We start from the raw sequence: 55,350 nt of genomic DNA on the forward strand, positions 1-55,350 counted from the left end.
GGCGGGATCGTTCAGCAGGGCGGTGTTCAGCGTGCCGTCCGGAGTGGTGAACCGCTGGAGGTCACGGCCACGGGCCAGCAGGTCCGCCGCGCCCGCCTCGGTGCTGCCCTTGTTCGCAATGGCGTTGAGGACGACCGGCAGGGCGGCCTGTGCGGCGCGTGTGGCCGTTCCACCCGTGAAGCCCGCCGCCCTGCCGAGCTGATCCGCTGCCTGACCGCCGAACTGGCCCTTCAGGAAGTCCAGCAGACCTGCGGCGGTCAGCGCGCCACCGGCCACGCCCGCCGCCGTTCCCAGCGCCCCTTTTAAGGCTGGCAGAACGCTACCGACGTTGGCGGCATTCAGGCCGCGCTGGCCCAGGAAGCTCAGCAGCAGGGGGAGGGTCATGTGCAGGAGCTGTTGCACACTGCCTGCATTGAGGCCACCCGCCACCTGACCGGCGACGCTGTTCGCCTGCCCGCCCAGCAGCACGGGCGCCAGCAGTTCCCCGGCCTGCCGGAGATGAGCGGCCCCATCCGGCTCGTTCAGGGCGGCTTCCACACTGGGAAAGTCGGGGACATTGGCGAGAGCTTCCGCGATCTGCGCCTGCCCTTCGGGGGTACGGGCGTGGTCAGCCAGGGCGTTCAGTTGGAGGGGCAGCCCCTCATGCAGTACCCGCGCGGCACCCTCGGCGCTCAGGTCAGTCGCCCGCCCAAGTTGCTCGGCGCTAGCCGGGCCAAAGTAAGATTCCAAAAGATCAGCAACGTTCATTCCGCCTCCTGGCGAGGTGCGCCTCCCGGTGCTCTGCCAGGACCGGGAGGAGATGGGGAGGGCTACACCGACTTCACCCGCCCTCAGCGTTCGAGGTGGGCCACGCCCTCCCCAACCTAGCCCACCCAAATGGAAGCCGGTCACATTTCGTCATGACCGTTCGCTAAGAAACCGGGCCGGACAGCGGGAAACCGTCCGGCCCAGGCGAGGGGAAAGTTCAGGCAGTGAGGTCGTCTGATGCGTCCGGCGCCCGTTCCACCAGCGTCAGGATGTCGTAGGTCGCCACCAGTTCGTCCCGCTGGTTGGTGATCTCGGCGTGCCACTCGACCACACCGGTCGGGCGCGTCTCGCCGGGGCGCAGGTCCTTGCGGATCTTGCGCTTGCAGGTGAGGCGGGTGCGGATGGTGTCCCCGATACCAACGGGTTCCACGAAGCGCAGATTCTCCAGGCCGTAGTTCGCCAGCACCGGGCCGGGCGCAGGCCACACGAACTGCCCGGCGGCGGCAGAAATCAGGAAGTAGCCGTGCGCCACCCGTTTCCCGAAGATGCCTTCTTTCGCGCCGATCTCGTCCACGTGGGCATAGAAGTGGTCGCCGGTCAGGGCCGCGAAGTTCACGATGTCCGCCTCGGTGACGGTGCGGCGGTGGGTGAGGAGGCTGTCCCCGACCTGAATCTCGTCGAAGGTCTTGCGGAAGGGGTGAATCACGTCTTCCCGCACCTCCGCGCCAGGCACGTACTCGTGCGTGATGGCGGCGAGGGTGGTGGGGTCGGCCTGCACCGCCACCTTGTTCATGTGGTGCTTGACGCCCGCGAGGCCCGCCAGTTCGGCGCCGCCGCCCGCGCGACCGGGACCGCCGTGCAGCAGTTGGGGAAGGGGGCTGCCGTGGCCGGTGCTTTCCTTCGCGTCGTCGCGGTTGAGGATCAGGAGGCGGCCGTGGCTGCTCGCCATGCCCATCACCAGTTCGGTGGCTTCCGCGCGGTCGTAGGTGACGATGCTGCCCGCCAAGCTGCCCCGGCCCATCTTCGACAGGTGCGCGGCCTCCTCCAGCGTGTCGTAGGGGAGCAGGGTCGCCACCGGGCCGAACGCTTCCAGCTCGTGCGGGCCGCGCGCCGTGAGGGGCGACTCGCACAGCAACAGAGTGGGGTCGAGGAAGGCGCCCTTCTCGCGGTCGCCGCCCAACAGTTCGCGTTCCTCGCCGCCGATGACGACGCTCGTCTCGGCCTTCAGCGCGTCCAGCGTTGCCCGCACCCGCTCGCGCTGCTCGGTGCTGACGAGGGCACCCATTCGCACGTCATCGCGGGCGGGGTCGCCCACCGTCACCTTGCTCAACTCGGCCCGCAGCGCCGCTACGACCTCCTCCACCCGGTCGCGGGGGACGATGGCGCGGCGGATGGCGGTGCATTTCTGCCCGGCCTTCCCGGTCATCTCGCGGGCGACCTCGCGGACGTAGAGGGCGAATTCGGGGTCTTCGGGGCGCACCGTCAGGCCCAGCACGGAGGCGTTCAGGCTGTCGGCCTCGGTGTTGAAGGGCACGTTGCGCGCGACGATGTTGGGATGCACCCGCAGCTTCTGCGCGGTCGCCGCCGACCCCGTGAAGGCCACCATGTCCTGCTCCTCCAGGTGGTCGAGCAGGTCGCCGGGGTCGCCCGTCACCAGTTGCAGGCTGCCTTCCGGCAGGAGGCCGGAGGCGATGATGTCGCGCACCACGCGCTCGGTGAGGTAGGCCGTCTGCGGGGCGGGCTTCACCAGGCTGGGCATCCCGGCGATGAAGGCCGGGGCGAGCTTTTCCAGCATTCCCCAGACCGGGAAGTTGTAGGCGTTGATCTGCACGGCCACGCCCTCACGCGGCACCAGCAGGTGACGGCCCACGAAGGTGCCGCCCTTGCCCAGGCGCTCCACCTTGCCTTCGGGCAGGAAGCGTTCGTCGGGCAGGTCGCGGCGGGCCATGCTCGCGTAGTTGAACAGCGTCCCGATGCCGCCCTCGATGTCCACCCAGCCGTCGCGGCGGGTCGCGCCGGTCAGCAGGCTGAGCTGGTAATAGTCCTCCTTGCGCTCCAGCAGGTACGTCGCCAGCGCCCGGAGCATCCGCGCCCGCGTATGGAAAGTCAGCTTGCGAAGGGCCGGGCCGCCGACCTCGCGCCCGTAGCGCAAAGCCTCCGCGAAGTCCACGCCTTCACTGGAGATGACGGCGATGGGGCGGCCATACACGGCGTCGTGGAGGGTCTGCCCATCGGGGGCGGTGTGCCAGGTGCCGTAGACGTAGGAGGCGGGGCGGAGGATTTCAGTAGTTGCGGTCATGCATTCTCCTTGAGCGCAAGGGCGGTCAGGTGTTGTCCGGTACAGCCTGAGCTGGGGCTTCCTCGTCGCTCACTAGCTCAATGTCCCTGCCAGGTTCCATCTTCATCAGGCCATTCTCACAGCGCAGGCGTAACTCATCGCGCGTCACCTGAATGTCAGGAACACGTCGCATTCTCAGGTCGCCCGACGTCGGATACAGACTCACCTGCGGGGCTGCGATAGTGGCTTTGACGCTGGGTATAGAGAGTCGAATCTGCGTGGACCCAGGCACGCAAAGGAACGTAATCGGCTGGCTCATCCCCTCTGCTATCAGGGTCACACCGCCGGGAATCTGCCGGACCTGCACAGGTACTGAAGGCGCAGCCTGAGCAAAAGCGGTAAGCAGGGCCGTAGCGAGGGCAAACGCGCAAGAGGCTGAAGAGAGTCTCATATGCCTATCTTGCTGCACTCCCCCAGCCGGTCACACGCTCTTAAACCCCTCAAACGGCTCCCGGCAGCTTTCGCACACATACAACCGCTTGCACAGCGTCGGCCCAAACGAAGCCGTCATTCGCACGTTCAGCGAGCCGCAGCGGGGGCAGCGGGTGGGTTCGGGGTCGAGGGTGATGAGGGGGGATTCGTCGGCGGGGGCGGGCGGCGCGATGCCGTACTGACGCAGACGCTCACGGGCGTCTTCCTTGATCCAGTCGGTCGTCCAGGGCGGGGTGAGGGTGCTGCGGACTTCCACGTCCTCCAGCCCCAACGCGCGCACTGCCTCACCAATGCTCTCGCGGATGACGTGCAGCGCCGGGCAGCCGGAGAAGGTGGGAGTAAAGGTGACGGTCACGCGGCCGCCGTCCACTGTCACGTCCCGCACCATGCCCATGTCGGTGATGGACACGACGGGGATTTCGGGGTCGGGGACGGCGGAGAGAGCAGTCCAGACCTGTTCGGGGGTGACGTGAATGGCGGTCATACGGTCACCAGACCTCGGCGTTCGGGACGGCCCGCGCCACGCTCTGCATTTCGGCCAGCAGGGGCGCGAGGTGTTCGGTGTGCGTGTCGCGTCCTCCTACGGCATCGGCGGGAACATCGGGCAGGGTCAGGCCGCACTTCCCGGTCAGGTGCGGCACCACCAGGGCTTCCCAGCGTGCCCGCACTCCGGTTAGGTCGGGGAGGATACCCGCCTCCACCAACTTTTCCTCGTCCTGCACGGGCTGGAAGAGTTGCGCCGTGCGGGGCCACAACTCATTCAGCGCGTTCTGCGTGCGGCGGTGGCTCTCGTCGGTGCCCAGGGCGAGGCGTTCCACCCACAGAGAGGTGTGCTGAAGATGGAACTTCTCTTCGCGCAGGGCCTTCGCAGCGACTTCAGCCAATGGAGCGTAGGTGCTGGCGCGGGCCGCATCCAGCCACAGCGCCTCGTAAGCGTCGAAGAGGTACTGGCGCAGCATCGTGAAGGCCCAGTCGCCCTTCGGTAGTTCGGCAAGGCGGACATTCGTGAACTCGTCCGCGTCCCGGAAGAAGGCGAGGCGGTCGGGATCAGAGCCGTCCAGCTCGCGGCGCAGTTCGAGATACAACCCAGCGTGCCCCAGTTCGTCCTGCGCGATGTTCGCCAGTGCAATGTCCTCTTCCAGAATCGGGGCGTGTCCCGTCCACTCGCCGTCCCGGTGCGCGAGGATGATCTCGTCGTCGGCCAGGGCGGTGAGCTTGCGGATCAGGGCGGGCTGAAGCTGGGGCGTGAGCATCTCCTGCTGACCGCTGACTGCTGAGAGTTGACCGCTCCCCGTCATCGCTCCACCTTCTTCGGCACCGTGTTGTGCGGATGGTCGTACACCTTCTGGTCGCCCAGGTGGGGTTCCTCGTTCACGCGCTGGGGCATGCGGCCCTCGCGCTTGAGTTCACCGACGTGGCGCCCGATCACGCCGTAATACTGCTGCTGCTTGTAGGTCTTGTCCTTCGCGGGGGCGAACCAGCTCTCCACCGTGCCGGGGTCGTCGTTGGTGCGGACGACGGCGGCTTCGGGGAAGACGAGCCAGATCAGCGCCTCGGGGTACTGTTCCCGTGCCTGCCGCAGCGCGTCGCCGGGGCCGCTCGCCTCCACGGCGCCCACAAGGTCCACAAAGGTCATGCTGCGCTTGTGCGTGCGCTTGAGGCCCACTTGATACGTGCCCGCCTCGCCGGGGGTGTCCAGCACTTCGGGCTGAGCCTCCACCTCTTCTGGGGTAGCCGTCAGGATGTCGGCCTCGCGCACCGTCCAGAGGCTGACGGCGGCGGGGCGGCGCACGAAGACGTTGCGGGCGGTCAGGAGGGCGTGGTCGGGGTCGCCCGCGTGGACGCTGCCCACCGCCTGATAGGGCCGGTTCGGGGCGTCCTGCTTGAAGACCTCCCAGCGGGGCCACTGGGTATCCGGGGTCTGGGGAGCGTGGGTGGTCATCAGTCGGCGGCCTGCCCCATCTGCCGCGCCGTATACGCCTGCATCGCCTCACGCACCCAGGCGCCTTCCTCGTGGGCCTGCTGCCGCGCGCCGAGGCGTTCCCTGTTGAGGCCCTGCTGGCCCTTCACCACCGCCCAGAATTCGTCCCAGTTGATCGGGCCGTGAATCCAGTTGCCGCTTTCATCCTGATGCAGATCAGGGTCGGGGATGGTCAGGCCCGCTTCGAGCAGTTCGGGGACATGCTCGTTGATGAACTCCTGGCGGACCTCGTCATTCGTCTTGAGCTTGATGCCCCACTGCACGAGAGCGCCGGTGTTGGGGCTGTCGGCGTCGTGCGGCCCCAGCATCATCAGAGACGGCCACCACCAGCGGTTGAGGGCGTCCTGGGCCATCTGGCGCTGCTCGGGCGTGCCCTGGGCGTAGGTGACGATCATTTCCTTGCCCTGCTTGTGGTGGAAGGTTTCCTCCGAGCAGATACGGACCATCGCGCGGGAGTAGGGGCCGTAGGAGCAGCCCGCCAGCATGGTCTGGTTCTTGATGGCCGCGCCGTCCACCAGCCAGCCGATCATGCCCACGTCGGCCCAGGTGAGGCTGGGGTAGTTGAAGATGGACGAATACTTGGCCTTGCCCGCGAGGAGCGCGTCCAGCATCTCCTCGCGGGTGGCGCCCAGCGTCTCGGCGGCGTGGTAGAGGTACTGGCCGTGCCCCGCCTCGTCCTGCACTTTGGCGATCAGGATGGTCTTGCGCTTGAGGCTGGGCGCGCGGGTGATCCAGGCGCCTTCCGGGAGCATCCCCACGACCTCGCTGTGCGCGTGCTGGGAAATCATGCGGATGAGCTGGCGGCGGTACTCGGCGGGCATCCAGTCGCCGGGTTCGATCTTCTCGCCGCGCGCGATCCGGGCATTGAAGGCGGCGTGCTGCTCGGCCGTTTCCTGAGGGTGCAAGTCGGTGGGCTGCATCTGGGTCATGGGGCTACCTCCTGGGTTCGCGGACAGTCTACCTAACGAGCGTTAGGTTCAGTGTACAGAAAGCTAGAAAAGTCCACAGGGTCACGGTTACAAACGCCTCATGAGCGGCAGTCGGGGGTAGGCTCGGCCCATGCGGCAGAACATTGGCGGTTCGTCTCCCTGGGAGCCCGTGGTGGGGTACTCGCGGGCGGTGCGGGTGGGGAATGTGGTGCATGTGGCGGGGACGACGGCCACCCATTCAGACGGCGAGGTGATCGGCGTGGGCGACGCTTACGCACAGACGCGGGCGGCCCTGGACATCATCCGCGCCGCGCTGGAAGCTGCCGGGGCGGGGCTGAGCGACGTGGTGCGGACCCGCCTCTACGTCACCGACATCACCCGATGGGAGGAGATCGGACGGGCACATGGCGAGGTCTTCCGCGACATTCGCCCCGCCTCCAGCATGGTGCAGGTCGCCGCGCTGATCGACCCCCGGCACCTCGTGGAGATCGAGGCTGAGGCGATCATCACGGGGGAAGCGTGAGGCCTCTGCTCCCGCCGCCGGGTGCGCCGCGTCTCGGGCTGGGCCTCGCGGCTCTGGGACGCCCCGGCTACATCAACCTGGGGCACGGGCAGGACGTGGGGGCCGACAAGGATGTGGAGGTGCTGCGGGCGCGGGCCTGGGAGGTGCTGGACGCGGCCTGGTCGGCGGGCCTGCGGTACTTCGACGCCGCGCGCAGCTACGGGCGGGCCGAGGAGTTCCTGGGGGGCTGGCTCAAAGCGCGCGGCCACGAGGCGACGGTGGGCAGCAAGTGGGGCTACACGTATACGGCAGACTGGCGGACCGATGCCGAGACACACGAGGTCAAAGATCACCGGCTCGCCACACTGGAAACGGGCGTGCTGAAAGACGAACGGGTGCTGGCGCGGCTGGCCGAACTGGCGGCGGAGGGCACGCGCGTGGGCCTGAGTACCAGCGGGCCAAAGCAGGCGGACACGCTGAGCAAGGCGCTGGCCGTGCGGGTGGACGGCGTGAATCCCTTCAGCGTGGTGCAGGCGACCTGGAATCTGCTCGAACCCTCGGCGGGTGAGGCGCTGGCGGAAGCCCACGCGGCGGGCTGGAACGTGGTGGTGAAGGAGGCGGTGGCGAACGGACGGCTGACCTCACGCGCGGAGGTGGCGCCTGCCCTCGCGCACCTCTGCGCCGAACAGGGCACCACCCCGGACGCCGTCGCCCTGGCCGCCGCCCTCGCCCAGCCCTGGGCCGACGTGGTGCTGAGCGGGGCGACGACGGTGGAGCAGCTTCAGAGCAATCTCGCCTCTTTACGGTTGACCCTGGATCTGGAGGCGCTAGGTGACCTGGCGCAGCCACCGGAACGGTACTGGGGGGAACGGGCGGGGCTGGCGTGGACGTGACGGGGCTTGTGGCGTGTGAAGGCCCAGGCTCCCGCAAAAGCGCCTGCCTCTACAAGCCACGGGCCACGCGCCACAAGCCTATCCTCCCCCTGATGATCGTCGCCATCGGACACGACCTGATTGAAATTGCGCGCATCCGCGGCATGCTCACGCGCGAGGGACGGCGGGCGGAAAAGCTGTTCGCGCCGACCGAACTCGCCTATTGCGCGCGCCTGGCCGACCCTGTCCCCAGCCTCGCCGCCCGATTCGCCGCGAAGGAGGCGTTTCAGAAGGTCTGGCCGCGTCCGCACGGCTGGCGGGACGTGTGGGTGGAGCGGGAGCGGACGCCGGACGGCCCGTTTCCCTTCGCGCCCCCGGTGCTGGGCTTCGCGCCGGAGATCGCGGCGGAGCTGGAGGCGCGCGGCTGGGTGACGCACCTGACGCTGACGCACACGAAGGAACACGCCTCGGCCATCGTGGTGCTGGAGGCGCGGTGATCCGCCTGATCGCCACCGACCTCGACGGCACCCTGCTGCGCCCCGACCTGACGGTGAGCGTCCGAACACGGGCGGCCCTGGACGCGGCGCGGGCGGCCGGGATTCACGTCGTTCCGGTGACGGCCCGGCAACCGCGCGGGGTGCGCCGGATCGCGGAGGCGGCGGGCTTTCACGAGTACGCCCTCTGCGGCAACGGCGCGCACGGCGTTCACCTCACGACCGGCGAGACGCTGTTCGAGGCCCATGTCCCCGAGGCGGTGCAGCGGGCCGTCGCGGAGGCCCTCGCCGCGCGCGTGCCCGGCGTCCTGTTCGTCAGCGTGCGGGAGGGCGGCGAGGTGTTTGTCGCGCAGGACGGCTATGCGGCCATCGCGCATTTCGAGGACCACAAGCGCGAACCGGGCGAGATGGGCACCTTCACGCTGGAGGACGTGCTGGCGCGGCCCAGCCTCAAGTTCATCGTGCGGCACGCGGCCCTCACCCCGCGCGAGTTGCTGGCCGAGTTGCGCGCGCTGAACCTGGGCGGCTTCGCGGTCACGCATTCCGGCGCCCCCTTTCTGGAGGTGCTGGCCGAGGGAGTCAGCAAGGCCTGGGGCCTGGAACAGCTCTGCGCGCGGCTGAACGTGGCGCGGGAGGAGGTGCTGGCCTTCGGGGACGCGCCCAACGACGCGGAGATGCTCGCCTGGGCCGGGCGCGGCGTGGCGATGGGCAACGCGGAATCGGAGGCGCGGGAGGCCGCGGACGAGGTGACCCTCACGAATGCCGAGGACGGCGTGGCGGCGGTGATCGAAAAGCTGCTGGCCGGGCAGGGCACCTTCAGCCGGACCGAATCGTCGCTTCCCTGACGGCGCACCTCCCCGGATTCTGCCTACGCTGGAGCATGAACACGCTGCTGCGGCCGGTGACGTTGTGCCTCACGCTGCTCGCCCCGGTCAGCGTGGCCCAGACCTTCCTCCTGCCCGCTCCGGCCCCGGCCACGGCGGCCGAGCAGGCGGCCCTGACCCGTGGCCGGGCGCTGATCGCGGACTTCTATGCGCTGCGGGTGGAGCGCATGTGGCAGGTGTTCACGGCGGAGATGCGGGCCAGGTGGGGCACGCTCACGGAGTTCCGCACCTACCGTGAGGCGGGCGCGAAAACGTTCGGGGCCGAGCAGCGCGTGCTGCGCGAGCAGGTCTTCACGGACGCGGGAACGACCTACTACATCCGCAGCGCGACCTTCGAGCGGGACGCCCAGACCATCTGGGACCTGATCGTCGGCTTCGACGCGGTGGGCCGCGTGAGCCTGTTTGCCATCGCCGCCGAGGGCGAGCAGGCCCCCGAACGGTTGGCCTGGGCCGCACCCTAGAGCGGCGATCAGCCACCCGGAAAAGCCCAAGGAACTGCGCCGCCTTGCTTGCACAAACTGGTTGAAAAGGAAGACAGCGGCGGGAGGGAGCGGAGGACCTTTCAACCGCCCCACCCCTCTCCAGGCCCGAGTGCCGGAAAAGCGCAGGCTCGGGCTGAGGCTGGCTCCTTGCCCGCTGTCTCAGTTCAGCGTCCGCTCCCCCGGCACCTCCAGCACGAAGGGCGGAATCGGCACCTGCGCCCGCACGCCCCAGGCGTCCTGCATCACGTAATAGCCCTGCATCCGTCCGGGCGTGTCCTGCACCGTCACGAAGGAGTCGTAGACGAAAGCACCCCCGGGCGGGATCACCGGCTGCTCGCCCACCACGCCCTCGCCGTCCACGACCGTCTCGCGGCCCCCGGCGTCGAGGATGTCCCAGTGCCTCGCCAGGAGTTGCCAGGTCTGATCGCTGTGGTTCTCGACTTGGATGACGTAGCTGAAGACGCGGCGCCCGGGGGTGGAGTGCGCGGGGAGGTAGGACACGTCCACGCTGACGCGCACGTCCGGCCCGGTGGAATAGCTCGGATGGCTCATGCCGCGAGCATAGCCTCACGGCGTAGACTCGCCCCTGTGAATCCCCAGCCTGAATCCAGCCCGCCCGCCCTGAACCAGGATTTCCTGTTCGCCCTGCTGCGCGAGGCGGGCCCCAGCGGCTTCGAGCGCCGCGCCGCCGACGTGTGGAAAAAGGAAGCGGCCACCTTCGCCCGCGTCAGCGAGGACCACTACGGCAACGTGTATGCCGAACTCGGCCCGGAAGACGCGCCCGCCGTCGCCCTGCTGGGCCACCTGGACGAGATCGGCCTGATGGTGAGCCACGTCGGGGACGAGGGCTTTCTGAGCGTGCTCGCCATCGGCGGCTGGGACCCGCAGGTGCTGGTCGGGCAGCGCGTCCGCCTGCTCGCGCCGGAGGGCGACCTCATCGGCGTGATCGGCAAAAAGGCGATTCACGTGATGGAACCCGAGGACCGCAAGCACGCCAGCAAGCTTGAGGACCTGTGGATCGACGTGGGCCTGAGCAAGGAGGAGGCCCAGGCCCGCATTCCGGTCGGCACCGTCGGCGTGATCGAGCAGGCGCCGGTGATGGTCGGGGACAGGATCGTCAGCCGCGCGCTGGACAACCGGGTGGGGGCCTTCGTCGTGCTGGAGGCGCTGCGGGCCCTGCAAGGCGCGGACCTGAAACACCGCGTCGTGGCCGTGGGCACCAGCCAGGAGGAGATCGGCAGCTTCGGCTCGCAGGTGGGCAGCCACCGGCTGAAGCCCGTCGCGGGCGTGGCCGTGGACGTGACGCACGAAACCAAGCAGCCCGGGGTGAGCGAGAAGAAGTACGGCGTGGTGCCCTTCGGCTCCGGCGCGAACCTCAGCGTGGGGGCCATGACCAGTCCGGTGATCCTGCGCCAGATGATCGCCGCCGCGCAGCAGGAAGGCATTCCCTACACCCTCAGCGCCAACCCGCGCCTCACCCACACCGACGCCGACACCATGATCCTGTCCCGCTCGGGCGTGCCGGGCGCCGTGGTCAGCGTCCCCAACCGCTACATGCACTCGCCCAACGAGATGGTCGATGCCCGCGACGTGCAAGCCTGCATCGACCTCCTCGCGGCATGGGTCAGGGGACTGGATGCCGAGCCGGACTTCACGCGCTGAGAGAAGCTCTGAGCCATGAGGAAGGGAATGGCCCGCCGGAATAACGCCAGCGGGCCATTCCTTGGTTCGTCTCAGACCGCCTGAATCTCCCCCACCCCCGGCCGCGCGTCCAAGACCGCATCCGGCACGCCCGCCAGCGCCTCCCGCACCACCTCCAGCCCCGCGCCGGGACGGTGGCCCTGTTCGCTGAGCGTCCGCTTCCAGTGCCGCGCGCCGGGCTGTCCCGCGAACAGGCCGAGGGTGTGTTTCATCATGCGGTTGAGGGGCTGGCCCTGTTCCAGTTGCGCGGCGACGTAGGGCAGGAAGGCTTCGATGGCCTCACGGCGGGTGGGTAGAGACACATCCTCCCCGAACACGTCGCGGTCGGCGGCAGCGAGGAGATAGGGGTCCTGGTAGGCGGCGCGGCCGATCATCACGCCGTCGGCCCAGGCCAGATGCTCCTGCGCGGCCTCCAGCGTCAGCACGCCCCCGTTGAGCACGACCGTCAGGTGCGGGAAGTCGGCCTTGAGTTGCCGCACCACCTCGTAGCGCAGCGGCGGAATCTCGCGGTTCTCCTTGGGCGAGAGGCCCGAGAGCCACGCCTTGCGCGCGTGGACGATGAAGGTTTCGCACTCGGCCTCCGCCACCGTCCGCACGAAGCGTGTGAGGTGGTCGTAACTGTCCAGATCGTCGATGCCTATGCGGTGCTTCACGGTCACGGGGAGAGAGGTCGCGCCGCGCATCGCCTCCACGGCGCGGCCCACCACGTCCGGCGTGCCCATCAGGCAGGCGCCAAAAGAGCCATTCTGCACGCGGTCGCTGGGGCAGCCGCAGTTCAGGTTCACCTCGTCGTAGCCCCAGTCCTGGGCAATCCGGGCGCACTCGGCCAGCGCGGCCGGATCACTCCCGCCCAGTTGCAGGGCCACCGGATGCTCGACTGACCCGAAGCCCAGATGCCGCTCGCGGTCGCCATGCAGAATCGCGCCGGTCGTGACCATCTCGGTATAGAGCAGCGTGCGGCGCGTCAGCGTGCGGTGAAACGCGCGGCAATGCCGGTCGGTCCAGTCCATCATAGGAGCGACCGAGAGCGTGTGGGGCGGGCGGAGGGGGGCCATCATCAGCCCGCCAGTGTACGGGAAGGGGGCGGGGGGAAAAGTGGGGAGGAGTTCTCCCTTCGGCTTCCAGACACCCGCCCCATAGCACCCTGTACCTTCACGAACGCGCAAGGCGAGTCCGGCCCCATGCTGGAGGAGTTCTCGCCCGAGAAGAAGGCCGCCCCGCGCGAACACGGCTACGTCGGCGGCAAGGTGCCGAGCCTGGGCTAAAAGCAGCTCAGGCCAGGTCCAGCACCAGCACGTCCTGCGGCCCGGCACGCCCCCCCAGGTAAGGCTCACCGTCCACGCGGAATCCCGCCTTTTCGTAGGCGCGGCGGGCGGCGGGATTGCGCTGGTTGACGCTGAGGGCCAGCAGGCGAATTTCGGGGTGGTGGTGGCGGAGCCAGTTCGCCAGGGCGTGCAGTGCCCCGGTGCCCAGACCCCCGCCCTGCCGTTCCCGGTCGATAAAGAAGGCGCGCAGGCCCACACTGGGCGCCCCAAAGTCGCGTCTGGCCACCGCGCCCGGCGTGAAGTCCAGGCGGAAGGCGCCCACCACCTCTTCCCCCGCCTGCACCAGCATGGGCACGCTGCGGGGGTCGGCCTCGGCCGCCTGGAGCAGCCCGGGCATCTCGCCGGAAAAGCGGACCTGTTCCGGGTGGACGCGCAGGGCGAGGACGGCGGCGCGGGTGGCGGCGCTCACGGGCTGGACGGTCACGGCAGGCGGCACCCTGGCAGCCTACCCGGTTCTCCCCGCCGGAAGCTCAAGGCCTCATCATTTCGGTGGATGCGCCCCTCACTCCGGGCACCTATCCTGAAAACATGAACGTGACGCGTCACTTCAGCGACACCCGAACCGGAGAGGGCCGCGTCCGGTTCCTGATCCGGGGCGGGCACGTGCGGCTGGTGGCGGAGGGACCGGGCTGGCAGTTCGAGAGCACGCACGCCACGCTGGAAGACGCCGCGACCTTCCTCGCGGTGGTGCCCGGACTGCCGCAGACGCTGTACGAGCAGGCGCTCAACGATCTGGAACGGCAGACGCAACTGGACGGCGCGGCGTAACCACAACGCCAATAAAAGGGCTGGGGCAGAACGCTCCGGCCCCTGATCTTTTACCCCGCCGCCCCCACCGCCCGTTCCGCTTCCGGGTTCGTGGCGGCGCGGTCCAGATATGCCCCCACATCGGGCCACTCAATGATTCTAAAGCGGCTGTTGCGGATGGCGGGCGTGAATCCGGCGTCCACAGCAATGCGGATCAGTTCACGCACCGTCGCCTTGTGCCGCCCGTGCCCGCCCGCCGCGCTGACCACGTTCTCCTCCATCATGGTGGAGCCGAGGTCGTTCGCGCCGTAGTAGAGCGAGGCCTGCGCCACCTTGAACCCCTGCCCCGGCCACGACGCCTGGATGTTCGGCACGTTGTCCAGCGCGATGCGGGCGATGGCGAGTTGCTGGAGGTACTCGTGGGCGGTGGCGCCGGGCGCCCTGCCATGCAGGCGGGTGTGTTCGGTCTGGAGGGTCCACATCGCGAAGCCGGAAAAGCCGTTGCCGCCGTACAGCGCGTTCGCCCGGTCCTGCTGCTCGCGGATTTGCAGGAGGTGGCGGGTGCGCTGCGCGTAGCTCTCGCCAAAGCCGATCACCATCGTCGAGATCGTGTAGAGGCCCTTCCGCTGCGCCGCGTCGATGATGCGGAACCAGTCCTCGCTGCGGATGCGGGCAGGGGCGGCCTTCTTCCGCACCTCGTCTTCCAGAATCTCACCGCCCGCGCCCGGCAGACCGTCTAGGCCCGCCGCGATCAGTGTGTCGAGCAACTCGTCCAGGCTCAGGCCGAACGCCCTTTCCATGAACAGCACTTCTTCGGGCGAGAAGGCATCGATCTTGATGCTTGGGTGCTGCGCCTTGATATGCCGTAGGAGGCCCGTGTAGTAGTCCAGGGGCAATTCGGCATTCACGCCGCCCTGCATCAGGATGCGGGTGCCTCCCACCTCCTCCAGCTCGGTGATCTTGGCGCTGATCTGGTCGTAATCGAGCGTGTAGCTGTCCGCCTGCCTGCGCGTGCGGTAAAAGGCACAGAAGTTGCAGCCCACGTTGCAGATGTTGGTGTAGTTGATGTTGCGGTCGATCAGGAAGGTCACCACGTCCGGGTGGGTGCGCGCGAGGCGCAGTTCGTGCGCGACCGCCGCCACATCGGGCAGCGGCAAGTGATACAGCGCCTCGATCTCGGGGGCGCTCAGGCGCTCGCCGGACGCGGCCTTCTGAAGCAGTTCGGCACCCGCAGCGTGCATAGGCGCAGTCATGGGTGCAGGCTAGCACCAGAGAGGGGCGGCAGGCGTCCCGCGAGGGCGCTTGGGGGCGTCACTCAGGACTGACGCGCCCCTATGGCGGGGAAGGGCGAGGGAGTTGAGAAAACGTGGTGCTGGGACGTTCTGCCCGTTCACCCCCTCTGCTTCGCAGCTTTGCAAGTCCCAGCCTCTCGCGGTGCGAGCTGTACCAGTCCCCCCTCAAGGGGGAGGAGAAAAAACAGCGTCCCACACGCTTTCTTCTTCCCAATCGCGGAAGTCCTAAGCTGAACGCTGCCCCTCACTCCTCCTCCTCCTCCGCCAGTTCCGGCCAGCGTTCCAGAATCAGCGCCGTGAAGGCCTCCACGACCCGGGGATCGAAGTGGGTGCCGCTCTCGGCGCGGATATGGGCCAGCGCCCTTGCCGGGGTCCAGGCGGGACGGTAGGGGCGGTCGTTGGTCAGGGCGTCCCACACGTCCACCACGGCGAAGAGCCGGGCGGGCAGGGGAATGGCCTCGCCGCGCAGCCCCCGGGGGTAGCCGCTGCCGTCCCATTTCTCGTGGTGCCCGTGGGGGATGTCCAGGGCGGGGCGCAGGAACTGGATGGGCGACAGCAGTTCCAGGGCGAGCTGCGGGTGACGCTTCATCACCGCCCACTCCTGCGCGTCGAGCGGACCGGGCTTGTGCAGGATGGCGTCGGGAATCCCCATCTTGCCGATATCGTGCAGCAGCGCCCCGCGCCGGAGGTGGAGCATGTCCTCGGGGGGCAGGCCGAACGCCTGGGCCAACTGCACGGTCAGGTCGGTGACGCGGCGGGTGTGGCCCTCGGTTTCCTTGTCGCGCAGGTCGAGCGCCCGGGACCAGCCCTCCAGCGTCTCGTCGTAGGCGCGGGCGAGAAAGGCACTCTGGCGTTGCAGATCGCGGTACAGCCGGGCACTCTCGCTGGCGATGGCGGCCTGGTCCGCCAGGACCCGCAGGAACACGTGGGTCTGCGGGTCGGGTTCTTCCCCCTGCCAGGCGTACTCCAGCACACCCAGCACCTCCCCCTTCGCGCTGAGCGGCAACGCCTGGTAGCCCGCCGCCCCCATCCGGCGCGGCCACGTCCCCGGCCCCGTCAGGGTAGAGGTCTGCACGTCCGCGATTCGCAGCGGATGACCTTCCCGCACCACCTGCGCCGCTGGCCCCTCGCCGCCGCCATCCGGGGCAGCGGAAAGGGGACCGTCCAGACCCCGCGTGGCGACGTACTCCAGCTCGGAGGGCTGGGGCCCGCACAGGCCGACGGTGACGGCGCTCACTCCCGGCTGCGCGGCGGCGATGGCCGCGACACGGTCCATCACCTGACCGAGGTCGGGCGCGGTGCTGATCACCGTGTCGAGGTCGTGCAGGGCTTCGAGGCGGGCGAGGCGCTGGCGGGTGTCCTGAAAGAGCCGGGCATTGTGCAGCGCGGTGCCGAAGTGGTGCACGAGGGTGGACAGCACGTGCAGCCGCTGCGGGGTGTACACGCCCGGCACCCGGCTGAGCAGCAGCAGCAGGTTGGGCCGGTCGTGCACTTCCCGGTTCGGCAGTGGCACGGGAATCACGGCGGCACTCCGGATGTCCTGGGCCTGCGCGTCGGCCCACCACTCCCGGTGGCTGTCCGGGTGCAGCACCGCCGGGCCGTCCAGCGACAGGGCGGCCAGCGTGGGGTGGGGGCCGGGCCACTCCGGGCCGAGGTCGGGCAGCGGCTGGGGCCGCGTGGACAGGGGAAGCAGGCGGCCTTCCGGGGTGAGGGCGGCCACCCAGGCACAGGCCGCGTCGAAATGTTCGGTGGCCGCGTCCACCAGCGCGTCAGCCAGCGCCGCCTCGTCGAGGAGCTGGGCGAAGCGCTGCGCGGTGAGGTTCAGGACGGTCAGGTCGCGCACCCGCGCGGCGTTCTCGGCCCGCAGGTCAGCGTTCAGAAAGGCCAGCGCGGCCTGTTCCGCGATCCCCATCAGGAGTTCCTGGTCCTCGGGCGTGAAGGGCAGCGGATCGAGCAGCCCGACATACAGACCGGCCAGGAAGTTCCCGTCGCGCCCCATGCTGATGCAGAGCGCCTGGCGGTACCCCAGCCGGGCCAGCACCGGCACATCCTCCGGATGGGTTTCCGACAGCAGGACCGCCCGCGTGCCGATCCCCAGCTCGCCGGAGCGGACCTGCGGGGGAAGCAGCGGAGGACGGTTTCGCACGTCCGGCAAAGCCGCGCCCGGATGCTCCTCGAAGCCCACCCGCGCCGCCCGGTACCACTCGCCCCGCTGCGGATCGTGCCGGATGATGCTGACGCACCCGCGTCCCAGCGCCACGCGGGTGCCCTGCGCGACCACCTCCGCGACCTGTTCGGGGCCCAGCGGGCGGTTGAGCTGCGCCGCCAGATCGGCCAGCACGCTGGCGCGGCGGGCTTCCCGGCGGGCGGCCTCGTACAGGCGGCTGTTGTGCAGCGCGGCGCGCACGTAGCCCATAAAGAGCCGCACCGTCTCGGCCCGCTCAGCGGTGAAGGTGCCGGGCAGGGCGCTCGTCAGGACCAGGAGGCCCAGCAGTTTCCCTTCCAGCAGGATGGGGTGCAGCAGCATACTGCGGACCCAGCGCCGCTGCGGATGGTCCACCCAGGCGGGGGAGGTGCTGACATCTTCCACCACGCAGGGCACGCCGCGCAGCACAGTGGGCGCCAGCCCCGGGAATTCGCTGAGGGCACTCATCTGCGGCATAGCCCGCGCCTGTGCCGGGGCGTCCGGCCCGTACTGGCGCAACAGGACATGCAGCGTGTCCCCGTCCGGGCCAAGCAGCATGACGCTGGCGGCATCGAAGGGCACGATGCGCCCCACGCTGTCCACCAGGCGGGCCAGCACCTCGTGCCGGTCGAGGGTGGCGGTCACCGCCGCGGCGGCGTCCAGCAGCGCGGCTTGCAGGCGCCGGGCCTCGCGCTCCTGCGCCTCGGCGCGCACCTGCCCGGTCACGTCCTGGGCGGTGCCGTATAGCAGGGCAGGCTGGCCGTCCGGACCGAACTCGGCGCGGCCCCGCACCTCGATGACGCGCTCCTCGCCGTCCGCCCGCAGGAGACGGTGTCGCAGGGACAGCCTCGCCCCGCCCCAGTCCCCCACCAGGGCCGCCTGCACCGCGCCCCAGTCCTCGGGATGGGTGTGCGCCAGCCACGTCGCGGTATCGGGCAGCCCCACCGACAACCCCAGCAGGTGAAAGATGCCCTCCGACCAGACCAGCGTGCCGCGCCGCAGGTCAAAGCGCCAGGACCCCAGCCGCGCGAGGGCCTGCGCCTCGCTTAGCAACCTCTCGCGGTCCGCCAGGGCCTGGTGCAGCCGGAGGGTCTCCCCCACGTCGCGCAGCACCCCGAAGGCCACCCGTGCCCCGGCCAGGTGGGTGGGCGGCTGCACGCTGAGCAGCACCGGGCGCACCACCATTTCCGGTTCCCCGGTGGACGGGTGCCCGGCGCCGCGCAGCTCGGCCAGCCGCTCCAGTGGGGCCGCAGGATCCGGGTCTTGCAGGTAGCTCTCGACCGCACAGGCACTCTGCGCGTCGAGGTGGGCCAGCAGCCCCGGCAGCGTGGTCGGGGCGGTGCCCAGCCACTTCGCGAGGACCGGGCTGACCTGGAGGGCAGGCAGGCTGGAGGCCGCCTGGGTCCAGGTGAAGGTGGCGGTTTCGGTCGCCAGACCCGGCAACCCGGCGCCGGGCGGCCGCACGGTCAAGGGAGCAGGCGCAGGCAGGGGCGCGTCCCCCTCCGGAAGCAGCCGCAGCGCCACGCCCAGGTGACTGGGCTGCCCAGCGGGGGTGCGGCGGACGACCTGCCACTCCGCCTCCACCTGCACGGTCCCGCTGAGGGACCGGCTGGCGCAAGGCCCCAGGCGAAAGCTCATCCGCCGGACCTGCGCGTCGCCCACCCGCACCGCCCGGGCCAGCTCGCGTTTCAGGCTGCGCCGGTCCTCGGGCTGGGCCAGGTGCAGCCAGCTCTCCAGCGGCACCGGCTGCCCGGGCGTCCAGCCCACCCACAGCCAGTCGCCCGACAGCGGATACATGGTGCCGCTTGCGAGATCAAGCAGGGCCACGTGAACATCGGGGGTGGGGAACGCGGTGGGCAGCATCAGGCTTCACCCCGAGTCTGACAACCCAGCTCTTACAGTTCTCTACACACGCCCAGCTCACATTCCCGGGCTGTCCGGAACGAGCAGCAGCGCCGTATCCGCCTTGACCGGCAGGGCTTCCCACGGCACCTCCGGCGTCACGCGGTAGCCCTCGGCCGCGCGCAGGCGCACGAACTCGCCGTGCGGCAGGTCCAGCAGCGCCTCGCCCGTCAGGCAGGTCAGCCAGCCGGAGACGGCGGGGCCGCTGGCCTTGCCCTTCAGCGCCAGCACCCGCAGCAGCCCGCCCGGCAGCGCCACCCACTCGCCCGGCGTCCCTGCCGCCAGCCGCGCGAGGTGGAGTGCCCGGGGCGGTTCGGGGTGATTGAGCCGGGGGCGGTTCGGCACGCTCCTACGCTCCCCGCGCCGCCTGGTTCAGTTTCTTGCTGGCCTGAAGCGCCATGCCCTTCGCCTTCTTCACGTCCAGCCCCAGCGCGGGCGCCACGTCCTCCACCTTGCGGCCCTGCTCGCGGGTGGCGGTCACCAGCGCGCGTTCCGGCTCGCTCAGGACGCCCAGGTGCGGCTTGAGGTCGGCCCAGGTGAAGGTGGGTTTCGCGGTCGTCTTCGGCGCGGCCGGGGTGGCCGCCTTGCGGGGGGCGGCGGCCTTTTGGGCCATGCCGGTTTTCGTGGCGGTCTTTTTGGGGGCGGCCTTCGTGCCCGCCTTCGCTCCGGCACGGGCTGGCTTCGCCGCCTTCTTCTGCCCGGCCTTCTGCTGTCCCGCTTTTTTCTGGGGCGCCTTGCCGCGTTCTTCCAGAATCTCCAGGGCGCGTTCGGCGGTCAGGTTCGCCTCGTCCTCGCCCTTGCGGAGGGTCGCATTGCGTTCGCCGTCGGTCAGATAAGGCCCGTAGCGGCCCGACTTCAGCAGGATGGGGGCACGGCCCTCGTACTCGAAGGTCTTCAGGGGTGCGGCGGCCGTCCCCCTGGCCCGGAACCGCGGCTGCATGAAGAGCGCCTCGGCCTCCGGCAGCGACACTGTGAAGAGTTGCTCGTGCGTGGCGAGGCTGCGCGAGTCGTTCCCGCGCTTCAGGTAGGGGCCGAACTTGCCGTTCTGCGCCCAGATTTCCTCGCCCTCCGACACCCCCACCAGGCGCGGGAGGCTCAGCAGGCGCAGCGCCCGCTCCAGCGTAATCGTGTTCAGATCGTCGCCGGGAAACAGGCTGGCGGAGCGGATGGGCGGATTGCCCTCGCCCAGCGTGACGTAAGGGCCGTAGCGTCCGGCGCGGGCCACCACGGGCTGCCCGCTGGCCTCGTCGGTGCCGATCACGCGGTCCCCGGTGGGGCGGCTCATCAGCTCCTCGGCCTTCTCAAAGGTCAGTTCGTCCGGCGCGAGGTCGTCGGGGAGATTGGCCTTTTGTTCGCCGCGCTGCATGTACGGGCCGTAGCGGCCCACCCGGACCTCGATGCCGCTGCCTTCCAGCCTGGGCACAGCGATGGTGGCGATGCCGCGCGCGTCGATCTCACCCATCTTGGAGTCGATCAGGGGCCGCAGGGCCATCCCCTCGCCGCCCTCGCCCAGGTAGAAGCGGCGCAGGTACGGCACGCGATGTTCCCGCCCACCCGCGATGTCGTCCAGGTCCTCTTCCATCTTCGCGGTGAAGTCGTAGTCCACCAGCCGCCCGAAGTGGTGTTCGAGCAGCGCCGAGGTGGCGAAGGCGGTCCAGGTGGGCACGAGCGCCTGCCCCTTCTTGACCGCGTAGCCCCGGTCCTGAATGGTGCCCAGGATGCTCGCGTAGGTGGAGGGGCGGCCGATTCCGGCGGCCTCCAGCGCCTGCACCAGGCTGGCCTCGGTGTAGCGGGCGGGCGGCTGCGTCTCGTGGCCTTCGGGTTTCACGCCCTCGGCGGTCACGCGCTGGCCTTCCTTCAGCGGCGGCAACGGCGTCTCGCGATCTTCGAGGGCGGCGGTGGGGTCGTCGCTACCTTCCACGTAGGCGCGCAGGAAGCCGGGGAAGTCGATGGTGCGGCCAGAGGCACTCAGGCCCACGACTTCACCTGTCACCGCCGTTCCCGCCAGGCGCACCCGCAGGCTGCGGCCCCGCGCGTCGGCCATCTGGCAGGCCACCGTGCGTTTCCAGATCAGGTCGTAGAGGCGCCACTCGTCGCCGGAGAGTTCGCTGCGGAGGGAATCGGGCGTGCGGAAGCTGCTCCCGGCGGGACGGATGGCCTCGTGCGCCTCCTGGGCGTTCTTGGCCTTTTTCGCGTACACGCGCGGCTGCGGGCTGAGGTAGGCCTCGCCGTACATCGCCTTCACCTGGGTGCGGGCTGCGTTCACCGCCTCACCCGAGAGGTTGGTGGAGTCGGTCCGCATATAGGTGATGTACCCCTGCTCGTAGAGCCGCTGCGCCGCGCGCATGGTGCGGGTGGCAGCAAAGCCCAGCTTGCGGCTCCCCTCCTGCTGGAGCGTGGAGGTGATGAAGGGCGGGTAGGGCCGCTGCGTGAAAGGCTTTTCCTCGGCGCTGGTGACGGTGAGGGGCTGTCCTTTCAGACCTTCCGCCAGGGCAAGCGCCGCCGCCTCGTCCAGCAGGCGCACCTCGGCCCCCTTCTTCAGCTTGCCCGTCAGGGGGTCGAAGTCCTTGCCGGTCGCCAGCCGCTGCCCGGCCACGTCGGTGAGGCGGGCGGGGAAGGTCGCGCCTTCCGCCGTCGCCGCCGTCACCAGCAGATCCCACCACGTCCCACTCACGAAACGCATCCGCTCGCGCTCGCGCTCGACCAGCATCCGGGTCGCCACCGACTGCACGCGGCCCGCGCTGAGCTTCGGGGCCACCTTCTTCCACAGCACCGGGCTGACCTCGTAGCCGTAGAGGCGGTCCAGGGCGCGGCGGGCCTCCTGCGCCTCTACCAGATTGGTGTCGATGGCGCGGGGATGTTCGATGGCCTGCTGAATGGCTTCCCGGGTGATCTCGTGGAAGACCATCCGCTTGACCGGCACCCTGGGCCTCAGTTCCTGATAGAGGTGCCAGGCGATGCTCTCGCCCTCGCGGTCGTCGTCGGTGGCGAGGATGATCTCGTCGGCCTCGGCGGCCAGCTTGCGGAGGCGGGCGACGTGCTGGCGTTTTTCGGGGGACACGACGTACAGGGGCCGGAAGTCGTCCTCGATGTCCAGGCCGAGGCGTGCCCAGGCCTTGCCCTTGTACTTCTCGGGGATGTCGGCGGCACTCCTGGGCAGGTCGCGAATGTGCCCGATGGAGGACTCCACCGCGTACCCCTTCCCGAGGTACTTCTCGATGGTTCTGGCCTTGGCGGGCGACTCGACGATCACGAGGGTTCTGGACATAAATAAGGACACTCCCGGCGGGAATTGACCGTGAGGGTAGCATGGCCCCCCACGCCGTCAAGGGGAGCCTGATTACCAGCGTACCCGGCCCCCACATGAGCGGAGGGGCCCTTTTCTTCATGCTACGCTCGCGCCACATGCGCGCCCGAGGCTCCACCGTCACGCTGCTGCCGCTGCTCACGCTGGCCGCCCTGCTCCTCGGGTTCCTGCTGCTGCCCCCTTCCCGCGCGCCGCGTGCCGAGCGCCCCCATCCGGTGCTGGTGGTGCTGGGCGCCGCGCAGTACGCCGGACACCCCAGCCCCGCCTTCCAGCGCCGCCTGGACCACGCCCTCGCGCTCTACCATGCAGGCGGCGTGCGGACCATCGTGGTCACGGGAGGCAGACGACCCGGTGACCCCCACAGCGAGGGCGAGGTCGGCGTGACCTACCTGACCCGCCGGGGCATTCCCCGCACGGCCCTGATCGCCGAGACGCGCAGCCGCACCACCGCCGAGAACCTGCGGAACGCCCGCCGCCTCCTGCTCCCCGGCACACCTATCACCCTCGTCACCGACGAGGCCCACACCCCCCGCGCCCTGGCCCTCGCCCGCGCCCTGGGCCTCAGCGCGAACGCCAGCGCCAGCCCCCTCGGTCCCCACCCGGACCGCCGGTATCTGCTGCGGGAGAAGCTGGCTTTGGTGGCGTATGCGCTGCTGGGGGTGAGAGGGTAGGGATTAGGCGTTAGTGGGCTGAAGCAGTGGCTCTGAGCTATGGGCTTTGAGCTACGAATAAGAAAAAGAGGGCGTAGAGGAGGCTTTTTGCTCCTCCCCCTTGCGGGAGAGGCTGGGACTTGTCTGCGGAGCAGAGGGGGGTGGCAAGCGCCGCTTGCCCTACCGCCTCAGCCGCCGCAGCACCCCCGCCACCTCGGGCATCCGCAGGGCGAGCGCGCCCACCAGATACGTGCCCAGGCCCACGCTTCCAGCAACGGCAAGGCCGATCATCCCGGGCACGATGAAGCCGGGAGCGGGCATCAGGTGCGAAACCAGCCACGCCAGGACGCCTGCCCCCGCCGCCAGCGGCACGACGCGGGCCAGGTGCGCGAGGACGGCCCGGACCGGAAAGCCCAGCTTGAGGTGATACATGCCGATCAGCGCCGCCGACATCAGGACGCCGCTCACGGTGGTGCTCAGGCCGAAGCCGATCAGCCCCAGCCGGGGCACCAGCAGGCGGTAGAGCATCACTTCCAGCACGAAGCCAGCCGCACTGACCAGCACGGCGGCGCGGGTGCGTTCACGGGCGTAGAAGGTCCGCAGCAGGATGGTCACGACCGCCCAGGGCACCAGGGCCAGCGCCCAGCCGGTCAGGATGCCCGCGCCCGCCTCAAAGCGCGGCACGTCGAAGCCGGGGCGCAGGTTGAAGAGGCTGACGGCGTAGGGGGCGAGGGCCACCAACAGCGCGCTCATCGGCGCGGCCAGAAAGGTGGTGGTGCGGATGGCCTGCACAGTGAGCGCACGAAACTCTGTCCAGTTCTTCTCGGCGGCATATTGCGAGAAGCGCGGAAAGAGGGCGAGCGCGGGCGAGACGACGAAGAGGCCGTTCACCATCGTAAAGAGGGCTTCGGCATTGCTGTACCCGGCCTGGGTTCCCTGATGAAACAGTTGCCCGTTGCTCAGCAGGCGCGTGACGTAGACGTTCAGAATCTGCCGCGCCCCCGCCGTCAGCGTGAAGGGGGCCATCTGCCGCAGCACCCGCCCCAGCGCCGGGTGCCGCATCAGCGCGGGCGTGGGCAGCAGGCCAAAGCGCCGCAGGGCGGGCAGTTGCACCAGCAGTTGCGCCACACCGCCCACCAGCCACCCGAACGCGAGCCAGGTGGCGGTGTCGGGCAGGAGCAGCAGCGCGGCAATGGCGGCGAGGTTAAAGGCCACCGGCGCGAAGCTGCTCTCGCGGAAATGCTCGTCGGCATTCAGCAGACCCATCGCCACCGACGCGAGGCTGATCAGCATCAGGAACGGCATCACCAGTTGCGTCATGTAGATCGCCAGTGCCCGGTCCACGTTCGGTGTGCCCGCCAGCAGCAGGTCCACGATCCACGGCGCGGCCAGGATGCCCACCGCCATCAGCAGCAGGTTCACCGCGATCAGCACTCCGCTGAAGGCCGAGGCGAGCTGCCTGCGCCCCGCCTCGTCCAGCGACTTGTATACCGGAATGAACGAGTTGACGAGCGCCCCTTCCGCCAGCAGCTCACGCAGCAGGTTGGGGATACGCACCGCCACCAGAAAGGCGTCCAGCAGCGTGTTGCCGAACAGATTCATGATCTGCTGGCGCACGATGCCCGACAGCCGCGACCCCAGCGTGCCCGCCATCACGATCAGCGTGTTGGCCCGCAGCGACTTCCTGGGGGCAGGGGCAGGCGAGGCGGGGCCGTTGGGTGACAGGCCAGGATCGGGCGCGGCGGGCGGGACGGTCACGCGCCCAACTGTAATGCAGCGGCCCGGGGGGAAAGGTCAGTCAGCCGGGACCGCTTTCGGGGCGCCCGGGAAGCAGCGACCTGGACCCCTCCCCAACGCCTCCTCCCCTGTGCTATATTTCCCGGTGCCCAACCGGCCAGAGCCGGAAGCAGCCACGCGCGGAGAGGTGCCAGAGTGGTTGAATGGGTCGGTCTCGAAAACCGAAGTAGTCGCAAGGCTACCGTGGGTTCGAATCCCACCCTCTTCGCCAGAAAGCCGCCCCTGACTTCATGGTCGGGGGCGACGCTTTCTGGAGCGGCCCGACCTGCCGATCCAGTAGGCCCTTTCACCGATGCGGCCCTGCCTTCTTCTCCCCTACCCTCGGAAGCGATGCCCGAACATCCTGATCCCGCGCCGCCTCGGAAGATGCACGAGGACGAGGTGGAGACGGACGCCGCGCTGGTGCGCCGTCTGCTGGCCGCGCAATTCCCGCAGTGGGCCGAGCTGCCGCTGCACGTCTTTGCCTCGGCGGGTAGCGACAACTCGATCTACCGCTTGGGCGACGACCTGGCGGTGCGGCTGCCCCGCCGCATCGGGAAGGCGGGGCAGGGGGAAAAGGAGCTGACGTGGCTGCCGAGGCTGGCTCCACATCTGCCGCTGGCAGTGCCCGCGCCCCTGGCCGTGGGCCAGCCGGGGGAGGGCTACCCGCTGAGCTGGGGCGTGTACCGCTGGCTGCCGGGGGAACCAGCCTTCTGGGAGAACCTGGACGACCTGCCGGGGGCGGCGCGCGACCTGGCGGGCTTTATCCGGGCGTTGCAGCGGCTCGACCCTACCGGCGCGCCGTTGGCCGGGCCGCACACCGGCGAGCGCGGCTCCCCGCTGCTCAGCCGCGACGACTTCACGCGGGAGAACATCGCCCGCCTGCCCCCCGATCTGGATCAGGCGGCCCTCACGGAGGCGTGGGAGGCGGCGCTGCGGGCGCCAGTCTGGTCGGGTGCGCCCGTCTGGATTCACGGGGACCTGAAGTCGGACAACCTGCTGGCCGAAGGCGGGCGCCTGAGCGCCGTGATCGACTTCGGCGCGCTGCGAGCAGGCGACCCGGCCTGTGAGCTGGCGGTGGCCTGGAACTGGCTGGACGCCGGGGCGCGGCGGGCCTTTCGAGAGGCTGTCGCCTGCGACGAGGCCACCTGGGTCAGGGGACGAGGCTGGGCACTGTCGATCTCCGCCGCCGAGATTCCCTACTACCTGCACACCAACCCCGCAATGGTGGCGCGCTCACGCTACGCGCTGGGGCAAGTGCTGGGCGAACCGACATAGGCCACCCGGCGGATGCCCCGCCCCGGCCTCCATGTCACCCTGACCCCACCATGCTGAAGAACCTCAAGTAAAGGCACACCTTCTCCGCAGCTCCCCCGCCGTACCCTGGGGTGATGCCGGAACGTGCTCCCAACCGCCGCGCGGAGAAAGTCCGGGCGGCCCGGGATGCCTTTCCCTACCAGCGACAAGCCACGAGCCATAAGAAGGAAGTGAATCACCATAGATAAAGTGCATGGCAACACGTCGGGCCTGCGCCCGGCCCAAATGAAAGCCCTCGGCCACCTGTACCGCCGCCGCATCGAGCCGGGTCGGGTCGGGTCGCCCGAACTTGCGCGCAACCTCGCGGAACTCTCGAACGACATCCGCCGGGAGATCAGCGTGCTCATCGACCGCCGGGGCCGCGTGATCAGCGTCTCGGTGGCCGACGCGAAGGGGGCGGAGCTGCCCGACCTGCGTCTGGGCGAGCACCGTCTGGCGGGCTTCCACCTGCTGCACACCCACCCGCGCGGCGGGGCCCTGAGCAAGAGTGACCTCTCCACGCTGTTCCTGAAGCGGCTCGACGCCGTCAGCGCCATCGAGGTGCGGGACGAGGGACAGCCCGGCCTGGTCCACACCGCGCACCTCACGCCGCCCGGCACCGTCGGGGAGGAAGAGGACTGGCGCATCCTGCCGCCGGTGCCCTCCTTCCAGATCGACGACTTCGACCTGGGCGCGCAGGTGTCGGCGCTGGAGGAAGAAATCGCCCGTGCCGCCCGCACCCGCCAGGCGCAAAAGGACCGCGAGCGCGCGATTCTCGTCCAGATCGACCAGGGCGAGTTCGACGCCGAGGAGCGGCTGGAGGAGTTGGCTGAACTGGCGCGGACGGCGGGCGCGGAGGTGGTCCACAAGGAACTGGTCTACCGCCGCAACCTCAAGCCAGGCACGCTGGTGGGGGCGGGCAAGCTGGAGGAACTCACCAGCCGGGCGTACCACCTGGACGCCGACCTCTTGATTTTCGGCCAGGAACTCGGCCCGGCGCAGGCGCGCGAGATCGAGGCGGCGACGGGCCTCAAGGTGCTGGACCGCACCCAACTCATTCTGGACATCTTCGCGCTGCACGCGCAGGGCGTGGAATCGCGGCTTCAGGTCGAGCTGGCGCAACTGCGCTACATGAAGCCCCGGCTGCTCGGCGCGGGCGCGGCCCTGTCGCGCATCGGCGGCAGCGCGGGCAGTGCGGCGGGCGGCGCCATCGGCACGCGCGGCCCCGGTGAAACGAAGCTGGAGCTGGATCGCCGCCGCATCAACGACCGCCTCTCCTTCCTCGAAAAGCAGCTCGAAGACGTGGCGGTGCGCCGCGAGGAACGCCGCAAGGGCCGCGCACGCAACGATGTGCCGGTCATCTCCATCGTCGGCTACACCAACGCGGGCAAGTCCACGCTGCTGAACGCCTTTACCCACGCCGCCGAGGAACCCCGCCGCGTGCTGGCCGAGAACAAACTCTTCGCCACCCTGCGCCCCACCAGCCGCCAGGGTTTCATCGAGGGCATCGGCCCGGTCATCTTTACCGACACGGTGGGCTTTATCCGCGACCTGCCCAGGGACCTCGCGCGGGCTTTCCGCGCCACGCTGGAGGAAATCGGGGACGCGGACGTGCTGCTGCATGTGGTGGACGTGGCGAGTCCGGGGGCCGACCAGCGCCTGGACGCGGTGAACCGCATTCTGGACGATCTCGGCTTCCGCGAGTTGCCGACCGTCATCGCGCTCAACAAGGCCGACGCCGCCGACCCCGACACGCTGGAACGCGAGGTGGAACGCACCGGGGGCATTCCGGTCAGCGCCCTCAGGAACCTGGGCCTGGCGGACCTCAAGGAAGCTCTGGCCGACGCCGTCGCGGGCGTGCAGCGGCAGGAACTCGCGCAGCGGGAAGAGGCGCGGGAGCGGGCGGCGGAGTACCGCTGAGGCCGGAGCATTCCCCTCTTTCGACCGATGACGCCTCTCACTTCCGGGTGGGAGGCTTTTTTTCATGTTCCGTTCGCGCCTCGCCTGGCTGTACCTGCTGATAGTCGCGCTGATCTGGCTGCTGGGCGAGTGCATCGGGGAGCGAACGGGGCCGACGCTGCTCCTCGCCTACGCGCCCGCCGGGCTGTGGCTGCTGCCTGCGCCATTTGTGCTGGCGTGGACGCTGTGGCGGCGGCGAGGCGCGGCCGTGGCGCTGGTGGGCCTGCTGCTGGCCGCCTCCGGCGCGGGCCTGCTCCACTGGCGACCGCAACAGGACGGGACGCTGCGGGTCGTGACGCTCAACGTGGCGCGGGGGACTCAGGGGACGCCGGAGCGGCTGGCGGCGGCCCTGCGGAGGGCGGACGCGGACCTGCTGCTCCTTCAGGAGACGAACTTCGTGCGGCCCGGGTTCCGGGGGGAACTGCTGGCGCGCTTGCCCGGTTACATCGTCCGGGCCGGTGGCGAAGTCCTGACCCTCTCGCGTCTGCCGGTCGAGGACGCCCGCACCTATGCCGTGCCGGGAAGCAGACGGACCTTTCTGGAAACGCGGGTGCGCTGGCGGGGGCAGGCGGTGCGGGTGGTGAACGCGCACCTGGGAACGGTGCTGGTGTCCAGCGCGCTGAAGGGCGACTTTGCCAGGGTCAGGCAGACACGGGACGTGCGGAGCGAGCAGGTGAAGCTGCTGGCGGGCCTCGCGGAGCGGGAGCCGGGGCCGCTGCTGCTGGGCGGCGACCTGAACACGCCGCCGCGGGGCCTGGCCTACCGGCGACTCCGGCAAGCCTTCGGCCCGGATGCCTTCGACCTGGCGGGACGCGGCCCCGGCTGGACCTTTCCGGGCCTCTTCCTGCGGATCGACCACGTGATGACCAGGGAGCTGACACCCACGCGGGCACGGGTGCTGGCAGGCGCCGGAAGTGACCACCGTCCGCTGCTGGTGGAGTTCGCCCCGGAGCGAAGATGAGAACCCGGGCCACGTTCCCTGGTCCGCTTCGAGAGAAGAAGGAGAAAGACATTAAGTTTTTCACGGCCTTTTCTACGCCTCCTGGCCCGCCTGTCACCGGAGAATGCCCAACAGGTTTCTGAACCGCCAGCGGTCAGGGACACTTTGGGGATGGTCCTTGCTCCTGGCAGTCTTGCCGCGTTCAGGTTCCTGAGGCCGGAAGGCGGGGAGAAAGGCGGCCCTTCTTCCGCCCGTCCCCGGGGGACCGGAGGTGGTGTGAATGGAGAATCTGGAATTGTGGGTGGGCGTCGAGCCGACGGTCAGCCGCGTGGGGGATGAAACCCTTGACCAACTGGCCTTGAGTGGTTTCGACCGCCGACCGGAGGACCTGGATCGCCTGGCCGAGCTGGGCGCGGCAGCGATGCGCTTTCCGCTGCTGTGGGAACGCACCGCGCCGGAGGGGCTGGACCGGGCCGACTGGAGCTGGGCCGACGCCCGCCTGGCCCGCCTCACCCAGCATGGGGTGAAGCCTATCCTGGGGCTGGTGCATCACGGGGGCGGCCCACGGCATACCCATCTGCTTGACCCCAGCTTCGTGGACGGCCTCAAGGCGTATGCCCGAGCGGTCGCGGAGCGTTACCCGCACGTCAGCGCCTACACGCCGGTCAACGAGCCGCTCACCACCGCCCGCTTCTCGGCGCTGTACGGGCACTGGTATCCCCACGCGCGGGACGAGAAGAGCTTCTGGAAGGCGCTGATGCACCAGCTCCGCGCGACCGTGCTGGCGATGGAGGAAATCCGCCGGGTGAACCCGGAGGCGGCGCTGATCCAGACCGAGGACCTGGGGCACAGCTCCAGCACGCCCCGCCTGAAGGGACAGGCCGACTTCGAGAACGAGCGGCGCTGGCTGAGTCTGGACCTGCTGCTGGGCCGGGTGGACGAGGCGCATTCCATGTGGGATCACCTGCGCTGGGCCGGGGCCAGCGAGCAGGAGGTGCTGTGGTTTGCCGAGCATCCCTGCCCGCCGGATGTGCTGGGCCTGAACGTGTACGTGACCAGCGAGCGGTTCCTCGACGAGCGGCTGCATCATTACCCGCCCCACACCCACGGCAGCAACGGACGCGAACAGTACGCGGACGTGGAGGCGGTGCGGGTGCGGGGCGAGGGCATCGGCGGGGTGGGCGCGCGGTTGCGCGAAGCCCACGCCCGCTACGGGCGGCCGCTCGCCATCACCGAGGTGCACCTGGGCTGCACGCGCGAGGAGCAGCTCCGCTGGCTGCACGCGGCCTGGCAGGACGCGGAGCAGGTGCGGCAGGAAGGCGCCGACGTGCGGGCCGTGACCGCCTGGGCCGCGCTGGGCGCCTTCGAGTGGAACAGCCTGCTGACCCGCCGCAGCGGCCATTACGAGAGCGGCCTGTGGGACGTGCGGGCGCCCGAGCCGCGCCCCACCGCGCTGGCGCGGCTCGCCCGCGAACTGGGGACCGGCCAGCCCCCCAGCCACCCGGTTCTCACCGGGCCGGGCTGGTGGCGGCGCGAGGATCGCCTGATCTTTCCCGCCTTTGGGCCGGTGCGGGGCGCGGGCCGGGCCGGGCGCCCGCTGCTGATCACCGGCGCGACCGGCACGCTGGGCCGCGCCCTGGCCCGCGCCTGTGAGCAGCGGGGCCTGCCCTACCACCTCCTCTCCCGCCAGGACCTCGATATCGCCGATCCCCGCTCGGCGGCGGCGGCGCTGGGGACCTACCGCCCCTGGGCCGTCGTGAACGCGGCGGGCTACGTGCGCGTGGACGACGCCGAGCAGGACCCCCGCAACGACCGCGAGAACGCCACCGGGCCGCGTGTGCTGGCCCACGCCTGCGCCGATCAGGGCGTGCGGCTGCTGACCTTCTCGTCCGATCTGGTGTTCGACGGGCGCAAGGGCACGCCCTATGTCGAATCGGACCGCCCCAGCCCCCTGGGCGCCTACGGGCGCAGCAAACAGGCGGCCGAGGAGCACGTTCTGGAGGCGTTGCCGGAGGCCCTGGTCATCCGGACCAGCGCCTTTTTCGGGCCCTGGGACCCCCACAACTTCGCGGCGTGGGTGCGGCGGGAGCTGCGGGCCGGGCAACCGGTGCGGGCGGCCTGTGACCAGGTGGTGTCGCCCACCTCCGTCCCCGACCTCACGCACGCCGCGCTGGACCTGCTGATTGACGGGGAAGGCGGCCTGTGGCACCTGGCAAACGCCGGGGCCGTGAGCTGGGCGGAGTTCGCGCGCCTGGTGGCCGGGATGACGGGTCTGGACGCCGAGCTGGTGGAGGCGGTGCCCACCTCCGCGCTGGGCCTGAGCGCCGCGCGGCCCCCCTTCAGCGCCCTCACGAGTGAACGCGGCTGGCTCATGCCGGATCTGGAAGACGCCCTGCACCGCTGGCACGCCCACACCGAGGACGAGGAGCAGGAACGGCTGGCCGCCGACTGATCTCCCCCGTGTCGGGGAGACGCCACAACCCAGAAAGGGTTACATTTCTCCCATGACCCTCGACGCCCAGCCCGCTCCCCCGCTGTCCGGCGCAGCCGTGACCGACGCCACCCTGATCTTCAACAGCAACGCGGGCGGCAGCGGGCGCGCCAGCCCCGACCGGCTGGTGGAGGCGCTGTATCAGCAGGGCTACCGGCCGGTGTACCGCGCCACCGATGACGAGGCGGACCTCGCGGCGGCGCTGCAAGAGGCGCGGGGCACGGTCTTCGTGGCGGGCGGGGACGGCACGGTGCGGGCGGTGGCCCTGCGCCTCGCGGGGCGGCCAGGCCTGCGCCTGGGCATCCTCCCGATGGGGACCGCGAACAACGTCGGGCGGACGCTGGGGGTCGCGGGGGACCCGCTGGACGTGATCGCCAGCTACGCGGGGGCCGGGACCGTGCCCCTCGACCTGGGCCGCGTCTGGGCCCCCTGGGGCGAGGACCTCTTTCTGGAGGCTTGCGGCTGCGGCGCCTTCGCGGAGGTGCTGGCCGAGTACGACCCGGAAGGGGGCAAGAGTCCGCTGCGGGCGGTGGGCGCGTTGACCTCCACACTGGGCAAGTTCGACCCCCTCCCGCTGGCCCTCACCCTGGACGGGCAGCCGCAGCCGGAAGTGCCCTACGCGCTGGTGGAGGTGATGAACACCCGGGCGACCGGCCCCCGGCTGAAGCTTGCCACGACCGCCGACCCCACCGACGGCCAGCTCAACGTGATCCGGGTGGACGCGGGGGGCCGCGAGGGGCTGCTCGCCTACCTGGCGGCCCTGGCGCGGGACAGCTTCGAGGAACTGTCCAGCGTGGAGAATGTTCCCGTTCGCCGCATCGAGATTCCCTACGTGGGACAGGCCTTCCACGTGGACGGCGAGGTGCGGCCCGCGCAGCCCGGTGTCCGTGGCGTGGTCCGGGTGGAGGTCTGGCCGGGCGCCCTGTCCGTGCTGGTCCCGCGCCAGCAGGAGGGATGAAGGTGACCGCACTCCCCAACAACCTCGTGTTCCGGGACGGCGTCCAGGTGATGCGGATAGACCTGCACACCCACACCGAGGTCAGCCACGACTGCCAGACCCGCCTGCGCGACATTCCCGCCTGGCTGCTCCGCACCAATACGCGCGTCATCGCCGTCACCGACCACGACCAGCAGCGCGGCGGCCCCGAACTCGCGCGCCTCGTGGCCGACCTGGGACTGGACGACCGCCTCAGCATCATCCCCGGCGAGGAGGTCACCACCTCGGAGGGCGAACTGATCGGCCTCTTTCTCAGGGAACGCATCCCGCCGGGGCTCACGCCCGAGGACACCGCCCGCGAGATCAAGGCGCAGGGCGGCCTGGTGATGCTCCAGCACGGCTTCGACCCCCTCAAGCGTTACCGCCTGCGGCCCGAGGCGACCCTGCGCATCGCGGACCAGATCGACATCGTCGAAACCTTCAACTCGCGGCTGTCGCGCCACCACTGGAACCGCGTGGCCGCCGAATGGGCGCGGGAACGGAACCTGCCCGTCTGCGCCGGGAGCGACGCCCACACCCTTCAGGACATTGGCGAGGCGTGGGTGGAAACCCCCTTCCGGCTAATTCGGACGCCCGAGCAGTTGATCGCCGCGCTGCGGGAAGGCGTGGTCGGCGGGCACTGGACCCATCCGGTGTACGCCTACGGCCTCAAGCAGTGGCGGAATCTGAACGGGTGGTTCCGGCGGGAGGGCTGACCGTTCACGGGGCGGGCACGCCGTAATGCGCCCACGCCGCCTTCAGGTCCGGGTGGGGAATCAGCAGCCGGGCTTCCGGGGTCGCCATCCAGGCCAGCATCCAGCGTGCAGCGGCCTGCAATCCTCCGTCCAGTGCCCGCGTCAGGTCCGCGTGATAGGGCGGCACGCCACCCTGATCCCATTCCAGCTTGTCGGCCAGAAAGACCACCTCATCCAGCGGGGTAGGGGCACTGTGCAACGTCGTGTGAAAGCGAACGGCCTGCAAGACGCCCGCATCCTTGACGCCGTACAGTTCGCGGGCCAGCACCTCGCTGAGTTTGGCGTGCAGCAGCATCGGCACCTGCCGTTCTTCCGGTTCCACGGACAGGCCGAGACTCAGGCAGAGGTCCGCCATCCCGCCCCACTCAAAGATGCCACCGAGATCGTGCAGCAGGGCGGCGGCCTCCGCCCGGTCGGGGTTCACACCGAAACGCCCGGCCAGCCTGCGGGCCTCACGCGCGACACGCGGGATATGCTCCCGGATACGTTCCCGCCCGTGGGCGGCCAGCAGCGTGTCCACGTCATACACGAGGTTCCCGGTCGGCGGAAAGCGGGAGAGCAGGTCAGGCAACACTTGCGTAGCGTAGCGGCACTTCCGCCGGAAGTCTCAAGAAACATCGTGCAAAGGCTCAATATCTCCCCCGCAGCCTTCTGCTACACTTTCTGGTGCTGGAGAAATCCAGTGCTGGACTCACTGGGGGTGACCCGGTTTCGACAGGGGAACTGAAGGTGATGCTGCGTGTCGAGGTGCCGTTGGCCTCGTAAACAAACGGCAAAGCCATTAACTGGCGAACAGAACTACGCTCTCGCTGCTTAAGTGAGACAGTGACCGCCTAGCCCGGCCTTTGGCGCGGCGCGAACTGAACCAAAAGAAGGCTAGCCCCGGCGAGGTTCCATAGCCGCAGGCGAAAACAAATGGAGATAAGGTCAGGCGCAGCCCGCCCGCTGGCGATTCCTGACCCGACAATCAAACAGCGGGATACACACGTAGACGCACGCTGGAAGGACTCTTGGACGGCGGTTCGACTCCGCCCACCTCCACCAAGGCAGCCCCGCCCCGAAAGGCGGGGTTTTTTCTATACTGGGCTGCGGGCCGGGATGGCGGAATCGGTAGACGCATCCGACTTAAAATCGGCCGCCCTTTGGGCGTGCGGGTTCAAGTCCCGCTCTCGGCACTAGCAGAAAAGCCGCGTCTAGAACGCGGTTTTTTCATTGCCGTTCGCCGGTTTCCGGCTCCTCCACGTCGAATGCGAGGACAGAAGGCTCCGACGTGATGCGGAACCGTTGCCGCAGCCCGTCAATCACGCGGCGCTGCTCGTCACTGTTGCCCTCGATGCCGTTGGGTACCTCGTCGGTCACGTGTGGGAACGACACGCCTTCCACCTCGACCCCCGGCGTGCCGTCCTCCAGGGTCACGAACCGCGCGGGGACGCGCCCGCCGGGAAGCACCATCACGAAGTCCCTGTCCATCCACTGACCGTAGCGGGCAGGCACACGGGGACACATGAGGGCGGGGCGGGAAGGTCCTTTATCCTGCGCGCCGGGCTTCTTACAGTTCGGCCCGCGCCTCACGCAGCAATTCGGAGAGGCGGCTGAGGCAACGGCTGTACTTCTTGGCGTAGGCCCCGTGACGGTAACTCTCGTCGAAGAGGCGTCCCAGCGGCGCACCCGTGAAGGCCGCGTGCAGGCCCAGGTCATACAGCTTGTCGATGAAATGCACGAAACGCAGGGCGACGTTCTGGTCGGGCATCGGCGCGAGGTCGGTGATGCCGAGGGCCTCCACCCCCGCCAGCAGCCGGGCGAAGCGGCTGGGATGCACGTCCAGCAGGAGGCGGCCCAGGTCGCGGTGGGTGACGACCGCCAACCTCGCCTCCGGCTGCCGCGCCCGCCACGCCTGGAACTCTTCCCCGGTGAGGGGCTGGGCGGGCATGTTGCCACGCTGGCGGTAGTCGGGGCCGTCCACCCGGCGCGTCTCGAAGCGGTCGGCGATGCCCTGAATCTGCCGCTGGAAGTCCGAGGCGTTGAAGCGCCCCTGCCCCAGCGCGCCAGGTTCGGTGTTGCTGGTGGCGATCACGCTGGTCCCGCCCGGCATCAGTTGCCCCAGGAAGGTGTTTGCCATGTGGGTGTTGCCGGGGTCGTCCAGCTCGAATTCGTCGATCAGCAGCAGGTCGTGGCCCCGGAAGGCTTCGACCGCGCGGGTCATCCCCAGCGCACCGATGACGAACATCAGGTCCTGGAAGCTCATCAGCGCGCGTTTGCCCTCTGCCGCGTGGTACGCGCTGGCGAGCAGGTGCGTCTTGCCCACACCGAAGCCGCCGTCGAGGTACAGCCCGTGCCCCTCGGGCTTGCTGCGGCGGAACAGGCGGAAGCCGCCGGGCCGCACCTGGGCACCCTTCAGGAAGGCTTGCAGGCTGGCGCGCGCCTCCTCCTGGCTGGGAAAGTCGGGGTTCGGGCGGTAATTCTCGAACCGCACATCCTGAAAGCGGGCGCTGGGCGCGAGGCCCGCCGTCAGTTCATCGGGGGTGAGGCCAGGGTTGCGGGAAAGGAGGTCAATCATGGGGAAAAGCGGTCAGCTTGAAGCGGTCAACCGTCAGCAGGAGTGCCGGGATGGAGGTGATCTGCCCCTGGCCCCTCAACGGTGCACTTCCAGTTCCACCTTGAAATTCCCGCGCCGCGTCTCGTTCACCACGCGCTTGAAGTCGATCCGGCCGATCCCCTCGGCGCTGAGGCTGTCGCCCTCGCGGATTTCACTGCTGGCGCGGGCGGGCTGGCCGTTGAGGCGCACCTTGCCGCCGTCGATACCCTGCTGAAAGTAGGCGCGGCTGACGCCGAAGCCCTTCGCGCCGACCACGTCCACCCGCATCGAGGGCACCACGACCTCGCGGATCTTGCTGCCGCGACCGGCCGTCTCACCGACCTCCTCCACCTCGACCTCGCGGCCCCCCAGTTCGGTCAGGGCCGCGAGAGTTGGCGCGGCCTTGCCGGTCGCGGCGATCAGGAAGGAACCGCCGCGCTCCTCGCGCACGTCGCCGAGCTGGTCTTCGGGGAGGTTCAGGCGGCGGAGCTGCACCATGAAATCCTGCACGTCCCAGGGGGGGCCGCCCGCCTGAGGGGTCACGCGCAGGACGGTCACGCCGCTGTCCACCTCGGGGATGTGGGCGGGGTACAGGGTCAGCACCACCCGCCGGGCGTCGGGAAAACCGCCCGCCAGCATGGAGCGCACCTCGTCGTCTTGCAGCAGGCGGCGGTCGAGGTCGTCGCCATCGAGGAAAGGCGTCCGGACCACGCGCCCACCGCGCGCCTGCGCCACCAGCGTGGGGAGCTTCTGCTTCATGCGGGCAGGATAGCGTCGGGGGCGGGTCCGGCGTGTGGGAGCGGTCAGCCTTCAGCCATCAACAGGAACAAAGCCCAGGACTTCCGCGAGATTCTCGCTTGGAATATCGGGGGATTTGAGGAAAAGGAGCTCTGGGAGGTCATGTACATTCACCCCCACCCGGCCTCTCGCGGGGCGAGCTGTGCCAGTCCCCCGCAAGGGGGGAGGGGGGAAAACACCGGTTCACACGCTCTCTTTTCTGAACCGCATAAGTCCTGCGCTGAGAGCTGACCGCCGAAAGCTGAACGCTTCCCTTACACTGACGCCCATGCACATCGCTGAGCCGTTCGGAGTCCCGGGAGCACCGCTGGAAACGCTCCACGCCGTCCTCGCGCGTCTGGAGGACACAGGCGCGGCGGACGGACGGCTGATCCTGATCACCGACCGGCAGGGCGAGCGGCTTCAGGCGCGGTACGCGGCCCTGCTGACGTTCGGCGGGGAGGCAGAGGCGATCATCACGGCGGCGGCCTTCGGCCCGGCGTATGGCCCGGCAGGCGCGCAGGCGCTCGCGGACCTGACCCGCTGGACACAGGCACGCGGCTGGCCGGTGCGCGAGACGGTGCTGAGCGCGTCCGACTTCGTGCGCGTGCTGGCCGAGCCGGACGTGGACGAGGTCGAACGGCTGATCGCGGCGAGCAACCCCAGCGATCCGGCGATCTACACGACGCTCCCGAAGCCGCCCCGCGAAGAGGACGAGTGGGCGTGACGCGCCGTTAGAGGATTTGTCCAGATTCCAGCGTGTTCGGAACTGCACCGCCGACGCTTCCATCTTCCCAAATCCTCAGCCAAACTCACTCGCTTCGCTCGGCCAGAATACCGTGAGCATTTTGGACCGTGGGCATTTTGGCAAGTGCTCTAGACTGCCCCCATGTTGCTGTACGGACGGAATCCGGTGCTGGAAGCCCTCAGGGACGGGCGCGTGACGGAGGTGCTGGTCGCGCGCGGCGTCGAGGAGGCGTTCGTGCGCGACCTGAAAGCATTTGACGTGCGGGTGAAATTCGCCCCGCGCATCGAACTCGATCAGATCGCGGGGACCACGCAGCATCAGGGCGTGATCGCGGAAGTGGAAGACCTCGCCTGGGCGGCTGTGGACGACATTCTCGACCGGGCCGAGGCACGCGGGGAGGACCTGCTGATCGTGCTGCTCGACGGCATCACCGACCCCCGCAACTTCGGCGCGATCATCCGCTCGGCCGAGGTGCTGGGCGCGCACGGCGTCGTGGTGGAGGAACGCCGCAGCGCGCCCCTCTCCCCGGTGGTCGCCAAGACGGCCGCGGGCGCGACGAGTTATCTGCCGGTCGCGCAGACGAAGAACCTCCCGCGCCTGATCGACCAGCTCAAGGAAGAGGGGGTGTGGGTCTACGGCGCGGCGGGCGAGGCCGCGCAGGACCTGGGCCGCACCGACCTCAGCGGCAAGGTCGCCCTGGTGATCGGCGCCGAGGGCGAGGGCCTGCGCCGCCTGGTGCGCGAGAAATGCGACGCCCTGGTCCGCATCCCCACGCGCGGCCAGGTGCAGAGCCTCAACGCCTCGGTCGCGGCGGGCATCCTGTTGTACGAGGCGGCGCGGGCCAGGGGGAGCAAATGACTTGGCAGGTCGAGCGCGTCGCCAACGAACACCTGACGCTGGAGGTGCTGCCACAGATCGGCGCGAGCGTGCTGAACCTGCGGGCGGCGTCGGGTCGCCCGGTGCTGCGGCACGTGAACTTGGATGACGTGAAGACCAGCAGCCAATGCGCCAGCTTCACGCTGCTGCCGTACTCCAATCGCATCCGGGACGCACGTTTCACCTTTGAGGGGCGCGAGGTGGAGCTGCGGCCCACCACCAAAGACGGCCTCGCCCAGCATGGCGACGTGCGGAACCGGCCCTGGCAGGTCACGCGGGTCAGCGAGCGGCACCTCAGCTGCAACTTCGACAGCCGCCACTTCAACGACATGAACTGGCCTTGGGCCTTCACCGCGCGGGTGGAGTACATCCTGCACGGCCCCCACCTCGACACCAGCGTGACGCTGACCAACGTGGACAGCAGCGAGATGCCCGCCGGGATGGGCCTGCACCCCTACTTCACCCGCCTTCAGGACGGCGTGGACCCCTGCCTCAGCTTCGGCGCGGCCCTCGCCTACGACACGGACGAACGGCAACTGCCGACCGGCGGCGCACACCCGGTCCACCCGGACGAGGACTACCGGGCGCCTTCCCGGATCGGCGCACGGCAGCTCGACCGTGCCTACACCGCCTGGGACGGACTGGCCCGGCTGGACTGGGGCAAGCGGACATTAACGCTCACCGCCGACCCCGTGTACTCGCATCTGGTGGTCTTCACCGCGCCGGACGGCAGCCTCGCGCTGGAACCCGTCACCCACGCGACCGACGCCTTCAACCTCGCCGCGCGGGGCGTGAGCGGCACCGACATGCGGACGCTCACGCCGGGGCAGAGCCTGGCGGGGACGGCGAGGATCACGCTGGAAGGCGGATGGTAGGGGGCTTGTAGCGCGTGGCTTGTGGCGTGTGGAAAAAAGAGGAAGGTGGGAAACAGAAAATGCGTCTCCCACCTTCTCTACAGGCGACCAGCCACAGGCCACAAGCCCTACGCCGCGAGCAGGGCCAGCAGCACCCCATCCTGGCCGCGCAACTCGAAGCCGGGACGGTCGCGGGCCGCCAGCCAGCGCAGGGCGTCCAGCAGGTCGTCGGTCTGGTGGACGGTTTCGGGGCCGTTCACGCCCGGCCAGATCAGGCGGTAGGCGTGGGGCGTGCCGGGCGGGGTCCAGCGTTCGCCTCCATCTTCCTTCACAAAGGCGCGTGACATGCCTTCAGGGTGCGCCGGGCAGGTGAGGTGGGGCGGGGAGGCGGGTGATCACTCGTTCAGGTCCGGGACGCTGCGCTGCCCCACCAGAGTGATCTGCGTCTCGCGCTCCTGGCCGTCCCGCACATACCCCAGGGTGATGGTGTCGCCCACGCCAGCGCGGCGGATAGCGCTGATGACGTCGTTGGCATCGCGGGTGCGCTGACCGTTCACACGGGTGATGATGTCGCCCAGAGCGGTGAGGTTGTCGTTCTCGTCGAAGGTGGCGCCCCGCAGGCCCGCACGGGCGGCGGGACTGTTCCGCGCGATCCGGCGGACGACGCCGCCGGGGGGGTCCGTCATCCCGCTGTGGACCACGTCCAGCACCAGCCCGACCACCGGCACGTCCCGCTGCTTGCCCGCCCGCAGCGCCGTGATCAGGGCGTTGCCCTCGGTGACGGGCACGGCGTAGCTGGTGCGGGTCTGGCCGCTGTCGTCCACCCGGATGTAACTGACCACGCCGATGGCCTGCCCGTTCCCGTCGATGATCGGCCCGCCGCTGTCGCCGGGCGCGAGGGGGGCTGTCATCTCCAGCGTGCCCTGCGGGAAGTCGGCGCGGCCCGCCTCCGCCCCCAGCCGCAGCAGTTGCCCCCGGCGCGGTTGCAGGAAGTCGCCGCCGCTGTTGCCGATGGCGAGCACCGTCTCGCCCACGCGCGGCGGGCGGGTCGCCAGCTTCAGCACGGGAAAAGGCCCGTGCCCCTGCACCTGGAGCAGCGCCAGGTCGGCCTGCGCGTCGTAGGCGGTCACGCGGGCGGGCAGCAGGCGGCCCGAGAGCGTCTGCACCTGAAACAGCTTGCCGGTGCCCACCACGTGGTACGCCGTCAGTACCTGGCCCGTCTCCGAGATGAAAAAGCCGGTGCCGATGCCCTCCTCGCCCTTGCTGGGGTTCAGGCTCTCCACCCGCACGGCCGCCGGGCGGGAGCGCGTGAACAGCTCGCGGGTGCTGGCGGGAAGCTGGTTGGGGAGGGTCTGCGTGACGGGGGGCGGGGAGGGCACGGCCGCCACCGGCGGCGCGGGGCGCCACTCCGGCAGCAGGTAGGCTGCCAGCGCGAGCAGCAGCAGCACGGGAAGCCAGGGCAGGGGGCGCACGCCAGAAGTGTAGAGCGGCCCCGGATGAGACAGGGTGCCGGAGGGCACGGAGGGGCCGCCAGCACGCTACCCTCTCCCCCATGCCCCCCTCCCCGCCGCGCCACTGGCTCCTCAAATCCGAACCCGACGTGTTCGGCTATCTCGACCTCGTGCGCGTGGGGCGCGAACCGTGGAACGGCGTGCGGAATTACCAGGCGCGCAATTTCCTGCGGGAGATGCGGGCAGGCGACCTCTGCCTCTTCTACCACTCGAATGCCCGGCACTCCAGAGTGGGGCCGACCGGCGTGGCGGGCGTGGCGCGGGTGGTCCGGGCAGCGTACCCGGACAACCTGCAATTCGACCCGGACAGTCCGTATTACGACCCGAAAAGCACGCCGGATAACCCCCGCTGGAGCATGGTGGACGTGGCCCCGGTCCTGGCCTTCCCGGCCGTGCTGCCGCTGGACACGCTGCGGACGCTCCCGGAGTGGCAGGACTCGCCGCTGACACGCAAGGGCACCCGCCTGAGCGTCCTGCCCGTCACCCCCGAGCAGTTCCGGGCGGCACTGGCAGCGGCGGGAGTGGACCTTCCAGATGCCCATCTCGTTTGAACCGCTCGCGCCCGCGCACCTGCCGCTGCTGCACCGCTGGCTGCAAGAGGGGCACGTCCGCGCCTTCTGGGACGACGGCGAGCGGACGGCAGACGCGGTGCGGGCGCACTACTTCCGAGTGGGGCGGGACGTGCCCGGCTTCGTGTTCCGGGTGGACGGGCGCGCGGCGGGCTTCATCCAGCGGGAGCGCGTGACGCCAGGCCACGAGTTCGCGCGGTGGGTCGCCCCCGAAGGCGAGACGTGGGGCGTGGACCTGCTGATCGGTGAAGCGGACCTGACCGGGCGGGGCCTGGGGGCGGCGGTGATTCAGGCGTTCCTCGCACACCTGCAAGCCGAGCGGCCCGCCCTGCGCCGCGTGCTGATCGACCCCAGCCCCGCCAACACCCGTGCCGTCCGTGCCTATGCGAAGGCCGGATTCACACCCCTCACCCGCCTGAGGACCGGGGACGGAGAGGTCCAACTGATGCAGCTTGACCTGCCCGCCCCCTGAACACGGCTGTCAACCTTCTGTCAGACCCCGCCTGCGAGACTGGTGCATGGCCCTTCTGTTTGCCGGACTGGTGATCGCCCTGTCGCTGCTGCTGGCTGCCCGGCAGGAGCGGCCTGGCCTGCAACATGTCCCGGTGCGCGTCCACGCTGGCCGCCGCTGAGGTCCTCCTTCTGACCCACCACGCCGGGTGGGCCGGGCCGCTCCTCCCCCCCACCCGGACCCGAATCACCGCCCGTCCCACTTGCCGGGGGCGGGCGTTAAGCTATCCCCGATGACTGCCACAGACGCCTCCCCACTTACCCTCTACCCCCTGGGCGACGGCCTGGGCAGCGTCAGCCTCGTGCAGAGCGTGGGCGACGACAAGATGATTACGAACGCGGCCAGAGTTTCCTTCGGTGGAGATTCCGACGCCCCCCTCAACGAACGCGACGAGAAACTCATTCGCTACCTGCTGCGGCATCAGCATGGCAGTCCTTTTGAACATAATCTGATTACCTTCAAGATCGTCTGCCCGATTTTTGTAGACCGGCAGATGGTCAGGCACAGAGTCGGCGTCTCAAAAAATGAAATCTCTGGCCGTTATGTCGAAATGCAGGAGCGCAACTTCACCCCGCCCTCGTTCCGCAAGCAGGCCCCCTCCAACCGTCAGGCCAGTGTGGAGGACGACGGCACGCTCGATCAGGCGGAAGCGGCGCGCGTGTGGGAGGAAGCCTGGCACCAGGCTTTCGGGGCGTACCAGGAATTGCTGCGCCTGGGCGTGACGCGCGAGCAGGCGCGGGGAGTGCTGCCGCTGAGTCTGTATACCGAATCGTATTACACATTCAACGTGCGTTCGCTGCTGCACTTCCTCGAACTGCGCGACCACGAGGGCGCGCAATATGAAACCCGCCTCTTCGCGCGGGCGATGGCCCAACTGGCCGAGCCACTTTTCCCGGTCACCTTCCGGGAGTGGCGGGCGCTGCACGCTGGGTAAGACACCCCCGGCGCCGTAACGCGACTGTGACCGGCCCTTGCTAGACTCCTCCCTGCACCACAACTGAACGCGGGAAAGGGGGGAGGATGCCCAGAGATTTGTCCATTCGTAGCCCGGGAGGCAGGTCCGGCGTGAGGCCGTGACAGCGGCAACTGCCCTGGAAGCGCGCCATCTCGTGAAGGACTTCCGGGGGTTTCGCGCCACCAACGACGTGAACCTGCAAATCCGTGAGGGGGAGATTCACGCGATCATCGGCCCGAACGGGGCCGGAAAAACCACACTCTTCAACCTGCTGTCGGGCTTTCTGCGCCCCACCAGCGGCGAGGTCGCCCTGTTCGGGGAGCGCATCGACACGCTGCCGCCGCACGCCATCGTGCGGCGGGGCCTCAGCCGGTCGTTTCAGATCAGCAGCGTCTTTCCCAGCCTGACGGTGCGGGAGAACCTGCTGGTCGCCCTGGAATCCCCGACAAACTTGCCGAAGCAGTTCTGGACACCCCTCTCGCGGCTGGAACACCTGGGGCCCCGCGCCGACCAGATTCTGGCGGACGTGGGCCTGGGGGACGCCCCCGACCGGCTGGCGGCGGACCTCAGCCACGGCGAGAAGCGGCAACTGGAGATCGGCATTTCGCTGACGCAGGAGCCGCGTGTGCTGCTGCTCGACGAGCCGACCAGCGGCATGGGGTCCGAGGGGATCAATCGCGTGATCGCGCTGGTCCGGCAGGTGGCGCGGGGGCGCACCGTCGTGCTGGTCGAACACAATATGAGCGTCGTCTCCGAACTGGCCGACCGCATCACCGTCCTGCAATACGGGCAGGTGCTGGCGAGCGGCCGCTATGACGAGGTGCGCCGGGACCCGCGCGTGATCGAGGCGTATCTGGGCGAGGAGGCGCACGCATGACCGCGCCCGCCGTCTCCCCTGCCCACGCCACCCCGCAAACGGCCCCGCTGCTCGAAGTCCGCGACCTGAACGCCTACTACGGGCAGAGCCACGTGCTGCACGGCGTCAACCTGCACGTGATGCCCGGCGAGGTGGTCAGCCTGATCGGGCGCAACGGCGCGGGCAAGACCACCACCCTCAAAAGCATCATGGGCGTGCTGAGAAGCCGCACCGGGCACATCACCTTCGGCGGCCAGGACATCACCCGGCTGCCCAGCAACCGCGTCGCCGCGCGTGGCCTGGCCTGGGTGCCGGAGGAACGTGCGATTCTGAGCAGCCTGACGGTGCGCGAGAATCTGGAACTGCCCCCGGCGAGGCCCGGCGGGTGGAGTACCGAACGCGCCTTCGAGGCGTTCCCGGTGCTGCGCGAACGCGGCCAGCACCCCGGCAGCAAGCTCTCGGGCGGTGAGCAGCAGATGCTCGCCATCGTGCGCGTGCTGCGGAGCGGTCCCAAACTCCTCCTGCTCGACGAACCCAGCGAGGGCCTCGCGCCCGTGATCGTGCAGCGCATCGGGGACATGCTCCAGACGCTGCGCCGCGAGGGGCTGAGCGTGATCCTGGTCGAACAGAACCTCAAATTCGCCACCCGGCTGGCCGACCGCCATTACGTGTTCGTGGACGGGCACGTGGTGGACGAGGTCCGCGCGGACGAGGTGGAAGCCCGCCGCGCCGACCTGTTGCGTTATCTGAGCGTTTAACTCCCACTCCCCTCTGGAGGAATCACATGCAGAAGAAGACCCTGTCCGCCCTCGTCGCCACCGCCGCCCTCGCCGCCGTGACGGGCGCCCTCGCGCAGAGCGTGAAGCTCTCGGACAACGTGGTGAAGGTGGGCGTCCTCACCGACCTCTCCGGCGTGTACTCCGAACTCTCCGGCCAGGGCAGCGTGAAGGCCGCGCAGATGGCCGCCGACGACTTCATGGCCGCCAACCCCGCCTTCCGCGGCAAGGTGCAGGTCATCGGCGTGGACCACCAGAACAAGGCGGACGTGGCGAGCAACAAGGCCGCCGAGATGATCGACCGTCAGAACGTGGACATGCTGGTGGACATGCCGACCTCCAGCGCCGCGCTGGCCGCCAGCGAGGTCGCCAAGAACAAGAAGGTCGTGGCGATGGTCGTGACCGGCGGCACCACCGCCCTGACCAACGAGAAGTGCAACAAGTACACCTTCCACTACGCCTACGACAACTACATGCTCGCCAACGGGACGGGGAGCGCCGTCACCAAGCGCGGCGGCAAGACCTGGTACATCATCTACCCCAACTACGCCTTCGGGCAGGACCTCAACCGCCAGATGACGGCGGCCATTCAGGAAAACGGCGGGAAGCTGGTCGCCCCCAGCGACGCGACGCCCTTCCCCAACACCGACTTCTCCAGCTATCTGCTCAAGGCGCAGGGCCTCAAGCCCAAGATCTTCGGCACCATGCAGGCCGGGGCGGACCTGGTGAACGTGGTCAAGCAGTACAACGAGTTCGGCCTGAAGAACCAGGGCATCGGGCTGGGGATCGGCCTGCTGTTCGAGACGGACGTGGCGGCGCTCGGTCAGGACGCTTTCGCCGGGGCCATCGCGACGGTGCCGTGGTTCTGGAACCTGGACGCCCGCAGCCGGGTGTGGGCCGCGAAGTTCGAGAAAGCCTTCGGCAAGAAGCCCACCTGGGCGCAGGCCGGGGTCTACAGCGCCACCATGACCTACCTCCAGGCGGTCGCCCGCGCCAAGACCGACGACAGCGACGCGGTCGTCAAGGCGCTCGAAGGCTACTCCTTCGACGACTTCTTCGCCCGCAACGCCACCATCCGCCCGCAGGACCACCGCGTGATCCTCGACGTGCATACCGTGCAGGTCAAGCCCAAGGCGCAGGCCAAGGAAGCGGGCGACATCTTCACCCGCGTGTCCACCATTCCCGCCGCCAAGGCCTTTATGCCGCTGTCCGAGAGCAAGTGCAAGATGTGAGGAGGTTCTGAGGGTCAAACCGTCTCAAGGTCTAACCGCCGGTCTTCCCGGCGCCGTTGGACGGTTTGACCTTCGACCTTTAGACCCATTATGAATACGCAACTTCTTCTGATTCAGGTGTTCAACGGGCTGGTGAACGGGGCCTTTTACGCGCTGCTCAGCCTGGGCCTCGCGGTGATCTTCGGGATGCTGCGGATCGTGAACTTCATGCACGGGGCGCTGTACATGCTGGGCGCGTTCACGGCGTTCGCGCTGGGGCAGGCCTTCGGGCTGGGGTTCTGGCCCAGCCTGATCCTGGCGCCGATCCTGGTGGGGCTGCTGGGCATGGTGCTGGAGCGGACGCTGCTCTCGCGGCTGTACGGGCTGGACCCCAGTTACAACCTGCTGCTCACCTTCGGGCTGACCCTGCTGACGCAGGACCTCGTCAAACAGTTCATGCTCTCGCACTACGCGGTGTCGAGCGCGCCCTACACGCCGCCCGCCGCGCTGGCCGGAGTGGTGAACCTGGGCTTCGTGGTCTTCCCGAAGTACCGCCTGTTCGTGATCGTGCTGAGCCTGGTGATCTGCCTGCTGACATGGTTCATCATCGAGAAGACGCGGGTGGGTGCGATCATCCGCGCCAGCACCGAGAATCCCACCGTCACGCGGGCTTTCGGCATCAATGTGAGCAAGTGGGTGACGGGTGTGTTTGGCGTCGGCGTGGGTCTGGCGGGCCTCGCCGGGGTGCTGGCGGCGCCGATCTACTCGGTCGAGCCGTACATGGGCGCCGAACTGATCATCACGACCTTCGCGGTGGTGGTGATCGGCGGGCTGGGCAGCATCCTGGGGAGCGTCATCACCGGCTTCGCGGTTGGGGTGCTGGCCGCGGTCGGTTCGGCGCTCTACCCGCCGATTGCGAACACGCTGGTCTTTATCCTGATGGCGCTGGTGCTGCTGGTGCGGCCCAGTGGCCTCTTCGGGCTGCCGGAGGGGGCGAAGTGACCGTCCTTCCCCGCACGGCCGCCCGGACGGACCGCCAGCGGATGACGCGCGCCGCCTGGCTGATCGGCCTGGGGATCGTGCTGCTGATCCTGCCCCGGCTGATCTACCCGGTCCTGGCGCTGGACATCCTGGCCTGGGGCCTTTTTGCCGTCGCTTTCGACCTGCTCTTCGGCTTCAGCGGCCTGCTGAGCTTTGGGCATGCCGCCTTCTGGGGCACCAGTGCCTACGTGACGGCCTTTTTGCTGTCGCACGGGCAGAGTGTGCCGGTCGCCATGCTGGGAGGCACGGCCTCAGCCCTCCTGATCGCCGTCCCCATCGGCTACCTGAGCGTGCGCTCCATCGGCATCTACTTCAGCATGATCACGCTGGCCTTCGCGCAGATGATCTCGTTCGTGGCGCTGCAATGGACGGACGTGACCGGGGGTGAGAACGGCCTCCAGGGCTTCGCGCGGCCCAGCTTCCTGGGGCTGGACTTCAGCGACTCGACCACCCGCTACTACTTCTGCCTGGTGCTGTTTGCCATCGGCTTCTATGTCGCGTACCGCACGGTCCGCAGTCCCTTCGGGCAGGCACTCCAGGCGGTGCGCGACAACGAGCAACGGGCGCAGAGCATTGGCTACAACCCCACCCGTTTCAAGTTCACGGCGTTCCTGATCAGCGCGGCGCTGGCGGGCCTGGCGGGGAGCATGTTCACCTTCGCGCACGGCGTGGTCAGCCTGGACGTGCTGAACTGGCGCACCTCCGGCGAGGTCGTGATGATGACGCTGCTGGGCGGCACCACCACCCTCTTCGGGCCGGTGATCGGCGCGGGCCTGGTGCTGCTGCTGCGCGACACCCTGACGACCGCCAACCTGCCGGTCGGCATCGTGACCGGGCTGGTGTTCGTGCTGGTGGTGCTGTTCTTCCGCCGGGGCGTGGTGGGGACAGTTCAATACTGGCTGAGGCGCAGATAAGGGGAAGCGGACAGCTTTCAGCCCTTAATGATCAGCCAGAGAAGCACAAGCCCCCGCCGAGGCGCGGGGGTTTTTGTTGCGGGAAGGTGCTACAAAGGACGGGACTTCACCAGTACAGCGCAAGGGAGGATGCATGAACCTGAGCGGCAAGACGGTCTTGATCACGGGCGGCGCGTCCGGACTGGGGGCGGGGACGGCGCGGATGGTGGCGCAGGCGGGCGGGCACCCCGTCCTGCTCGACCTGAACGCGGAGGCCGGGGAAGCCCTGGCCCGCGAACTGGGCGGCCTTTTTCAGCGGACGGACGTGACGAGCGAGACCGAGGTGACGGCGGCCATCGACGCGGCGCGGGAACGCTTCGGCGGGCTGCACGGCGCGGTGAACTGCGCGGGCGTGGCAAGCGCGACGACCACCGCCGGGAAACGCGGGCCGCACCCGCTGGACCTCTTCGAGCGCGTGGTGCGCGTGAACCTGATCGGCACCTTCAACGTGGTGCGCCTGGCTGCCCAGGCCATGCTGGACAACGCGCCGAACGGGGAAGGCGAGCGCGGCGTGATCGTGAATACCGCTTCTGTCGCGGCCTTCGACGGGCAGGTGGGCCAGGCGGCCTACGCGGCGAGCAAGGCGGGCGTGGCGGGCATGACTCTACCCATTGCCCGCGACCTCTCCCGCAGCGGTGTCCGCGTGGTGACGATTGCGCCGGGCATCTTCGAGACGCCGATGCTGGCCGGGTTGCCGGAGGAGGTGCAGGCGTCGCTGGGCGCGCAGGTGCCCTTCCCGTCCCGGCTGGGCCGCCCAGAAGAGTACGCCGCGCTGGTGCGGCAGATTTTCGAGAATCCCATGCTGAACGGCGAGACGATCCGCCTGGACGGCGCGATCAGGATGGCCCCAAGATGAGCGGTGCGGCGGGAGCAGAGGCCAGGCGGGCCGCCCGCGACACCCTCGGGGACGCCCTGCACCGCTCGGTGCGCCGCCAACCGCACAAGCTGGCGCTGACCTTCGGGGGCCGGGAGTGGACGTATGCCGAACTGGACGCCGCCGCCAACCGTGTCGCCCACGCCCTGATCGAGGCGGGCCTGCAACCGGGCGAACGGGTGGCCGCCTTCGGGCAGAACAGCGACGCCTACGCGCTGTTGTGGCTGGCCTGCACACGCGCGGGCCTGGTTCACGTCCCGGTGAACTACGCGCTGCGCCGCTCGGAACTGGAGTACATCCTGCGGCAGTCGGGGGCGCGGGCAGCATTCACGGACCCGGCTCTGACGGACGCGCTGAATGAGGCGCGCGCTGATCTGGACCTGGCCCTCGTCGGCACCTTTCACGGCGGGAGTGAGGCGGACGTGCTGACCTGGGCAAAGGATGAGGCGCGGCCAGTCACCCCGCCCGAAGTCGAACTGGATGCCTCCGCCCTCGCGCAACTGCTGTACACGTCCGGCACGACGGCAGCCCCAAAGGGCGCGATGATGACGCACGCCGCCTTGCACTCCGAATACCTCAGCAGCATCGTCGCGCTGGATTTCCGTGAGGAGGACGTGGTGCTGGCCGCCCTGCCGCTCTACCACTCGGCGCAGATGCACGTGATGCTGATGCCGCAACTGCTGGTGGGCGCGACCATCCACCTGATCCCCGCGCCCGCCGCCGAACCCACGCTGGAACTGATGGAGCGGCTGAAGGTCACGTCCTTTTTCGCGCCGCCTACGGTGTGGGTGAGTCTGCTGCGCCATCCCGACTTCCAGACCCGCGACCTCTCCAGCCTGCGGAAGCTGTACTACGGGGCGTCCATCATGCCCACGCCCGTGCTGACGGAGATCATGGCGCGGCTGCCGCAGGCGGGCTTCTACAACTGCTACGGCCAGAGCGAACTGGCCCCCCTCGCCACCGTCCTGGCCCCGCACGAACACGCCGAGCGCCCATCATCGGCGGGCCGCCCGGTGCTGAACGTGGAGACGCGCGTGGTGGACGAGAACATGCAAGACCTGCCCCCCGGCCAACCCGGCGAGATCGTCCACCGTTCGCCGCACCTGCTGGTGGGCTACTGGGACAAGCCGGAGGCGACGGAGGAAGCCTTCCGGGGCGGCTGGTTCCACTCGGGCGACCTGGGAGTGCTGGACGAGGGCGGCTACCTGTACGTGGTGGACCGGGTGAAGGACGTGATCAACACGGGCGGCGTGCTGGTGGCCGGGCGCGAGGTGGAAGAAGCCCTCTACACCCACCCCGCCGTCTCCGAGGTGGCGGTGATCGCCCTCCCCGACGACCGCTGGGTGGAGGCCGTCACAGCCGTCGTGGTGCTGAAGCCGGGGCAGTCGGCGACGCCCGACGAACTCTGCGATCACGCCCGCACCAGCCTGGCGGGCTTCAAGGTGCCCAAGCGGGTGCATTTCGTAGAGTCGCTGCCGCGCAACACGGCGGGCAAGATTCTCAAACGCGAGCTGCGCGAGCGGTTCAGCCAACAGGAGCTTTGAATGAGCGAATCCGTGATTCTGGAAGCCGTCCGCACGCCCTATGCCCGACGCGGGGGCGCGTACCGCGAGGTGAGGCCCGACGCGCTGCTGGCCTTCACCCTGAATGGCCTGATGGACCGCGCCGGACTTGACCCCGCCCGGGTGGAGGACGTGGTGACGGGGGCGGTGACGCAGGCGGGCGAGCAGGGCGCGAACATCGGACGGCTGGCGGTGATGATGGCGGGCTTTCCCGTGGAGGTCCCGGCGGTCAGCCTCAACCGTATGTGCGGCAGTGGGCAGCAGGCGATTCACTTCGCCGCGCAGGGGGTGGACGCGGGCGATCAGACCTACGCGGTGGGCGGCGGCGTAGAATCCATGACCCGCGCGCCCATGTTCAGCGACATCGGCGGCGGCTTCGAGCGGCTGAACCCCGAACTGCTGGGCAAGGTGGACCTGATTCACCAGGGCGAGAGCGCCGAGCGGATCGCGGACCGCTGGGGGCTGACCCGCGCCGACCTCGACGCCTATTCCGCCGAGAGTCACCGCCACGCCGCTGCCAGCCGCGCTCTCCACGCGGAGCTGCTCCCCGCGCCCGGCCTGAACGCGGAGGGTGAAGCCTTTACCCTGTCCTACGACGAGGGCATCAGGGAGCAGATTTCCCCGGAGAAGATGGCAGCCCTGAAACCGGCCTTCCGCGAGAACGGCGCCGTGACCGCCGGGAACGCCAGCCAGATCAGCGACGGTGCGGCGGCCGTGCTGGTGGGGGACCGGGAAGCGGCCCTCGCGGACGGCCTGCGCCCCCGTGCCCGGTTCCGTGCCCGTGTCGCCGTGGGTGACGACCCCACGCTGCAATTGATGGGTGTCATTCCCGCCACCCGCAAGGCGCTGGCCAGGAGCGGCCTGACCCTCGCGGACCTCGACTGGATCGAGATCAACGAGGCCTTCGCATCGGTCGTCCTGGCCTGGATGCGCGAACTGGGCGCCGACCCCGCGAAGGTGAATCCCTGGGGCGGGGCCATCGCGCACGGGCACCCACTGGGCGCGAGCGGGGCGGGCCTGACTGCCAAGATGCTCGCCGGGCTGGAGGCCACCGGGGGCACGCTGGGCCTTCAGGTCATGTGCATCGGGCACGGGATGGCGACGGCGACGATCATCGAGCGGGTGTAACTGCGCTCTTTGGCGGATGTGCCGCTGGGGGCCAGGCCTCAGGCTGGACGGGTGACCTTCACCGTCCTCTCCGGCCCGCTGCCCGACCTTCCTGAACTGCTGGCCCTGTATGCGTCGGTCGGTTGGACGAGCTACACCCGCGATCCGGAGGCGCTGGCCCGCGCCGTCCGGCAGTCGGGTTTTGTTTGGACCGCGCGGGATAAGGCGGGCGAGTTGCTCGGCCTGGTGCGGGGCGTCACGGACGATGTGAGCATTCTGTATGTGCAGGACATCCTGGTGCGCCCGGACGGGCAACGCCGGGGCGTGGGTCGCGCCCTGCTGGAAGCCGTGCTGGAACGGTACGCCCAGGTGATGCAGATGGTGCTGCTGACCGACGACGGACCGGGGCAACTGGCCTTCTACCGGTCGCTGGGCTTCCACAACACGCGGGAACTCGTGAAGATGCCGACGAACGCCTTCTACCAGGACCGCCGTTTCAAGCTGTCCTAGCCGTCACCTTCCGCCTTCAGCCCCCGAATCTCCTCGATAAACCGCTCCAGGCTGTCAAAATCGCGGTAGACGCTGGCGAAGCGGATGTAGGCCACGTCGTCCAGGGGGCGCAAAAAGGTCATCGCGCGGCGGCCGATCTCCTCGCTCCCGATCTCGGACGCCCCCACCTCGTCCTCGAAGCCGTAGGCGAAGGCGCGCAGCAACTCGGGGTCCACCGGGCGTTTCTCGGTGGCGAGGGTCAGGCCGCGCAGCAGTTTGTCGGGGTTGAAGGCCTCGCGCTGGCCGCCGCGCTTGACCACCATCAGCGGTTCGAGTTGCGCGCGTTCGTAGGTGGTGAACCGCCGGGCGCAGCGCAGGCACTCGCGGCGGCGGCGGATGCTGGCCCCGTCGTCACTGGGGCGCGAATTGACGACCTTGGAGTCGGGGGCGGAGCAGTAGGGACACTTCAACGGGCATTCACTTCCGTGACGCGCAGCCTGGGAACGGACGGCAGGGGCACTTCCAGCACGTTGCCCCGCAGGTGGGCGAGGGCGGGCGTGGCGAGGGCCAGCACCGCGTCGGCCAGCGGACGGTCCAGGGCCTCGTCACCGCTGCTCGCGCGCGAGGGCAGGATCAGATTCACGCGCAGGTCCTCGTCGTGGGCATGTTCGACCAGGCCGCGCAGCGCCCCCCGCTGGGGGTACACCTGAAGGCCCGCCTCGTCCAGATGGGGGCCGACCAGGGTCAGCCAGGTCCCGACCAGGCGGCGGCGCACGATCTGGGCGATGGCGACGCTGCTCTTCACGTTGCAGTTGAACAGTTCCATCCACTCGCTCTCACTCAGCAGCGTGAAGTTGGTATGCGCGCGCTTGTCGGCCAGATGAACGATGCCGTGCAGCGCCCCGAAAATCTCCAGAATGCGGTTCTGTGCGCTGAGCCAGTCGAGCGGCACGCCCACGTCGGCCTTGATGGGGATGGCAGTGCCACCCGCGAGTTCCAGCCCGCTGGCGGCGACGGCCAGCGACTCGCTGTTTCCGCCGATCAGGACCACGCTCGCGCCCGCCCGGGCCAGCGCGGCGCTGATCGTCCGGCCATACCCCTGGTCCGCGCCGGTCACCGCGATGACCTGTCCAGTGAGCACCGGCCCGCTGCCAAAGGAAAGGGTGGAGGCCGCAGTCATACCCCCAGCATAGCGCCCCTCGGGGCAGTCTAAAGGTCGAACCGTCTAACGGTCCAACGGCTCAACCCGCGTTGGGAAGAGGCCGCAGAGCCTCGGTCGGCGGATCGCCCGCGCGGTGGCCCTTGCCACAGGGGTCGCACCAGTAGGCCTGGTCGCCGTCGCGCAGGTCGTAGAGGGTCAGCGGCTGACCGCAGGAGGGGCAGACGTGGGCGTACCCGCGTCCGCTGACGGGATAGACAGCGTCCCCCGGACGGAGGGACTTATTACGTAACGCCTGCTTCATATTCTGATGATAGCAGAAGAAGGCGGGGCGTGTCGCCTCCTCGCCGTGCAGCACGTTCCTTTTGCCAGGCCGCCGGAACTAGAGGTCCACCTCGTCGGTCGGCTCGTCCTGCAAGTCGGGCTGGACCGCACCCACGCCCACCCGCCGCCGCTTGCGGAGCATGGCGGGTTCCTTGTCCAGGTTGAACACGAAATGCCGGGGCCGCCGCTCGCGCAGCCAGGTTTCGAGGGCGACCAGACGGGGCCGGAAGCGGATGAACTCGCGCAACTGCCGGATGGGGACGAAGCGGGCCTCCTGCACGTCGCGGTCGGGGTCGCGGGGGGCCAGCGTGCCGCCCACCTCCCGCCCCGTGTAGAAGAACTGGAGGTGGTGCCCCCAGGTTTCCGCCTGGAACTCCACGATAAAGGCCAGATCGCGCAGCTCCACCACCAGCCCGGTTTCCTCGTAGGTTTCGCGGCGGGCACCCTCCTGCACCAGTTCTCCGGCCTCCAGGCCGCCTTTCGGCAGCGACCAGCGGCCCCGCTCGCGCACCAGCAGAATCTCGTCGCCACGCAGGACGATGCAGCCCACGCCGATGCGCGGGTCGGCCAGCGGGCGCCCCCGCTTCTGCCCGCGCTTGCTGGGCGGGGCGGGAATGGGCACACTCGTCGCGTTCGACACCTGACCGGGGGCTGGGGTGCTGTTCTGGCCCGGTGTGCGTCCCCGCCGACGCCGACGCCGCCGTTGCCCGCCCGCGCCGCCAGCAGCCACCTTCACGTCCTCCGGCATCAGACGCCCTCCGGCGCGAGGTCGTTGAAGCGGACGTGCGCGCTGTGGAACTGCAATTTGACCGTGCCGACCGGGCCGTTGCGCTGCTTGCCGATAATGATCTCGGCGATGCCCTGCTGATCGGTTTCCTTGTTGTAATACTCGTCGCGGTAAATAAACATCACAATATCTGCATCCTGTTCAATCGCACCTGATTCTCTCAAATCAGAGAGCATCGGTCTATGATTCGGCCGCTGTTCTACAGCACGGCTGAGCTGACTCAGAACAATAATCGGCACTTCCATTTCACGTGCCAGGCCCTTCAAACCGCGCGAAATGGTGCTGATCTCCTGCTGGCGGTTGTCGCTGCCGCCACTGCTCTTGCCGCCCGACATCAGTTGCAGGTAATCGATCACCACCAGCCCCAGCTGCCCGTGCTGCGCCGCGATGCGCCGGAGCTTGCTGCGCAGGGCATTCAGCGTCAGGTCCGGCTCGTCGTCGATCACCATCGGCGCGTCGGCCAGGCGGCCCGCGGCGTGGGCCAGGCGCTCGAAGTCGCGCTCGTTGAGCTGGCCGCTCCGGATACGATTCATGTCCACCCGCGCCTCGCTGCATAGCATGCGGAGGGCGAGCTGCACCGAGGGCATTTCCAGGCTGAAGACCGCCACCGTCTTCTCGCCGCGCAGGGCGACATTCTGGGCGATAGAGAGGGCGAAGGCCGTGTTGTGCAGGCAGATGTCGGCGGCGATGAAGTTCGCGTCCCCCGGCACCGTCAGGTCGTACACCTGCCGCTCGCCCACGTCCTCAATCTGAACGATATCGTCCCAGTACAGCGCGTCACTGCCCAACAGGGTGAGGTGGGGGTCGTCCAGGACGGCGGCGTAACGGGCAGCGCGAGACTGCGGGAGGCTGCGCCGGGTGTGGGCATTGAAGCCGGATTCGGTCTTCTCCCCGGCGGCGCGGGCGAGGGCCATCAAACTCAGCCCCCGTTCACCCGCCGCCCGCCGCACATGCACCCAGGCTCCGGCAGGCGGGTGGCCGACGTTGCTGCGGGTTCCGGCACTGACGGGAATGCGACGTTCCGCCTTCTCCCCCAGCCACCCGATCTGCGTCTGGTAATCCGCCACGCTGCGTGGGTCGGTGATCTCCACCCGCCAGGAACGCTCCCCCTTGCGCCACAGCTTGCTCACGATGCCGAAGCGCACCAGCGCGTGATGTACGTCGCGGGCCAACGCCTCACTCGCCACCGTGAACTCGATGCGGGCCTTCCCAGCCAGCGCGTAGATCGTCCCGTCGCAACTCAGCAGCACGCGGAGGAAGGCGGCGAGAGATGGGCGGGTGAGGGTCCAGACCACCGACGGAACCTGTTTGGCATCGGCGTGTTGGCCCGATACCCCGAGTTCGCGGAGCCACCCGGTCAGAGGGTTCGGACGGTCCTTGCGCTCTCCCGGCTGCCAGCGGCGGCTGAGGCGGTAATCATTGCCCGTCCGCGCGTCGGCGGCCATCTCCACTTCCGGAAACTCGGCGGCGAGGCACGCGCGGAAGTCCTCCACCAGGACGGGGTCGGCATTCGTCCAGCGGGGGCTACTCTGCGTCAGGCCCCCTTCGGCCAGCAGGTAGGCGAGGAGGCGCACACGCTCCGGGCTGAGGGCATCCTGCTGCCCGAAAACCGGGACCGCACGCGGCACGGCGATCCGGTCCCCGACCTTCAGGTCATAGAGGGGCGTCCAGCCGTCCACGCCCAGGAAGGGGTGGTGAGGGGTCGTTTCCACCACGCGGCCCGTGCGCGTCGTGACGCGGCGCACGGCCTTCACGCCGCTGTCAATCCACGCACCGACGCGCGACTCGCGCACCGTGCCGTCCGGAGTCACGCTCAGGACGGTCGGCAGTTGCCGCCGCACGAACGTCTCCACCGTGATTCGCTCCCCGGTC

General features: G+C 69.2%; 54 protein-coding genes, 2 tRNA genes and 1 other RNA gene (2 of these 57 running past the window's edge). 32 read left to right on the plus strand and 25 right to left on the minus strand.

Annotated features, from left to right (window positions below; translation table 11 throughout):
• The 6 genes from E5F05_RS18145 to paaA all read right to left on the minus strand — a co-directional run.
• Positions 1–747 carry the beginning of a DUF937 domain-containing protein gene (locus E5F05_RS18145; protein WP_129120046.1) on the minus strand. 1,392 nt of this gene lie to the left of the window's left edge, so 747 of the gene's 2,139 nt are visible here — the first part of the coding sequence; it begins with the start codon at positions 745–747; its stop codon lies off the left edge, out of view.
• Positions 748–964: 217 nt separating this feature from the next.
• On the minus strand, positions 965–3,046 hold the full coding sequence (gene paaZ / locus E5F05_RS18150; protein ID WP_129120047.1) for a phenylacetic acid degradation bifunctional protein PaaZ: 2,082 nt from the start codon (positions 3,044–3,046) through the stop codon (positions 965–967).
• A gap of 460 nt (positions 3,047–3,506) precedes the next feature.
• Positions 3,507–4,001: a 1,2-phenylacetyl-CoA epoxidase subunit PaaD gene (paaD, locus tag E5F05_RS18155; RefSeq protein ID WP_129120048.1), complete on the minus strand. Its 495-nt coding sequence runs from the start codon at positions 3,999–4,001 to the stop codon at positions 3,507–3,509.
• A gap of 4 nt (positions 4,002–4,005) precedes the next feature.
• Complete coding sequence (paaC, locus tag E5F05_RS18160; RefSeq protein ID WP_164973549.1) at positions 4,006–4,815, minus strand: 1,2-phenylacetyl-CoA epoxidase subunit PaaC; 810 nt, start codon at positions 4,813–4,815, stop codon at positions 4,006–4,008.
• Positions 4,812–5,459, minus strand: coding sequence for a phenylacetic acid degradation protein (locus tag E5F05_RS18165; protein WP_129120049.1), 648 nt, complete (start codon positions 5,457–5,459; stop codon positions 4,812–4,814). Before E5F05_RS18165 ends, paaC begins: the two co-directional genes overlap by 4 nt.
• Complete coding sequence (gene paaA / locus E5F05_RS18170) at positions 5,459–6,427, minus strand: 1,2-phenylacetyl-CoA epoxidase subunit PaaA (RefSeq protein ID WP_129120050.1); 969 nt, start codon at positions 6,425–6,427, stop codon at positions 5,459–5,461. Before paaA ends, E5F05_RS18165 begins: the two co-directional genes overlap by 1 nt.
• A 130-nt stretch (positions 6,428–6,557) precedes the next feature.
• On the opposite strand from paaA, the gene E5F05_RS18175 reads away from it, so the two are divergent.
• From E5F05_RS18175 to E5F05_RS18195, 5 genes are all read left to right on the plus strand, one after another.
• Entirely contained in the window at positions 6,558–6,950 is a 393-nt protein-coding gene (locus E5F05_RS18175) for a RidA family protein (RefSeq protein WP_129120051.1), read from the plus strand.
• Positions 6,947–7,822 (plus strand): aldo/keto reductase, encoded by an 876-nt coding sequence (locus tag E5F05_RS18180; RefSeq protein WP_129120052.1) that lies wholly within the window; start codon positions 6,947–6,949, stop codon positions 7,820–7,822. The genes E5F05_RS18175 and E5F05_RS18180 overlap by 4 nt, the downstream gene beginning before the upstream one ends.
• Positions 7,823–7,914: 92 nt before the next feature.
• Positions 7,915–8,298, plus strand: a complete 384-nt coding sequence (locus E5F05_RS18185; protein ID WP_129120053.1) for a 4'-phosphopantetheinyl transferase superfamily protein — start codon at positions 7,915–7,917, stop codon at positions 8,296–8,298.
• Positions 8,298–9,140, plus strand: coding sequence for a Cof-type HAD-IIB family hydrolase (locus E5F05_RS18190; RefSeq protein WP_129120150.1), 843 nt, complete (start codon positions 8,298–8,300; stop codon positions 9,138–9,140). The genes E5F05_RS18185 and E5F05_RS18190 overlap by 1 nt, the downstream gene beginning before the upstream one ends.
• Positions 9,141–9,175: 35 nt before the next feature.
• Positions 9,176–9,640: a hypothetical protein gene (locus E5F05_RS18195; protein WP_129120054.1), complete on the plus strand. Its 465-nt coding sequence runs from the start codon at positions 9,176–9,178 to the stop codon at positions 9,638–9,640.
• 180 nt (positions 9,641–9,820) lie between these two features.
• On the opposite strand, the gene apaG is transcribed toward E5F05_RS18195, so the two are convergent.
• Positions 9,821–10,213, minus strand: a complete 393-nt coding sequence (apaG, locus tag E5F05_RS18200; protein WP_129120055.1) for a Co2+/Mg2+ efflux protein ApaG — start codon at positions 10,211–10,213, stop codon at positions 9,821–9,823.
• Positions 10,214–10,249: 36 nt separating this feature from the next.
• On the opposite strand from apaG, the gene E5F05_RS18205 reads away from it, so the two are divergent.
• On the plus strand, positions 10,250–11,323 hold the full coding sequence (locus E5F05_RS18205; RefSeq protein WP_241687224.1) for a M42 family metallopeptidase: 1,074 nt from the start codon (positions 10,250–10,252) through the stop codon (positions 11,321–11,323).
• A 71-nt stretch (positions 11,324–11,394) separates the two neighbouring features.
• Here E5F05_RS18205 and dusA read toward each other — a convergent pair whose 3' ends face one another.
• Positions 11,395–12,420, minus strand: coding sequence for a tRNA dihydrouridine(20/20a) synthase DusA (gene dusA, locus E5F05_RS18210; RefSeq protein WP_129120057.1), 1,026 nt, complete (start codon positions 12,418–12,420; stop codon positions 11,395–11,397).
• Between the two features lie 214 nt (positions 12,421–12,634).
• A complete protein-coding gene (locus E5F05_RS18215) occupies positions 12,635–13,123 on the minus strand; it encodes a GNAT family N-acetyltransferase (RefSeq protein ID WP_129120058.1) in 489 nt (162 codons plus the stop codon).
• A gap of 92 nt (positions 13,124–13,215) precedes the next feature.
• Here E5F05_RS18215 and E5F05_RS18220 point away from each other — a divergent pair, with 92 nt between their 5' ends.
• Entirely contained in the window at positions 13,216–13,455 is a 240-nt protein-coding gene (locus tag E5F05_RS18220) for a hypothetical protein (protein ID WP_129120059.1), read from the plus strand.
• Between the two features lie 50 nt (positions 13,456–13,505).
• Here E5F05_RS18220 and mqnC read toward each other — a convergent pair whose 3' ends face one another.
• From mqnC to topA, 4 genes are all read right to left on the minus strand, one after another.
• The gene (mqnC, locus tag E5F05_RS18225; RefSeq protein WP_129120060.1) at positions 13,506–14,687 is read right to left on the minus strand and encodes a cyclic dehypoxanthinyl futalosine synthase; all 1,182 of its coding nucleotides are present in this window, start codon (positions 14,685–14,687) and stop codon (positions 13,506–13,508) included.
• 283 nt (positions 14,688–14,970) lie between these two features.
• Positions 14,971–18,774, minus strand: a complete 3,804-nt coding sequence (locus E5F05_RS21960; RefSeq protein WP_129120061.1) for an HD domain-containing phosphohydrolase — start codon at positions 18,772–18,774, stop codon at positions 14,971–14,973.
• 57 nt (positions 18,775–18,831) lie between these two features.
• Positions 18,832–19,158 carry a hypothetical protein gene (locus tag E5F05_RS18235; protein WP_129120062.1) on the minus strand — a complete coding sequence of 109 codons (327 nt, stop codon included), beginning with the start codon at positions 19,156–19,158 and terminating at the stop codon, positions 18,832–18,834.
• A gap of 4 nt (positions 19,159–19,162) precedes the next feature.
• A complete protein-coding gene (gene topA / locus E5F05_RS18240; protein ID WP_129120063.1) occupies positions 19,163–22,081 on the minus strand; it encodes a type I DNA topoisomerase in 2,919 nt (972 codons plus the stop codon).
• Between the two features lie 137 nt (positions 22,082–22,218).
• Between topA and E5F05_RS18245 the strand changes: the two genes are divergently transcribed.
• The gene (locus E5F05_RS18245; protein WP_129120064.1) at positions 22,219–22,791 is read left to right on the plus strand and encodes a YdcF family protein; all 573 of its coding nucleotides are present in this window, start codon (positions 22,219–22,221) and stop codon (positions 22,789–22,791) included.
• Between the two features lie 159 nt (positions 22,792–22,950).
• Here the strand turns inward: E5F05_RS18245 and murJ are convergent, their stop codons facing one another.
• Positions 22,951–24,423 carry a murein biosynthesis integral membrane protein MurJ gene (murJ, locus tag E5F05_RS18250; protein ID WP_241687232.1) on the minus strand — a complete coding sequence of 491 codons (1,473 nt, stop codon included), beginning with the start codon at positions 24,421–24,423 and terminating at the stop codon, positions 22,951–22,953.
• 265 nt (positions 24,424–24,688) lie between these two features.
• Here murJ and E5F05_RS18255 point away from each other — a divergent pair.
• The 7 genes from E5F05_RS18255 to E5F05_RS18285 all read left to right on the plus strand — a co-directional run bounded on the left by E5F05_RS18255 (position 24,689) and on the right by E5F05_RS18285 (position 32,924).
• A tRNA-Ser gene (locus E5F05_RS18255) sits at positions 24,689–24,778 on the plus strand.
• A 119-nt stretch (positions 24,779–24,897) separates the two neighbouring features.
• Positions 24,898–25,824, plus strand: coding sequence for an aminoglycoside phosphotransferase family protein (locus tag E5F05_RS18260; protein WP_206733034.1), 927 nt, complete (start codon positions 24,898–24,900; stop codon positions 25,822–25,824).
• A gap of 228 nt (positions 25,825–26,052) precedes the next feature.
• Positions 26,053–27,762, plus strand: a complete 1,710-nt coding sequence (gene hflX / locus E5F05_RS18265; RefSeq protein WP_171029514.1) for a GTPase HflX — start codon at positions 26,053–26,055, stop codon at positions 27,760–27,762.
• Positions 27,763–27,826: 64 nt separating this feature from the next.
• Entirely contained in the window at positions 27,827–28,762 is a 936-nt protein-coding gene (locus tag E5F05_RS18270) for an endonuclease/exonuclease/phosphatase family protein (protein WP_129120066.1), read from the plus strand.
• Positions 28,763–29,021: 259 nt separating this feature from the next.
• Positions 29,022–31,193, plus strand: coding sequence for a family 1 glycosylhydrolase (locus E5F05_RS18275; RefSeq protein ID WP_129120067.1), 2,172 nt, complete (start codon positions 29,022–29,024; stop codon positions 31,191–31,193).
• A gap of 52 nt (positions 31,194–31,245) precedes the next feature.
• Complete coding sequence (locus tag E5F05_RS18280) at positions 31,246–32,190, plus strand: diacylglycerol/lipid kinase family protein (protein ID WP_129120068.1); 945 nt, start codon at positions 31,246–31,248, stop codon at positions 32,188–32,190.
• Positions 32,187–32,924, plus strand: coding sequence for a PHP-associated domain-containing protein (locus E5F05_RS18285; RefSeq protein WP_129120069.1), 738 nt, complete (start codon positions 32,187–32,189; stop codon positions 32,922–32,924). The genes E5F05_RS18280 and E5F05_RS18285 overlap by 4 nt, the downstream gene beginning before the upstream one ends.
• Positions 32,925–32,928: 4 nt before the next feature.
• On the opposite strand, the gene yqeK is transcribed toward E5F05_RS18285, so the two are convergent.
• Complete coding sequence (gene yqeK, locus E5F05_RS18290; protein ID WP_129120070.1) at positions 32,929–33,537, minus strand: bis(5'-nucleosyl)-tetraphosphatase (symmetrical) YqeK; 609 nt, start codon at positions 33,535–33,537, stop codon at positions 32,929–32,931.
• Between the two features lie 122 nt (positions 33,538–33,659).
• Here yqeK and ssrA point away from each other — a divergent pair.
• Together ssrA and E5F05_RS18300 are read left to right on the plus strand one after the other, a co-directional pair.
• Positions 33,660–34,007: a transfer-messenger RNA gene (gene ssrA, locus E5F05_RS18295) on the plus strand.
• Between the two features lie 48 nt (positions 34,008–34,055).
• Positions 34,056–34,138 (plus strand) — tRNA-Leu (locus E5F05_RS18300).
• Positions 34,139–34,172: 34 nt separating this feature from the next.
• Here E5F05_RS18300 and E5F05_RS18305 read toward each other — a convergent pair.
• The 3 genes from E5F05_RS18305 to E5F05_RS18315 form a co-directional block, all read right to left on the minus strand.
• On the minus strand, positions 34,173–34,433 hold the full coding sequence (locus E5F05_RS18305; RefSeq protein ID WP_129120071.1) for a hypothetical protein: 261 nt from the start codon (positions 34,431–34,433) through the stop codon (positions 34,173–34,175).
• Between the two features lie 79 nt (positions 34,434–34,512).
• Complete coding sequence (gene zapE / locus E5F05_RS18310) at positions 34,513–35,520, minus strand: cell division protein ZapE (protein WP_129120072.1); 1,008 nt, start codon at positions 35,518–35,520, stop codon at positions 34,513–34,515.
• 75 nt (positions 35,521–35,595) lie between these two features.
• On the minus strand, positions 35,596–36,297 hold the full coding sequence (locus E5F05_RS18315) for a S4 domain-containing protein (protein ID WP_129120073.1): 702 nt from the start codon (positions 36,295–36,297) through the stop codon (positions 35,596–35,598).
• 307 nt (positions 36,298–36,604) lie between these two features.
• Here E5F05_RS18315 and E5F05_RS18320 point away from each other — a divergent pair, with 307 nt between their 5' ends.
• The 3 genes from E5F05_RS18320 (at position 36,605) to E5F05_RS18330 (ending at position 38,814) form a co-directional block, all read left to right on the plus strand.
• Positions 36,605–37,042, plus strand: a complete 438-nt coding sequence (locus E5F05_RS18320) for a DUF3197 domain-containing protein (RefSeq protein ID WP_129120074.1) — start codon at positions 36,605–36,607, stop codon at positions 37,040–37,042.
• A 162-nt stretch (positions 37,043–37,204) separates the two neighbouring features.
• On the plus strand, positions 37,205–37,921 hold the full coding sequence (gene rlmB / locus E5F05_RS18325; protein ID WP_129120075.1) for a 23S rRNA (guanosine(2251)-2'-O)-methyltransferase RlmB: 717 nt from the start codon (positions 37,205–37,207) through the stop codon (positions 37,919–37,921).
• A complete protein-coding gene (locus tag E5F05_RS18330) occupies positions 37,918–38,814 on the plus strand; it encodes an aldose 1-epimerase (protein WP_129120076.1) in 897 nt (298 codons plus the stop codon). The genes rlmB and E5F05_RS18330 overlap by 4 nt, the downstream gene beginning before the upstream one ends.
• 107 nt (positions 38,815–38,921) lie before the next feature.
• On the opposite strand, the gene E5F05_RS18335 is transcribed toward E5F05_RS18330, so the two are convergent.
• Together E5F05_RS18335 and E5F05_RS18340 are read right to left on the minus strand one after the other, a co-directional pair.
• The gene (locus E5F05_RS18335) at positions 38,922–39,140 is read right to left on the minus strand and encodes a hypothetical protein (protein ID WP_129120077.1); all 219 of its coding nucleotides are present in this window, start codon (positions 39,138–39,140) and stop codon (positions 38,922–38,924) included.
• Positions 39,141–39,188: 48 nt separating this feature from the next.
• The gene (locus E5F05_RS18340; protein ID WP_164973550.1) at positions 39,189–40,265 is read right to left on the minus strand and encodes a S1C family serine protease; all 1,077 of its coding nucleotides are present in this window, start codon (positions 40,263–40,265) and stop codon (positions 39,189–39,191) included.
• 80 nt (positions 40,266–40,345) lie between these two features.
• Between E5F05_RS18340 and E5F05_RS18345 the strand changes: the two genes are divergently transcribed.
• The 12 genes from E5F05_RS18345 (at position 40,346) to E5F05_RS18400 (ending at position 51,229) form a co-directional block, all read left to right on the plus strand.
• Positions 40,346–40,855, plus strand: coding sequence for an EVE domain-containing protein (locus E5F05_RS18345; protein WP_129120079.1), 510 nt, complete (start codon positions 40,346–40,348; stop codon positions 40,853–40,855).
• Complete coding sequence (locus tag E5F05_RS18350; protein ID WP_129120080.1) at positions 40,839–41,345, plus strand: GNAT family N-acetyltransferase; 507 nt, start codon at positions 40,839–40,841, stop codon at positions 41,343–41,345. The genes E5F05_RS18345 and E5F05_RS18350 overlap by 17 nt, the downstream gene beginning before the upstream one ends.
• A gap of 271 nt (positions 41,346–41,616) precedes the next feature.
• Positions 41,617–42,318 (plus strand): FAD-dependent thymidylate synthase, encoded by a 702-nt coding sequence (gene thyX / locus E5F05_RS18355; RefSeq protein WP_129120081.1) that lies wholly within the window; start codon positions 41,617–41,619, stop codon positions 42,316–42,318.
• A 139-nt stretch (positions 42,319–42,457) separates the two neighbouring features.
• On the plus strand, positions 42,458–43,216 hold the full coding sequence (locus tag E5F05_RS18360; protein WP_129120082.1) for an ABC transporter ATP-binding protein: 759 nt from the start codon (positions 42,458–42,460) through the stop codon (positions 43,214–43,216).
• Positions 43,213–43,953 (plus strand): ABC transporter ATP-binding protein, encoded by a 741-nt coding sequence (locus E5F05_RS18365; protein WP_129120083.1) that lies wholly within the window; start codon positions 43,213–43,215, stop codon positions 43,951–43,953. The genes E5F05_RS18360 and E5F05_RS18365 overlap by 4 nt, the downstream gene beginning before the upstream one ends.
• Before the next feature lie 26 nt (positions 43,954–43,979).
• Positions 43,980–45,203 carry an ABC transporter substrate-binding protein gene (locus tag E5F05_RS18370; protein WP_129120084.1) on the plus strand — a complete coding sequence of 408 codons (1,224 nt, stop codon included), beginning with the start codon at positions 43,980–43,982 and terminating at the stop codon, positions 45,201–45,203.
• Between the two features lie 90 nt (positions 45,204–45,293).
• A complete protein-coding gene (locus E5F05_RS18375; RefSeq protein ID WP_129120085.1) occupies positions 45,294–46,184 on the plus strand; it encodes a branched-chain amino acid ABC transporter permease in 891 nt (296 codons plus the stop codon).
• Positions 46,181–47,137 (plus strand): branched-chain amino acid ABC transporter permease, encoded by a 957-nt coding sequence (locus E5F05_RS18380; RefSeq protein WP_129120086.1) that lies wholly within the window; start codon positions 46,181–46,183, stop codon positions 47,135–47,137. The genes E5F05_RS18375 and E5F05_RS18380 overlap by 4 nt, the downstream gene beginning before the upstream one ends.
• 133 nt (positions 47,138–47,270) lie before the next feature.
• On the plus strand, positions 47,271–48,032 hold the full coding sequence (locus E5F05_RS18385) for a 3-hydroxyacyl-CoA dehydrogenase (protein ID WP_129120087.1): 762 nt from the start codon (positions 47,271–47,273) through the stop codon (positions 48,030–48,032).
• Positions 48,029–49,594: an acyl-CoA synthetase gene (locus E5F05_RS18390; RefSeq protein WP_129120088.1), complete on the plus strand. Its 1,566-nt coding sequence runs from the start codon at positions 48,029–48,031 to the stop codon at positions 49,592–49,594. The genes E5F05_RS18385 and E5F05_RS18390 overlap by 4 nt, the downstream gene beginning before the upstream one ends.
• Positions 49,595–50,740: a thiolase family protein gene (locus tag E5F05_RS18395; protein WP_129120089.1), complete on the plus strand. Its 1,146-nt coding sequence runs from the start codon at positions 49,595–49,597 to the stop codon at positions 50,738–50,740.
• Between the two features lie 51 nt (positions 50,741–50,791).
• Positions 50,792–51,229 (plus strand): GNAT family N-acetyltransferase, encoded by a 438-nt coding sequence (locus tag E5F05_RS18400; RefSeq protein ID WP_129120090.1) that lies wholly within the window; start codon positions 50,792–50,794, stop codon positions 51,227–51,229.
• On the opposite strand, the gene nrdR is transcribed toward E5F05_RS18400, so the two are convergent.
• The 5 genes from nrdR to dnaB form a co-directional block, all read right to left on the minus strand.
• Positions 51,226–51,678: a transcriptional regulator NrdR gene (nrdR, locus tag E5F05_RS18405; RefSeq protein ID WP_129120091.1), complete on the minus strand. Its 453-nt coding sequence runs from the start codon at positions 51,676–51,678 to the stop codon at positions 51,226–51,228. The genes E5F05_RS18400 and nrdR overlap by 4 nt on opposite strands.
• A complete protein-coding gene (locus E5F05_RS18410) occupies positions 51,675–52,388 on the minus strand; it encodes an SDR family NAD(P)-dependent oxidoreductase (protein ID WP_129120092.1) in 714 nt (237 codons plus the stop codon). The genes nrdR and E5F05_RS18410 overlap by 4 nt, the downstream gene beginning before the upstream one ends.
• A 61-nt stretch (positions 52,389–52,449) precedes the next feature.
• Entirely contained in the window at positions 52,450–52,671 is a 222-nt protein-coding gene (locus tag E5F05_RS18415; protein WP_129120093.1) for a hypothetical protein, read from the minus strand.
• A gap of 78 nt (positions 52,672–52,749) precedes the next feature.
• Positions 52,750–53,439 carry an NUDIX hydrolase gene (locus E5F05_RS18420; RefSeq protein WP_129120094.1) on the minus strand — a complete coding sequence of 230 codons (690 nt, stop codon included), beginning with the start codon at positions 53,437–53,439 and terminating at the stop codon, positions 52,750–52,752.
• Positions 53,439–55,350, minus strand: partial view of a replicative DNA helicase gene (gene dnaB, locus E5F05_RS18425; protein WP_129120095.1) — the 3' portion only. 680 nt of this gene lie beyond the right edge of the window; only the last 1,912 of its 2,592 coding nucleotides appear in the window; its start codon lies beyond the right edge, outside the window; its stop codon occupies positions 53,439–53,441. Before dnaB ends, E5F05_RS18420 begins: the two co-directional genes overlap by 1 nt.

Origin of the sequence: Deinococcus metallilatus, from assembly GCF_004758605.1 — a bacterium.
GTDB lineage: Bacteria > Deinococcota > Deinococci > Deinococcales > Deinococcaceae > Deinococcus > Deinococcus metallilatus.

Bases quoted from the DNA above. Each gene is read 5' to 3' on its own strand.
- rlmB (WP_129120075.1), top strand. From the start codon at position 37,205: ATGTTGCTGTACGGACGGAATCCGGTGCTGGAAGCCCTCAGGGACGGG.
- E5F05_RS18415 (WP_129120093.1), bottom strand. From the start codon at position 52,671: ATGAAGCAGGCGTTACGTAATAAGTCCCTCCGTCCGGGGGACGCTGTC.
- paaC (WP_164973549.1), bottom strand. From the start codon at position 4,815: ATGACGGGGAGCGGTCAACTCTCAGCAGTCAGCGGTCAGCAGGAGATG.
- E5F05_RS18275 (WP_129120067.1), top strand. From the start codon at position 29,022: ATGGAGAATCTGGAATTGTGGGTGGGCGTCGAGCCGACGGTCAGCCGC.
- E5F05_RS18165 (WP_129120049.1), bottom strand. From the start codon at position 5,459: ATGACCACCCACGCTCCCCAGACCCCGGATACCCAGTGGCCCCGCTGG.
- E5F05_RS18335 (WP_129120077.1), bottom strand. From the start codon at position 39,140: ATGTCACGCGCCTTTGTGAAGGAAGATGGAGGCGAACGCTGGACCCCG.
- E5F05_RS18315 (WP_129120073.1), bottom strand. From the start codon at position 36,297: ATGAAGCAGAAGCTCCCCACGCTGGTGGCGCAGGCGCGCGGTGGGCGC.
- murJ (WP_241687232.1), bottom strand. From the start codon at position 24,423: ATGGCGGGCACGCTGGGGTCGCGGCTGTCGGGCATCGTGCGCCAGCAG.
- E5F05_RS18280 (WP_129120068.1), top strand. From the start codon at position 31,246: ATGACCCTCGACGCCCAGCCCGCTCCCCCGCTGTCCGGCGCAGCCGTG.
- E5F05_RS18330 (WP_129120076.1), top strand. From the start codon at position 37,918: ATGACTTGGCAGGTCGAGCGCGTCGCCAACGAACACCTGACGCTGGAG.
- E5F05_RS18260 (WP_206733034.1), top strand. From the start codon at position 24,898: ATGCCCGAACATCCTGATCCCGCGCCGCCTCGGAAGATGCACGAGGAC.
- E5F05_RS18220 (WP_129120059.1), top strand. From the start codon at position 13,216: ATGAACGTGACGCGTCACTTCAGCGACACCCGAACCGGAGAGGGCCGC.
- apaG (WP_129120055.1), bottom strand. From the start codon at position 10,213: ATGAGCCATCCGAGCTATTCCACCGGGCCGGACGTGCGCGTCAGCGTG.
- E5F05_RS18270 (WP_129120066.1), top strand. From the start codon at position 27,827: ATGTTCCGTTCGCGCCTCGCCTGGCTGTACCTGCTGATAGTCGCGCTG.
- E5F05_RS18375 (WP_129120085.1), top strand. From the start codon at position 45,294: ATGAATACGCAACTTCTTCTGATTCAGGTGTTCAACGGGCTGGTGAAC.
- E5F05_RS18305 (WP_129120071.1), bottom strand. From the start codon at position 34,433: ATGGACAGGGACTTCGTGATGGTGCTTCCCGGCGGGCGCGTCCCCGCG.
- E5F05_RS18390 (WP_129120088.1), top strand. From the start codon at position 48,029: ATGAGCGGTGCGGCGGGAGCAGAGGCCAGGCGGGCCGCCCGCGACACC.
- E5F05_RS18195 (WP_129120054.1), top strand. From the start codon at position 9,176: ATGAACACGCTGCTGCGGCCGGTGACGTTGTGCCTCACGCTGCTCGCC.
- paaZ (WP_129120047.1), bottom strand. From the start codon at position 3,046: ATGACCGCAACTACTGAAATCCTCCGCCCCGCCTCCTACGTCTACGGC.
- E5F05_RS18285 (WP_129120069.1), top strand. From the start codon at position 32,187: ATGAAGGTGACCGCACTCCCCAACAACCTCGTGTTCCGGGACGGCGTC.
- E5F05_RS18385 (WP_129120087.1), top strand. From the start codon at position 47,271: ATGAACCTGAGCGGCAAGACGGTCTTGATCACGGGCGGCGCGTCCGGA.
- E5F05_RS18365 (WP_129120083.1), top strand. From the start codon at position 43,213: ATGACCGCGCCCGCCGTCTCCCCTGCCCACGCCACCCCGCAAACGGCC.
- thyX (WP_129120081.1), top strand. From the start codon at position 41,617: ATGACTGCCACAGACGCCTCCCCACTTACCCTCTACCCCCTGGGCGAC.
- paaD (WP_129120048.1), bottom strand. From the start codon at position 4,001: ATGACCGCCATTCACGTCACCCCCGAACAGGTCTGGACTGCTCTCTCC.
- dusA (WP_129120057.1), bottom strand. From the start codon at position 12,420: ATGATGGCCCCCCTCCGCCCGCCCCACACGCTCTCGGTCGCTCCTATG.
- topA (WP_129120063.1), bottom strand. From the start codon at position 22,081: ATGTCCAGAACCCTCGTGATCGTCGAGTCGCCCGCCAAGGCCAGAACC.
- paaA (WP_129120050.1), bottom strand. From the start codon at position 6,427: ATGACCCAGATGCAGCCCACCGACTTGCACCCTCAGGAAACGGCCGAG.
- E5F05_RS18420 (WP_129120094.1), bottom strand. From the start codon at position 53,439: ATGCCGGAGGACGTGAAGGTGGCTGCTGGCGGCGCGGGCGGGCAACGG.
- E5F05_RS18370 (WP_129120084.1), top strand. From the start codon at position 43,980: ATGCAGAAGAAGACCCTGTCCGCCCTCGTCGCCACCGCCGCCCTCGCC.
- E5F05_RS18350 (WP_129120080.1), top strand. From the start codon at position 40,839: ATGCCCATCTCGTTTGAACCGCTCGCGCCCGCGCACCTGCCGCTGCTG.
- E5F05_RS18175 (WP_129120051.1), top strand. From the start codon at position 6,558: ATGCGGCAGAACATTGGCGGTTCGTCTCCCTGGGAGCCCGTGGTGGGG.
- E5F05_RS18320 (WP_129120074.1), top strand. From the start codon at position 36,605: ATGCACATCGCTGAGCCGTTCGGAGTCCCGGGAGCACCGCTGGAAACG.
- E5F05_RS21960 (WP_129120061.1), bottom strand. From the start codon at position 18,774: ATGCTGCCCACCGCGTTCCCCACCCCCGATGTTCACGTGGCCCTGCTT.
- E5F05_RS18345 (WP_129120079.1), top strand. From the start codon at position 40,346: ATGCCCCCCTCCCCGCCGCGCCACTGGCTCCTCAAATCCGAACCCGAC.
- E5F05_RS18395 (WP_129120089.1), top strand. From the start codon at position 49,595: ATGAGCGAATCCGTGATTCTGGAAGCCGTCCGCACGCCCTATGCCCGA.
- zapE (WP_129120072.1), bottom strand. From the start codon at position 35,520: ATGATTGACCTCCTTTCCCGCAACCCTGGCCTCACCCCCGATGAACTG.
- mqnC (WP_129120060.1), bottom strand. From the start codon at position 14,687: ATGACTGCGCCTATGCACGCTGCGGGTGCCGAACTGCTTCAGAAGGCC.
- E5F05_RS18185 (WP_129120053.1), top strand. From the start codon at position 7,915: ATGATCGTCGCCATCGGACACGACCTGATTGAAATTGCGCGCATCCGC.
- E5F05_RS18410 (WP_129120092.1), bottom strand. From the start codon at position 52,388: ATGACTGCGGCCTCCACCCTTTCCTTTGGCAGCGGGCCGGTGCTCACT.
- E5F05_RS18245 (WP_129120064.1), top strand. From the start codon at position 22,219: ATGCGCGCCCGAGGCTCCACCGTCACGCTGCTGCCGCTGCTCACGCTG.